Here is a 55,641-nt window from a genome sequence, read left to right on the forward strand (position 1 = left end):
GGAGCATCTCCGGGGTGACGCCGGCGGCTGGTTCGCCGAGGCCCTTGCGGAGGAAGCCGGCGGTGTCGAGGCCGATCCGGCCGGCGGTGACGGCGTCGCCGAGTGGCGCGTGCCAGGGCGCTTCGAGGGCGGCGGCCGGGAGGTCCCACTCGGGGTGTTCCGCGGCCTGGTCGGCGGCTTGTTCGGCGGCTTGTCTGGCGAGCTGTTCGGCGGCTTCGGCTTCGGCCATCATTGTGCCGACGTCCACGAGTCGGCGGGAGTCGGCTCGGGAGCCGCCGGAGAGGGACTGCACCATTGCTTCCGGGCTCAGGTGGCCCTTGCGGCGGGCCAGGCCGGCCTGGCCGAGGGCCCAGTCGGAGCGGCGGGCGATCTCGGCTGCGGACAGGGCCGCGTATTTCGTGGTTTCGCCCACGTGCGCGGCGATGCTCTTGTGGGTGGCCTCCAGGTCGTCGTCGGTCAGGGCGGCAAACGCGGCTGCGTCCAGCCGCTCGCCGGCGAGGGAGCCGGTGAGGGAGCTGAATACAGCTTCGATGCTTGACATACTGAGATTCTCTCAGCACCCACCGACATCCGCAGTTATGTTCGACCGTGTCGCGACAACCTCACCCGGACCCGCCCTGTGGAGGACAAGAGCGAGGAGAAGAGCGAGGAGAAGAGCGAGGACAAGAGCGAGGACGAGAGCGAGGACGAGAGTGTGGACAAGGCGTTCCGCCCGCAGACATCATCGGCTGCGGCCCGCGGCCCGGCATTGACAACGGCCCGGTTCCCTTCCACGCTGACGTGGAGAGGGGGCGACCGTGGACATCATGACGTGGACATCATGACGCTGAGCGCAGGCGTGAGTTCTCGGCGCGCGCACACCACCCGCCGTGCCCCGCGGCCCGCGACGATTGCCGTCCTCCTGGCCGTGGCAGTCCTCGGCGCGGGCACAGCCTGCACGGCCGCGCAGCACACGATCAGCGGCACGGTTCGTGGCACCGACGACCGGCCGCGGGAGGGGTGCGCCATCGTCGTGGGCGTGATCAGCGGCGGACCGGTCCCCGAAATCGCCCTGCTGAGTGGGCAGGACGGCACCTACGCGTGGACCTTGCCCGCGGGCGAATACACCCTGACCGCCCACTGCCCGTCGGGTGCGAGCGGGGAGATCACGGTCGACGCCACGCTGGCGAATGTCGATGCGGCCGACATCGTGGTCGAAGGCGACGGACTGGCCAGGGACCAACGCGAGGAACAGCGTCAGGGACCGGCGCAGGGGATCGCGTCAGCGACCAACGCCGGGAACGCGTAAAACAGCACCGTAACCGGCTCGCCTTACCTGTCAGCGCGCGGGTTCAATCTTCGAGGTTGTCGATCCCGGGCATCCAGCTGAGCCCGGGCACGCCCCAGCCCCGCTTACGAGTGACCTTCGCCGCGATCTTGCCATAGACGTGCTCGAGTCGATCCACGTAGAGCGTGCCTTCGAGATGGTCGTACTCGTGCTGGAAGATCCGCGCCAGCCAGCCGTCCGCACGGATCTCGAAGGGCTTCTGGTCAACATCCACGGCACGAAGGATGGCGGACTGGGCGCGCAGCAGCGGAAACCGCTCGCCCGGATACGACAGGCAGCCCTCGACGTCGTCATCCTCGTCGGCGTACCCGGCCGGCACGGGAGTGATCCACAACTCGGGGTTGATGGCCACGCCGCGCCACGCGCGCTCGTCGTCATCGACGTAGCTGAAAGTGAAGAGTCGGAGGGGCACGCCGACCTGAGGGCCGGCGAGGCCCACGCCGGGTGCGGCATCCATCGTTTCGAACATGTCCTGCACGAGCGAGCGCAAATCATCGTCGAAAACGACTACGGGATTCGCTGGGAAGTGCAGGACAGGGTCCCCTGAAATTACTATCGGTCGAACGGCCATTCAGCAAGGATATCGGGATGGATCTGGATAGGGTCATTGAGTGACCCTCGACCTGATCTCCTTACCGGTCGACATCGCGATTGACCCACGCCAGGCGATCGGAATCCCGATCGCCTTGATCGGCGCCGTCTTCCTGTCGCTCGGCGCCCAATTCCAGCACCGGGGTGTCACCAAGGTCGAAGCGAACACGGTTGCCGTGACCGGCGGGCTCAACCCCCGACAGCTCATGCTCCTGCTCGCCCGGCCGTCGTGGGTGCTCGGAACCGTCATGCTGGGACTGGCCATCGTCTTCCAGCTCACGAGCCTGTTCTTCGCACCGATCATCGTGGTGCAGCCGCTCGGCGCCGTCGCCCTGGTGATCACGGCCATCCTCAATGCGCGCATCAGCAAGGTGAGCCTCAACCGTGCATCGGTGATCGCCATCTCCATGTGCGTCGGCGGGGTGGGCCTCTTCGTCACGGTCGCCGCATTCACCGCCGTCGACAAGCCGGTCACCGACGCCAACCTGCTCACGATCCTGACCGTGCTCGGCGGCGTGCTCGTCGCCTTCGGGCTCGCCTTCGCTTTCCTCCGGACACGGTTCCAGGCGATCTTCTACATCATCGGCGCCGGCGTCCTCTACGGCTTCGTGGCGACGCTGGCCAAGGTCGTCATCAACCGCACCCAGTACGGAAACTTCGAATGGCTCACGTTGATTTGCGTCGCGGGGCTGCTCCTGGCGGCCGCACTCGGCGCCTACTTCGTGCAGAACGCCTACGCATCGGGTCCTCCGGACCTGGTGATCGCCGGGCTGACCGTTGTCGATCCCCTCGTCGCCGTGGGCATCGGCATCGTCGTCCTCGGGGAAGCCTCGCAGGCTCCGCCATGGGCGGCGGCCGCCTTTCTCGTGGCGGGCGTCATCGCGATCTGGGGCGTCTTCCTGCTGTCGAAGCACCACCCGCAGACTCGCCCCTGACAGTTCCGGGAGGCGGGGGATTGGCCCTGCACTAGCGTGGCGCGCCGTAACTCAGGCTCGCCGAAGCGGCGTCGGTTTAGAATAGGGTGCAAGCAGACCTCTACGGCGCGCGTCGCCGAAACCGAAACTTCTATGCCGGATGATTCTCCCCGGCACATCTACGTTGGGACCACGCCACTTGTCAGATTCGACGGACCTGCCGATCGACTTGTCACAAAAAGGGGCAGGGATGGCGAAGGATCGCATCCGTGTACTGATCGCGGCCGACACGTTCGCCCCTGACGTCAACGGCGCCGCCAAGTTCGCAGAGCGCCTGGCGGCAGGCCTGGTCTCCCGCGGCCACGACGTTCACGTCATGGCGCCCGCCCCCACGCGCAAGCACGGCAGCTGGATTGAAGTCCATGAGGGCCAGCCCATGATGGTGCACCGCCTGCAGAGCTGGCGCTGGAGGCCGCACGACTGGCTGCGCTTCGCCCTGCCGTGGATCGTGCGTCGTCACAGCCGACACATCCTGGACACCTTCCAGCCGGATGTCGTGCACTTCCAGTCGGCCATCAATGTCGGGCGTGGCGTGGCGATCGAGGCGGCGAAGCGGGGCATCCGTATCGTAGGCACGAACCATCTCATGCCGGAAAACCTGCTGCAGTTCTCGCTCGTCCCGAAGGGATTCCAGGACCGGGTCATCACGGCATTGTGGCGGGCAGCACGACGCACCTTCAGCCGTGCCGAGGCCGTCACGACGCCGACCCGTCGGGCCGCCCAGTTCCTCGAGAAATACACGGGACTCGTCGGCGTGCACGCCATCTCCTGCGGAATCAACGCAGACAACTACTCGCCGAGCTTCGGCCCGCGCACGGAGAACCGCATCCTGTTCGTTGGTCGGGTGACCGGCGAGAAGCAGATTGATGTTCTCCTGCAGGCGATCGCCTTGCTCGCACCCGAGCTCAAGGTGACACTCGAAATCGTGGGCGGCGGCGACCAGAAACGCAACCTGGAGCACCTAGCCGACACCCTCGGCATCAGCGACCGCGTCATCTTCGCCGGCTACGTCACGGACGAGGAGCTGCGCGAGGCATACTCGCGTGCCACCGTCTTCGCCATGCCCTCGATCGCGGAACTGCAGAGCATCGCGACGATGGAGGCCATGGCCTCCGGCTTGCCGGTCGTCGGAGCGGATGCCATGGCCCTTCCGCACCTGATCCACGACAACGAGAACGGTTACCTGTTCCGGCCGGGCAATGCTCGGGACCTCGCCGACAAGCTCACGAAGGTGCTCACCGCGCCGCCGCTGCAACTCGAAGCCCTCAAGCGCGAGTCGATCAGGCTCATCGGCGCGCACGACATCAACCGCACCTTGAACACATTTGAATGCCTGTATCGTGGGGAACCGGTGATCGATCCGGTCAACGACGAAGCCACGGCCAGCTCTCCGGAGTAGTCACGGCGCGGGGCGGTAGCTCAGCTGGTTAGAGCAGCGGACTCATAATCCGTCGGTCATGGGTTCAAGTCCCATCCGCCCTACATCAGAACACCGTTTGATCAGGGAGGGCGATCCAGGTCGAAGCATAGTGCGTAAGCCCCGTTGTGGGGTGAGCATGCCAGATCGTGTGGGCCGGCTCAGGATGCCATGATTGGGGGATGTCTGATTCCCCACGCCCTGCTGCCTGGTAGTCCTCCGGCGCATGAAACGCTCAGTACTTACAGTCGGCGATCTAACGACGACAGCCAGTCTGGACACCCGCGTACTCGGCGGTGCAGCCGGGCTCTCCCGCAAGGTCTTATGGGCCCACAGTTGCGAGATGGACGATCCCTGGCGTTGGCTCGGTCCTGACGAACTCCTCATGACCGTCGGCCTGTGCGTCCCCGAAGACCCTGCGCGTCAGAGGGAATTCGTCTCTGCTCTGGATGACGCCGGCCTGGCAGGAATCGCAATCGGCCTTAACGACATTGCACCCGCGATCAGCCCGGACATGATTGATGAGGCAAACAAGCGAGGGTTTCCCCTCCTTGAAACGGGGCGGGATACTCCGTTCGCTTCCATCGGGCGCACGGTTGCTGCCGCCACAACCACCGAGCAGACCTTTCAAGTCTTGAAGCTCAGCAAGTTGTACCATCTCGCCACGTTCGCTGAATCTGATCCCCGCACCCTTCTTCGTGATCTGCAAGGATTGCTCGGAGTTGCACTGAGCGTCGTGGACAACAGCACGGGGATTGTGATTGTTGATGGAGGCGAGCTACGAAATCTTGATGCCCACGAGGACTCACCGGTACGATCGTTCGCCCTGCCCACAGACCGAGGAATAGCCCTGAGGGTCACTGAATTCCCAGGCGAGGAGCTTGACAGCTTCATTCAAGTGCACCTGCTGCAGGTGGTGGACATTGCGGTCAGCAGAGTCCTTCGTTCCGTCAGACGACGCGTAGAAAGAAGCAGTCTGGCACTGCAGGAACTTCTCAATAGTCATCTCCCGCCGGGGCTGGATGACATCCTCGGGCACTCAACGTTTTCCGACGGCTTCCAACTTGTCGCCGTCTCGGGCCACGAAGAGGAACGGGTTGGACGGTCTATCGGTATGGCGGAACTTCCCGCCTTGGCTACGCTGCACCGAGGCGCCATGCTCATATTTGTACCGCTGAGCTCACTCGAGCCTGTGCAAGCGCTCTTAGCAAAGCTCTCAATACAGGCTGCTGCTTCCTCAACCTTCACCGATTATCGCGACACACAGTTTGCCGCGATCCAAGCAGCTAAAACATTGGCATCCGCCCGTGGAACGAATCAGATGTGGAACGACTTTGAGGGTGTCTCGATCTCTCTACTGACACGTTCACGAAAAGAAGCATCGGAAATCGTCGCCCAGGTGCTCGGAGACCTGGCTCGAGACGATCTGAAGTCTGCAGCCCTGAGAGAGACCCTGTTCTGCTTCATCCGCAATGACCGACGATGGATCGATACGGCTCAGGAACTTAATATCCATCGGCAAACCCTTTCGTACAGACTCATGAAGATCAAGGAGATCACGGGACGAGACGTCTCGAGTTCTGCTGATCTGTCGGCTTTCTGGATTGCCTACCAAGGCTGGCCTTCCTACAGCGGTTTAGCAGACGACGTTGACCGCTAGATGTGTTCCCACGGAGGTTGAATGCACCGTGGCTGAACTAAGACGCGAAAGCCGCATTGACTTAGAACGCTTCGGAATCGTCGTAGGGGAACCACCAGAAGTTCTGTTCGGACTGCTTCGCGTCGACAATGATGAACTTCGCGTGACGGAAAGTGTCTAACCCTTCCGCACCGAGTTGACGCCCGATTCCCGACATTTTTCGCCCGCCGAACGGTCCCGCGTCGTTATCGAGAAGCGGGGCGTTGATCCAAACCATTCCCGCGATGAGCTCCTGATTGGCTCGGTCGATCTCAACGATGTCTGCCGAGTAAAGATTGGCCCCAAGCCCGAACGGCGATCCGTTCGCCAGGTCCAGTGCGTCATCGAAACTCGAGACTCGATAGACAGCGACGACGGGGCCGAATATTTCCTGCATGTATATGTCCATGTCCCGCGTCATCCCCTCAAGAATCGTCGGTTCCAGGAAGAATCCGCTGGCCAGTGACTCATCCGCAATCGCTGGGCGCTTACCCCCGAGAGTTGCCTGTGCACCCTGTTCGATGGCGCGCTCGAGAATCCTCGTCACTCGCGCAAGTTCTCGAGCGTTCTCCATCGGACCGACGTCGACTTTGTCAAGCGGGTGCCCGACGCGAAGAGCAGCGATGTGCTTTCGGAACTTACCCATGAACTCGTCATAAACGTCCGTGTGCACGATAAGCTTTTCGGTCGACGTGCAGACCTGCCCCCCATTGATAAAGGCGGCAAAAGCCGCACCGCGTGCCGCAACATCAAGGTTCGCGGACGGCATGACGATGAACGGGTCGCTTCCCGACGCCTCAATGATGAACGGCTTGAAGGTATCGGCACACGCCTTCGCCACAATCCGACCAGTCGGTACGCTTCCCGTGAACGAGACCTGATGCGTGTCGGCGTGGCTGACCAGTTGCGATGAGGTGCGGGCCGTTCCCGGAACACACTGCACGAGCCCCGCAGGCAGGACCTCGAACGCCCGCACAAATGCCAGCGTTGTCAGCGTTGCCCACTCGGACGGTTTGATGATGATCGCATTACCCGCCGCAAGCGCCGCCGCTCCCGTCCACATGGATAAGACGATGGGGTAATTTGCGGGCAGGATGATTACTGCGGTGCCCATCGGTTCCTTGATCGTGTAATGCAATTGCCCGGCTGTCGCCGGGCCCTGAACCGTGCCGATGGCGTGTCGGCCAACCTCGGCGAAGTAGTCCATGGCGGTGATGGCCCAACTCACTTCGTCGTAACTCTCCTTGAACGGCTTTCCCGTTTCCGTCGAAAGAATTTCGGCGATGAGGCGCTGGTCCTCTCGAACGCGTCGACCTGCTTCGTGAATCAACTCCGCTCTATCGAGGGCACTGAGCGCGTACCACTCACGTTGAGCCGCATTCGCGTCGCGCACGACGTCATCGACCTGCTTCTCCGTAAGGTCCGATATCGACCCGATGACCTCCGCAGTGCTCGGGTTGAGTACGTCGGCGAATTTCTCGTCACCAGCTTTGGCAAGTCCGTTCTTGCCGAAGTACGAATTGCTGAGCGCTGCCATGGTGTCGTGCGCGACCCTTGAGCCGCGGTGAAGGGTTGTGTTCATCGTGGTCTTTTCCTTTGAACTATTCGATGGGAGCGGCGAAGGAATCGAGGTCGCGGTCAGCGGATTCGATGATTTTCCGCTCAGCATCAAGATCCATACCTCGGCAGAGAATCCAGTAGATGAGACCACCAATCGGGATTCCCACGAAGAAGGCGACGTCAACGCCACCGAGTGCGAGTGCAATTGGCCCCTGGTAGAAGGACAGATACATGAACGGAATCATGATGACGAATGTCAGGACGTAGGCGCCTATTCCGCGCCAGTTCCAGTTGCTGTAAATACCGGTGCGCGAGAACATCTCGCGAATCGAGTAGTGACCACGACGCACCAGAAAAAAGTCCGTCAGGTTAATGGCGGTCCACGGCGCCATCAGGTACGACAGCACGACGAGGATGGTCGCGAAGCTCGTGTTGAGAAAGTCGGCGGGCATGTACGCGCCGGCAACGGTCGCCGTCAGTCCGACCATGAGAATGGTCACGATGCGGATTCGGCGCGTTGGTACCACCGATCGGACGCTGTCAATGGCCGTGATGATGGTGAGTGATCCGCCATACACGCACATCGCCATGAGGCCGAGAAGTCCGAGCCCACCCAGGACGAGCATTATTGGTCCGAGCCCTGCAAAGACCGAGTCGCCCGTTTGCGAGAGGCTCGTGATGAAGTACTCATCCGGGAGCAGCGCCATGCAGATTGCGCCGACCGCCTCGAACGAGAAGACCCCGAAGAACAATCCAAGTGACGTCCAGGTCATGATCTTGGCCTTGTGGGTGCTGGCAGGCATGTACCGCGAGTAGTCGGAGACGAAGAACGCCCACGACAACTGGTACGCGGCCGCGGCGGAGACTGCAGTGAAGAACGCGGCAGGCTTGAACGTTGCCGAGCTGAGATCCCATGAGCTTGCCGGGATGGCACCGTTAGCGAACAACCCGAGGATGTAAATCACCAGCGCGATGATGAGCGCAACCGAAATATACCGTTGAGCTACGTGGAGCCAGTGATATCCAAAAATCGCGAGAGCAACAGCGACGAGTCCCGTAATGATCGCCCACGTCGGGGCGCTTCCGCCGCCAAGCTCTTCGGCGGTGGCACCGAGGAGGTTGCCTCCGAATACGATGTAACCCCAGTAAACGACGATGGCCATCAGCCAAATGGCGAGGGCTCCGTAGCGGCCGAACTGCGGTCGACTCTGAATCATTTGGGGCAAGCCAAGGTGCGGTCCTTGGGTGGCGTGTGAGGCTACCGGCGCGGTGCCGACGACGGTGCCGACGACGAGCGCAATGAGCGTCCACCCCAAGTTGAGTCCCATAACAATTCCGAGCGCACCGGTTGCCATGCTCAAGAGATGTGCACTGCCGGCAAACCAAATCGTTGCCTGGTCCGTGAGTTTGCCCTTGCGTTCGTGCGCGGGCACGTAATCAATCGAGCGCACTTCAATCTGACCAATCAAGGTCGAATCGGATCGCGTTGTGGTCATGATTGCTTCTCCATTTGACTTCGTTGTCGGGGATTGGATCTCGTTTGTCGAGTCCCGAAGTTCATTCACGTATTGCGTTTGGCTTCGTGGACAAGTGTGAGCAAAGCCGTCCACAATCTGAACTGTAAAAAAGTACGAATATGTGTCAACTCTTGTATCAACGTCACGTTTACAGACAATCGCCTCACATCCACACTGAGAACCGTGATCAACTCCGCGACCCACAGCCCCTTGTCCCTCTGGCATGCAGATTCCAGCCTCGTACCGTTCGGCTCCGAGCCATTGGGAGGCGATCTGGATGTCGATGTCGCTATCATCGGTGCCGGCTATACGGGTTTGTGGACTGCCTATTTCCTCAAGCAACAGCAGCCGAATCTGTCCATTGCGATCTTTGAGGCCGAAACGGTCGGTTACGGAGCGTCAGGGCGAAACGGTGGATGGTGTTCGGCCCTGTTCCCGGCATCGATGAAGAAGATAGCGAGCCTCAGTTCGCGCGATGCGGCTATCCGACTTCAGCAGGCGATGAACGAATCGATCACAGAAATGGGCACAATTCTCGCCCAGGAAAGGATCGACTGTGACTGGAAGCAAGGCGGCTACGTCTCGCTTGCACGAAACGAGGCTCAATTGGTTCGTTCCCAGAACGAGGTCCAAGGGTGGAGGTCCTGGGGCTTCGGTGATGAGCACATGAGCCTTCTGTCCGCAAAGGAAGCGTCGGCACGGAGCAACGCCACTGAGGTGATGGGCGGCACCTACACCCCGAATTGTGCAGCCATCCAACCTGCAAAACTGGCGTCAGGACTGGCTCGGGTCGTCGAGAAGCTCGGCGTTTCGATTTACGAGCGTTCGCGCGTGACGGCGATTGGTACTCGAAAGTTGGAAACGACGGGGGGAACCGTCACGGCCGACTACATCATTCGCGCGACCGAAGGGTTCACGGCGGAGTTTCCACAATTCCACCGGGATATCGTCCCCATGTACTCACTCATGGTCGCCACCGAACCGCTTCCCAAGGACATCTGGGAAAAAATTGGTCTGGCCGAACGCGAAACCTTCTCCGACAAGCGGCACCTGCGGATTTACGGTCAACGCACGGCCGACGGCCGTCTAGCGTTCGGCGGTCGCGGCGCGCCTTACCACTATGCGTCGCGCGTCCGTGCGTCTTTCGACAGCGAGCCGGATGTTCACGCGATGCTTCGTCACATTCTTAGGGACCTTTTCCCAGCCCTCGCGGATGTTCAATTCACCCACGAGTGGGGAGGGAATCTGGGAATCCCGCGTGACTGGTATCCCTCGGTGACATTCGATCGCGCTACCGGTTTCGGACAGGCCGGAGGGTACGTCGGCGACGGCGTATCGACGGCATTCGTCGCGGGAAGGACACTTGCCGCGGAAATTCTTGACACTGAGTCGGAGCTTCGTCAACTCCCTTGGGTTCAACGGCATTCACCGCGATGGGAACCGGAGCCACTGCGGTGGCTTGGGGTCAATGCCGTCACGCAGGCTTTCGCGCAGGCGGATCGCAACGAGGCGCGCTCGGGGAAACCCTCAAAGATTGCATCGAGTGTTTGGAAATACATCGGCCACTGACGGCAGCGCCGGCACTCAGCCCCGGGCTACCGCAGGCCCAATGGAGACCACTATGGTTATCAACAGCCAGCCCTGACCGCTTGAAGAAGGCACTTATTCCGCCGTCCGAAATGTCCGCAGCAGCCCAGATAGCGATTCGTGGAGTTCGAGTTCGAGTTCGAGTTCGTGCTGGCGTTCCCGCAGACCGAAGAGGCAGAATGAGTCCGCACGATGTGGTTGTAGTTGGAGCCGGCCTCGCTGGGCTGAGCGCTGCTCGGGACCTGATGAATGCCGGGTCGGATGTCGTTGTGTTGGAGGCTCGCGCCCGGCCCGGCGGGCGGGTCGAGCAGACCAGGACTGCCGATGGCCGCCTCGTTCAACTTGGCGGAGAGGTCGTGGGCGACTTCCACACGGCGTATCGTGGGCTCGTCGATGACCTGGGCCTGCACCTCGGTCCGAGCTTCACCGATATCCCGGGCGAGTCGACCTGGCTGATGAACGACGGCCTGTCCGTGGGCAACGCGGTGCCATGGCTATCGGCCTCGGACCAGCGGAAGCACGACCGAATCGAGCGGCAGTTCGCAGAGTTGGCGGCGACCGTGGATCCGGACAATCCCTGGGGGCATCCCGACGCTGTGGCTCTGGACCGCCTGTCAGTCGGTGACTGGTTGCGCTCTGAAGGCGCCACCGCCAACATCGTACGCGCCATGGAAGTTCGTGCGATGGCCTTGGCGGACGACTCCGTCGAGCGGCGGTCGCTGCTCGGCGACCTCCGCAAGGAGTCGGCGGCGGGTGCCCTCGGGTTCTACAACTACGACGCGTGGGAGAGCTTGAAGGTCGTCGAGGGCTCCGCTACCGTCGCACTTCTCATGGCCGAGCAACTCGCGCACCGCATTCGCTATTCCAGCCCCGTGGCCGCCATCGACATCACCACGAACGGTGTCTCCGTGACCCTCCACACCGGTGAGCGCTTCACCGCGTCCGACGTCGTCTGCTCCTTGCCGGCAGGGCCGCTTCGGGACGTTCGCATAACCGGTCTCAGCGCCGAGCGCCTCGCATCGCTACACCGCCAACAACACGCCCCGACCGCGAAGTTCGTGACCGTCTACGATTCCTCCTTCTGGGAGGAGAACAACCAGAACGGCACCGGCTACTTTGAACACACCATCCTCGGCGGGACGTGGGTGCAGAACACGGGCATTCTCTCTGCACTCGTACCCGTTGGCAAACTGGGGCCCTACTTTGCCACGCCGCCAATGCTCCGTGAGAAGGCTTTGACGGCGGAACTGGGATCAGCCTACGGGCCGCGGGCGACGGCCCCAGAGGCCGTCTTCATGCGCAACTGGGGTGCGGATCCGTGGACACAGGGTTACATCACAGCGTGGCGTCCTGGGGAACTCACTGCCGTCGGTCCCCTTCATGGCACGCACGAACCTCCCTTCTGGGTGGTGGGCTCCGACCAATGGGTCTGCGGTTACATGGAAGGCGCCGTGCGGACCGGACGCGCAGCCGCCCGAGAACTCATCGGAAAATGAAGTCTCGATTTCAGGCTGGAGCGTCCCGTTTCGCCCTCAGTTCCCTCTGCGCTCTCGTCGGGGCGCCAATTGGAACCCTCAGGAGGCCCCCCACTGCCGGGTGACGAGAGGTCCAAGCCGATCACAGCTCTTCGACTTCCCACGCGACGAATCCGATCAGTGCAAAGACGGCGATCACGCCGAGCACGTACGCAATGTCCAGCACAGGAGACTCCATCCGAAGGCCGGAAACGCGTCACCCGATCGGTGCGCGAGTACCGGGGTACGGCACGAGCACACACCCAGCCGGAGCGAGTACGAAACGGGCCTTACGATTCCCCAACGGACGTGGCCGGAAACCTAACGACATTCCCCCCGCGTGCCCAGCCTGAATGTGCGGCGCTTGCCTTTGCAGGGCAGACAATTGAAGCTGGAGTTTCGCATTCGCGCATTCGCGCATTCGCGCATTCGCGCATTCGCGCAATCGCTCGATGTTCGACCGGCGCGAGCAACAAGAGGAAAAGCGAAGTGGATTCAGCAAATGCGCCGGTAATCCCGGAGAGCGTTCCCCGGCCCATCCATGTCGGAGCACAGCCGAACAGCCTTACGCGGTGGCTGCTGCAGCACAGGGTGCAGCCCGTCGGGCCAGAGAGCACCGAAAACACCGCGACGACGCACTCCTGGTGGAAAGTGATGTGCCTGACCGGCGTTGACTACTTCTCGACGCTCTCATATCTGCCCGGAATCGCCTTCCTCGCCGCCGGCGCCCTGTCGCCCCTGGCGACGCTGCTGATCGTGGCCCTCACGCTGCTCGGGATGCTGCCGATGTACCATCGGGTCGCCAAGGAGAGCCCACACGGCCAGGGGTCCGTGGCCATGCTGGAACGCCTGCTGCCGTTCTGGCGGGGCAAGTTCTTTGTGCTGGTTCTGCTCGGGTTCGTCGCGACGTCATGGATCATCACGATCACGCTGTCGTCGGCGGATGCCACGGTGCACCTGCTCGAGAACCCGTACGTCCCCGCGTTCCTCGAGGGACAGGCGGTAACGATCACGATCGTGCTTCTCCTCGTGCTGGGCGGAGTCTTTCTCCTCGGCTTCACCGAAGCCGTCAGGGTCGCGATTCCGCTCGTGGCCGTCTACCTGCTCCTCAACGGGATCGTCATCGGCGTCGGTTTGTACGACGTGTTCACCGAATCTGGTGCCCTGGCGGGCTGGACGGACGCCCTCATGTCCCGCGGCGGCAGCTTCGGCGACATCATCGGCCCGGCGCTCATCGCGTTCCCGCTTCTGGTACTCGGGCTGTCGGGTTTCGAAACCGGGGTGAGCATGATGCCGCTGGTTGCCTCGAAGGGGAAGACCCGGGAGGAGCGACTGGCGTCGCGGATCCGCAATACGCGAAAGCTCCTGACCGCGGCCGCCGTCATCATGAGCGTGTACCTGCTGACCAGCAGCTTCGTCACGACGGTACTCATCCCGGCAGACGCTTTCCAGGACGGCGGCGAAGCCAGCGGCCGCGCCCTGGCCTACCTGGCCCATGAGCGCGTCGGGAACACGTTCGGCACCGCTTACGACATCAGCAGCATCCTCATCCTGTGGTTCGCCGGCGCATCCGCGATGGCTGGCCTGATCAACATCGTTCCGCGTTACCTCCCGGCGTACGGCATGGCCCCGGACTGGAGCCGTGCTGTGCGGCCGGTCGTGCTCGTCTACACCGGAATCAGCATCCTGATCACGATCGGATTCAACGCCGACGTGAACGCCCAGGCCGGCGCCTACGCCACCGGAATCCTCGCCATGATGGTCTCCGGGGCCGTGGCCGTCACCATTTCGGCCGCCCGGCGTCGGCAACGACGAGCCGCCATGGCCTTCAGCGCCCTGACCGTCGTGCTTTTGTACGCCCTGGGAGCGAACATCCTGGAGAAGCCCGACGGCATCATGATCTCGGCGTTCTTCATCGCCGGGATCATCGTCGTCTCCCTGGTGTCCCGGGTGTCACGCACGACCGAGCTGCGGGTGGAGCACGTCGAGTTCGACGAGGCTGCCCGCCGGTTCATCAGCGATTCCCTCGTTTTCGATGGCGCGCTCAACGTCATCGCCAACCGGCCTCAGGCCGACGAGGAGGCGGGGTATGCGGCGAAGGAGGCCGAACAGCGAGGGATGAACCCGGTGCCGGGCGCCGCCGACGTCCTGTTCCTGGAGGTCGATGTCGTGGATCCGTCCGGCTTCAGCGAGACGCTGCGGGTTCGCGGCGTCGAGATCGCCGGCTATCGGGTGTTGCGGGCGGAGAGCCCTGCGGCCCCGAACGCCATCGCGGCCATGCTGCTCGCGATGCGGGACGCGTCCGGGGTGCGGCCGCACGCCTACTTCGAATGGTCGGAGGGCAATCCGCTGGGACATCTTCTTCGCTACCTGCTACTCGGGATCGGAGACACCGCACCGGTCGTGCGTGAGATCCTGCGCAAGAGCGAGTCCGACCCGAGCCGGAGGCCGGGTATCCACGTGGGCGGCGGCTGAGAGCATCGTCGGGCCCGCGCGGGTGAGCTGGCGCACCGAGCGCGCTGGGGGGATACCCGGGGTCTGTCCGCGCCGGCGCGCGCGTAGAGTGAACACGCGCAATCACGGATGACCCGCCAGGGCGGGACGAAAACGATCCGTCGACGGCGGGGTGACCTTCCTCGAGGCCATCTTCACGGCAACCTTGGCCGTCTGCGAGACCGTGCCACCGTCGTCGACACGGCAACGTACCGGAGCCCAGTCGGCCAGGTCGTCATCCTCCTGCTGATCCAAGTCGGCGGGTTCGGGATCATGACGTTCGCCTCCGTGATCGGTCTCACGATCGCCCGGAAGCTGTCGGTCCGGTCGGCCGGTCGATCTGGCTGGGAGTGTTCCACGCCGTGTCCTCGTTCAACAACGCCGGGTTCGCGCTATTCAGCGACTGCGCCCGTCAAGTTCTTGAGACAGTCTGATGTGTTTTTCTTCTAAGCCGCTGCCTTTTGGCGGCGGTCGTGGTGAGCGGCCAGCGCGGCGGCTGGTTGTAGTCCTCCGTTGTGCGAATGGGGGCGACGCCGGTTGTACCAGGATTCGATGTATTCCATCACCGCGGTGCGCGCAGCGAGGTGATTCTGAAAGTCGTGCTGGTAGTATATTTCGGTCTTCATATGCGAGAAGAAAGACTCGGCCACGGCGTTGTCCCAGCACACGCCAACAGCCCCATCGACTGGGTGACGCCATTCGCGGCGCACCATGGCAGCAAGGATTGCCGGGATTCCGCCGTAGGAAGACGCCACGATGTGGATCGGCTCGGCGCTCACCCGCAGGAGGCTGTCAACCCAGCATCCAATCTCGGTCGGCCTGGGGGAGTCGTTGCCATATCCCGGAAACGTGACGAACACGGCACCCGGGATGTTCCCGACCTGGTTGGGCCAGCAGGCCTTGCCTGAGCGGCCGGACCCGTGTGCGAAGGCGGTCTCATGGCGGGGCATGCCCACTGTCTATCACGCGGGCGTCTCTCGTTCGGTTCAGTCGAGCGCCGACACGACGGACAAGGCACTGTGACGGGCGGGCAGCGCCGGGGGAGTCGGCCGCGTGATTCGCCCTGTGTTGCCATGCTAAGGACATGACCAACACCCCACGCCCTCGCGCACGCCGCCGGGCCGTGCTCGCCACCCTGGGCGTTGTCACATCTCTCACTCTCGGCGCCGCCCTGACCGGCTCCCCGTCTCAGGCGCAGGCGGCCCCAGAACAGACACTCGTGAGCCGAGCGACCACCAAAGCGTTCGCGGTCACGTCCGCCGTCGTGTTCAACCGCAACGCGGCCTCGATCACCGACCCCAGGAGCCCCTGGGTCGTCGTCAACAAGAAGCGCCCGCTCAACCCCCCGCAGCTACGTGCCTCCGCTCGTATACGTACCGATCAACTACGTGTGGCGCCCGTCGCTGCAGTGGGGGCCTCCAAAGCCGCCACAAAAATGCTCGCGACCTACCAGGCAGAGACCGGACGCCGAATGCAGTCGCAAAGCGCGTACCGCAGCTACGCCACTCAGGTGTCGGTGTACAACGCGAGCGTGCGGATCCGCGGCGTCGCGGCCACGGACAAGATCATTGCACGCCCCGGCACGAGTGAACACCAGACGGGTTGGGCCATCGACGTCAGCGCCCTGCCGTCGAACTGCTCGCTGAGCACCTGCTTCGCCAACACCCACCAGGGGAAATGGCTCTCGGCGAATGCCTGGCGCTTCGGGTTCCTGCTCCGCTACCCGGCTAACAAGGTGGCGGTCACCGGCTACAGCTTCGAGCCGTGGCATTACCGTTTCGTGGGCCCGTACCTGACCACCGAGATGCGCCGGACGGGCTTCACAACCCTCGAGGAGTTCTTCCGCCTGCCGGCGGCCCCCAGCTACTGATCCACTCACCCTGATTTCGCAGTCCCCGGGACGTCACCGAATCCCGGCTAGGCTGTCGAAAAATCGACACGGGGGCCGATCATGATCGTTCACGTTGAGCTGCCCCTCTCGCGCGCACTGAGGAGACGATTCGCGTCTCTCGCGGTGGCGATCCTGGGGTCGACAGCCCTGGCCGGCTGCGCCTCGCCGGCCCCGGAGCCGACCCCGACCGTCGAGGACACGCGGATGGTGTTCACGTATGACTACAACGTGTTCATGCAGGCTCGGTTCGAGACGAAACTGGAGTTCATCGCGAACACCTGTGTCGGCGTGACCGGCCAGGACGGCACCATGATCCTCGCGGTGCTCCCGCACGGCAGCCAACTCACGCGGGACGGCGACTCCTGGCTGCTCGTGGTGCCCACCGTGGACCAGGCGATCGTCATCGGCGTGGACACGGTCGTCGCCGGGGGAGGCTACGTGCCGTGGGGGTCGTTTGGAACGTCGGATGAGACTGTCCCGGCCGAGTGCCGGACCGACGAGGTCGTCCAGTTCTACCCGGAGGGCTACGGGGGCTAACGGCGCATCAACAGGCGCCCCACATGCCGGCGCCGGCCGCCGCAGCGGCGTCCTCGGCCGCAAGCAGCAGAGGGTAGTAGGCGTCGTTCGGCTCGATCATGAGCGATTCGGCAGCGCCGGCGGCAACGAGCTCGTAGTTCACGAATCGCCCGTCCTCGGTCCACAGGTAGAACAGGCTGCGCCCGTATTGGTCGACGGGGTCACTGTCGGCGGTGATCCAGGTCACACTGCCGTCGGGCAAGAGTGTTCGCAATTGTCGGGTGGCCTCGTCGCCGAAGCATTCGGCGCGGTCGCCCACTTCGGGCGTGTCGATCCCGACGAGCCGCACCTTGACGGTGTCCGTCGTCGCCACGAAAGCGTTCGGCTGATTCGTGCGCAGGAACAGCGTGTCACCGTCGTGCACGTGTTCAACGGTCATCGACACGGCATTGCCCGGACTGGCCGGGATGCCGCCGCCTGACGAGGCGGGAGCTCCGCCGGCCGCGCCCGCCCCCGGCTCTGCGGCGTCGATCGGTTCGCCGAGCGGAGTGCTCAGGATGCCCTCGAGGGCCGGGGTCAACGGCCCGAGTTGCTGGGCGGCGACGAAACCGAGCGCTCCGAGGGCCAGCACGCCGACCAGCAAGCCCGAACCGCCCCGTATCCCACCCATTCCCTGAGACTAGGGCGTGTGTCTCCCACAGACCAGCCGGGAGGGGGCCAGACGCGCGCGACGGGAGTCGAACGCGACTGTTGCCCTCGGGGAATCCGCTTCGAACGCTCCGATCGCCCGGCTACTTCTTGAAGGCGTCCTTGATGTTCTCGCCCGCCTGCTTCAGGTTGGCTTCGGTCTGGTCGGTCTTGCCCTCGGCCTCCAGCGATTCGTTGCCGGTCGCGTTTCCGACCGCCTCCTTGGCCTTACCGGCTGCTTCCTTGGCCGCGTTCTCGATCTTGTCAGCGCCGCTCATAATCGGCCCCCTTCTCTAAGTTTGTTGACTAGCAGAACGGCCACGATATGCCATCCTCTCTCGTGGCGAAAGGGGGGATCGGGACAATTCCCGGGTTCGACCGCGCTTCGCGCAGCCGTTAGGGGGTCAGCCGGCGTCCTTCGACGCGGCCCCTTCGTCTCCCGCCTGTGCGTCCGACGGGACGTGCTTGCGGAACCGGGCGCTGTCGGCCGCCGGGCCGGTCGTGCCGGAGCCCGAAGTGCCGGTGCCCGAAGTGCCCGTGCCCGAAGTACCCGTGCCCGAAGCGCCCATGCCCGTTTCCGTGGGCTCGGCGTAGGCCAGCTGGTAGTGGTCGTAGAGTTCCTGCTCCTCAGTGGCGCTGAGGGGCTCATCGTTGTCCACATCGACTTGCGGTGCGTCCTTGACGAGCGCCTTGTCGTAGGGGACATGCAGGTCCGCGCCGTCCCAGTCGGCGTCATCGAGGGGCACGAAGGATTCGAACAATCCGAACAGTCCCGTGCGCACGCTGACCCAGCTCGGGCGGCCGCTGATCTGATCCTCGAACACCTGGCCGACGGTGCCGATCTTGTCGCCATCCGGGCCCAGCACATGAGCGCCCATGATGGCGCTGATGTTCTCCGCGGTGATCTTCATGGAGTCCTGCTTTCGCTCAGGGAGCCTCGGCTCCTGCGGAGTCCCGCTCAGGGTATGAGTGAAACAAAGTGGGAGTCTAGCCGGATGTCGGCGCGGCCTCCATACCCGCCGGGACGGCTTACGCGCTCCGCCCGCAGCTAGGCTGTGACCATGGATGTGCTGCTCGGGTTCTGGGAGCAGATCACGACCCGCAACGCGCCGCTCCCGCTCCAGGCCGCCTGGCTGACCGTCGCTGCGGCTGCGGCCCTCGTGCTCGTTCCCGCCTTCTGGCGGCAAAGCCGGCACGTGATCACCCTGGTGCACGAGGGCGGGCACGCCGTCGCCGCGACGCTGAGCGGCCGGCGGCTGGGCGGCATCCGCCTGCACTCGGACACCTCCGGACTCACCGTCAGCCACGGCCGGCCCGGCGGGCCCGGGATGGTCTTCACCCTCCTGGCCGGGTACCTCGCCCCGTCGTTCCTCGGGCTCGGCGCCGCCCGGATGCTCAGCCTCGGTTACGACGTCGCCCTGCTCTGGCTCATGCTCGCCGCGCTGGCGCTCATGCTGGTGCAGATTCGGAACTGGTTCGGCCTGTGGTCGGTCGCCGCGAGCGGAGCCGTGGTCCTCGGCGTTTCGTGGTTCGGCTCTGCCGGCGTGCAGGGTGTTTTCGCGCTCCTGGTGACGGCGGTTCTGCTCCTCGGCGCGGTGCGTGCGGTACTGGAGCTACACCGGACCCGTTCGCATTCCCGCCAGGCGGCGCGGTCGTCGGACGCCGATCAGTTAGCGCGCCTCACCCATCTGCCGGGCATCGTCTGGGTGGTGGTGTTCCTGGTCATCGGTGTCGCGTGCGCCTGGCTCGGCGCGGGGTTCCTCGGCCTGGTCTGACCGGCGGACGCCTGCTGCGAGCCGCGTCACCAGCCGTACGGCCGCGGAATCGCGTCCGCGTCGACGTAATGCACGTCCGCCTCGGGGTCGAGCGGGCCATCTGATAGGGAATCCCGGCAGGACGCTTCCCAGACCTCCTGTCCCGTGAGGGCGAGAATCTCTCCGTTGACGACCAGCCAGCCGCGCACGGCCGTGTACGGGATGGCGCCCTCCGGTGATGGGCAGTTCGACCCCGTCTCGACCGTGCGAAGCACGAGGCTGAAGGTGTCTTCTGAGATGATGCTGCTCGTGACGTACTCCAACAGCTCCGAGTGCTCCACGGCCGGCGTCGTCTCCCCGGTCGGGTCGGTGTGGAAACGGACATGCCCCACGCCCTCGGCAGCGACCGTGAGCTCATGGCTGCCGCTGCCGTGGCGATTTCCGACCAGCGCAGCGACGAGACGCTCCTGCTTGTCATGGTGCGCCGTGGTCCGATCGCAACCCGAACACACCACGACATAGCGGGGGAGTACGACCCCGTCGAAGCGAGCCCGGTTCGGGGTGAGCGAAGCTTCCGCGTGACAGTGGGGGCACAGGATTCTCATGAATTACAGCCCCTTCATTCGGTCGCGTCCGGCAGACGTCAATGCCTGGGGATCGTCGACCGGGTGTGTCGCTGGCGTCACGGTAGCAGCCGGCGCCCGGCGACCGCAGTCGGCCGGATGGGGGACACGGCATAGCCCGGAACCCCGGAGCTGGCGATACTGGAGTCACAAGCAGGAGGCCACCGGTGGAGAGCATGAGGGCGTGGACAACGGATCTCGAGCATCATCGCGTCGAGCCCGGCCGGAAGCCGGTGCCGACGCCGGCCGCCGACGAGGTTCTCGTGAAGGTGCTGGCCTGCGGAGTATGCCGCACGGACCTGCACGTGGTGGACGGAGAGCTCGCGCCCCATCACCCCGCCGTGACGCCCGGTCACCAGGTCGTCGGCAGCGTTGTACGTCTGGGCATCGACGTGGGTCAGCTGCGGCTGGGCGACCTGGTCGGCATCGCCTGGCTCCGTCGCACCTGCGGGGCGTGCCAATGGTGTCAGGCCGGGCGAGAGAACCTCTGCCCCCAATCGCAGTACACGGGGTGGGATGCGGACGGCGGTTTCGCCGAGTACGCGACCGTGCCGGAAAGCTTCGCCTACCTGCTGGCCGAGGGAAGCGATCCGGTCGAAACGGCGCCCCTGCTCTGCGCGGGGATCATCGGCTACCGGGCGCTGACCCGTGCCGCCCTGCCGCCCGGCGGCCGGCTGGGCCTCTACGGATTCGGGTCGAGCGCCCACATCACCGCCCAGCTCGCCCTGGCGGCCGGCGCGGAAGTGTTCGCGATGACGCGAGGGGAGCAGAGCCAGGCGCTGGCGCGAACCCTGGGCGCGTCCTTCGTGGGCGAAGCGGATGCCGTGCCCACGGAGCCGCTGGATTCCGCCATCATCTTCGCCCCGGCCGGAACGCTCGTGCCGCCGGCCCTGCGGGCGACGGCTCGTGGCGGCACGGTCGTGCTCGCCGGCATCCACGTCTCCCGGATCCCCGCCCTGGACTACGACTCCACCCTGTTCTACGAACGCGACCTCCGCAGCGTGACCTCGAACACGCGGACCGACGGCAGGGACTTCCTCAAAATCGCCCACAACCTGGGAATCACGCCTTCGGTGACCGCGTACCCCTTCGGCCAGGTCGATAGCGCGCTCGACGACCTCAGGGCGGGATCGGCGTCCGGGTCGCTCGTCATTGACATGACCCTGCCCGGCTGACGTCCCCGAATTCGCACGTCTGTGACAGCTCCGCAACGTTCCCGTAACCGGAGCTGCCCAGAATGGACCCATGACGCGGGGGAACGCACGAAAACCGGGCACTGCAAAACCGAGCCCAGCAGAATTGACCTGCGACGGCTGCGGTCAGTTGCCCGAGGCCTCCAAAGGGCGGCTGACCGTGGTCAACGTGGTGACCATCCTGCCCATCGAACTCCTCGTGCACGCACTCGTCGTGCAGACCGCGTTGCCGTACCTCGCGAAGGTCATCGTGCTTGCCTTCACTGCGACGGCCCTCGTGATCTGGGTCGCCGAACCCTCCGCCAGGCGGTTCCTGTGGAGCTGGCTGCACGCGCCCGCCCTGCGCCGGCGGCGGAAACTCGACACCTCACCGGCGCTCTGGCGCGTGCGCACGGTGCTTGCCGACGAGCCGGGCGCCCTGCAGCGCCTCAGCCGGGCCCTGGCCGGTCTTGAGGCGAACATCCTGAGCATTCATGTGCACCCGGTCGCCGGCGGCGTGCTCGACGAGCTCGTGCTCAGCGCTCCAGGCGACCTGGCCGAGGAGGAGTTGTCGGCTGCGGTGGAATTGAGCGGCGGTCGCCAAACCCGGCTCTGGCCCACCACCCCCGTCGCGCTGACCGACGGTCAGACCCGGACGCTGGCCCTCGCCGCTCGCGTTGCCGGCAACCCGAGCGAACTCCCGCAGGCCATTGCCGAGCTCCTCGCGGCCGAAATCGTCATCGACGTCCCCGGCAAGCCGGTGGCGCGAGACATGGGTTCGGAGTCCACCCTCCTCAAAGTCCCGACCACCTGGCACGCGCCGCTCTACTTCTCCCGCCCCGGGGAGCCGTTCACGCCGGCCGAATCGGGTCGCGCGCATCGCCTGGCCGAACTCGCCGAAGTGGTCGAGCTCACCGAGTTGGCGCGCTCCGGATCCGCCGGAGACCGCGAGGCCGGTTGAACGCCGTTCTACTCGTTGAATGCTGTTCTACCTACTGTCGGCGCCCGGGGACATTTCAACGAGCCCCCTCCATCGTCTAGCCTGAATGCATGAGCCAGAGCCCCCGCGCCCAACAGCGCCAACGGCCCCGATGGGTGCAGGACTACCTGTCCGAAGAGTTCCCGCCGGTGCAGCCCGCCCGAACCGGTTGGTTCATCGCCGCAGCCCTGCTCGTCGCCTTCGGGACGACCGCCTTCTTCCTGGTCTTGAACGGTGTCCTCGAGCAGCGAGGACTCGCCCTCCTCGACGAGCCGGTGCGGGCGTGGATGGTCGAGCACCGCACCGAGGGCTGGACCGCCGCGATGATCCTCATCGCCGAGGTTTCCGGCCCGATCGGGATGCCGATTGTCGTGGCGGTATTCATCGTGCTGTGGATCTGGCGTTCCAAGCACGCGTGGCGGGTGCTCGTCCTTTCGGTGGCGATGCTCACCGGCATGTCCCTCGCGCTGCTGATTGCGCGCCTGGTCGGCAGGGAGCGGCCCCCGGAAGAGTTCATGCTCATCGGCGTCGACCCGTCCTTCTCCTTCCCCTCCGGCCACGTGCTCGGGGTGGCCGATTTTCTCATCGTGGGTGGCTACCTGGTGCTCTCCCGGGGGAGAGGCTGGGTCGCTTCCCTGCTCCTGGTCCTCGCCGCGATCGTCGGTGTCGGCCTGGTCGCGCTCACGCGCGTCTACCTCGGCTACCACTGGGTGACGGATATCGCCGCCTCCCTGTCGCTCTCCCTCTGTGTCCTCGGATTGGCGATCGCCCTCGACACCTGGCGACCGCTGCGGCATCCGCCGGAGGCATCCGTCGCCGACTCATTGTCTTCCGGGGCGAACAGGGTTTAGCTTCCTCTCATACGGCCGACATGCGAGGAGCGGGCATATGCGAGGGACAAGGTTGAGGGTCGCGACGTCTTGTGCGGCCGGAATAGCGGTCGCGGGCATCGTGCTGGCCGGATGCGCGGCGTCGGCCCCGGTCCCGGTGCCGCAGACGTCCGTCCGGGCGGACGGAGCGACCTCCGTGCGGTTCACGGCCTCCGGCGACATCGCCGAGCGCACCCAGTCCGCGGCCGTGCTCGACCAGGTAGCGAGCATCAGACCCGACCTGCACCTGGCCCTCGGCGACCTCTCCTACGGCACGCCAGGGAGCGAGGCGGCCTGGTGCGATTTCGTGACCTCCCGGGTTGGAGAGGGTGTGCCGTTTGAGCTCCTCGCGGGCAACCATGAGAGCGACGGGCGGAACGGCAATATCGACGACTTCTCCGACTGCCTGCCCAACCAACTCCCGGGACTGGTCGGGACCTACGGGCGCCAGTATTTCGTGGATGTGCCCCGGGTGAACCCGCTCGTGCGGTTCATCATGATCTCGCCGGGGTTGAAGTACCCGGATAGGCGGTGGTCGTATTCCGCGGGCAGCGCGCGCTACCGGTGGACCGCGAGGGCCATCGATGGCGCCCGCAGTGCCGGCATCCCCTGGGTGGTGACCGGCATGCACAAGCCGTGCCTGTCCGTCGGCAGGTACCCCTGCGATCCCGGAGCCGACCTGCTCAACCTGCTCGTGGCCAAGCGCGTGGATCTCGTGCTGAGCGGTCACGAACACCTGTACGCGCGATCGAAGCAGCTCGCGCTCGGCGAGTCCTGCCCGGATCTCGAGCCCGAAAGCTACTCCTCCGCGTGCGTCTCGGATAGCGACAGTGACCTCACCCACGGCGCCGGGACGGTCATGGCCATCGTCGGGACGGGCGGTGTGGCCCTGCGCGACGTCAACCCGAGCGACCCGGAGGCCGGCTACTTCGCGGCCTGGTCCGGGCTGAACCTCGACCCCAGCCACGGCAATCTGGATGTTCGGGTGACGGAGGACACGCTGACGGCGGGATTCGTACCCGTCGCCGGCGGCAGCTTCACGGACTCGTTCACCATCGACGCACGCGTACCGTAGGCGAAAAGGACGAATCGTGTTCAGGGACCGCCCCGACGCCGGCAGACAACTGGCCGAGAAGCTGGCCGAGCAGTTGGAGACGCTCGACCTGCGCGATCCGGTCGTCTACGCCCTTCCCCGTGGGGGAGTACCGGTCGCCGTGGAGGTCGCCAGGCGGCTCCGGGCGCCGCTCGACCTCATCCTCGTGCGCAAGATCGGGGCTCCGGGGTGGCCGGAGGTGGCCATGGGCGCGGTCGTGGACGGGGAGGATCCGCAGACCATCATCAACGAAGACGTGTACGCGGCGACCGGCAGCGATGCGGCGGGCCTGGCGCGTGCGCGCCAGGCGGAGCTCGAGGAGATCGAACGGCGACGCAAGCGCTACCTGGGCGATCGGCCGCAGGTGAGCCCGGCCGGCCGGGTCGCGGTCATCGTCGATGACGGGATCGCGACCGGTGCCACGGCCAAGGTGGCGCTGGCTGCCGTGAAACGCCAGGGGGCGGCCACCACCGTGCTCGCGGTACCCGTCGCACCCGCGGACACCGTGGCCGAGATGAGGGGGCTGGCGGATGTCGTCGTCGTTCTCGACGTTCCCTCCGAGTTCTGGGCGATTGGCCCGTTCTACACCGACTTCCACCAGCTGACCGACGACGAGACGATCGGCCTGCTCCGGACGGCGTGGTCGGGCGACTGAATCGGCCGGGCGTCGCGCCGGGCGCCGGTGGCACACGGCAGAATGGCACTGTGTACCTTCTGGCCAGCCGAACGGGCAACGGAGAGATCCTCGTCACCGCACTCGACGCTGCCGGCGCCCCCACCGCTCCAGCCGAGCGCCTCACCCAGCTCGACTTCCCGGCCTTCGTGGCGGCCAGGGAGCCCGCCGGGCCGCGCTGGGTGTGGGATGACACCTCGCGGTGGTCGCCCGGCCTGCTTGCGGCCGGGACCCGGGTGCGCCGCTGCCACGACCTGAGGCTGTGCCACGCGATCCTGCGTGGATCCGAGCTGACCCGGGCGAGTGAACTGGCCGGGCGAGCCCCCGGCGGGTGGGATCGCGCGGCGGCCCTGGAGGCGGCTGTGCCCCAGGGCGCGACGCTCTTCGACCTGGCCTTCGACGACGAACCGGCCGACGACGACACGATGGCCGAGTTCCTGAGCCAGCTCCAGGCGGTCGCCTCCTGCCCGGAGCCCGGCCGCCTCCGGCTCCTGCTCGCCGCCGAGTCGGTCGGAGCGCTCATCGCGGCGGAAATGCAGTTTGCCGGGTTGCCGTGGCGAACGGACATCCACGATCGGCTGTTGACGGCGGAACTCGGCCCCCGAGTGGCCCACGGGACCCGGCCGGAACGGCTCGAGGAGCTGGCCGGGCGAATCCGCTGCGAACTCGACGACCAGGTGTTCAACCTGGACTCACAGCAGGAGTTGCTCAAGGCTCTGCAGCGTTCCGGGCTGATGGCCACGTCGACGCGCGCGTGGGAATTGAAGAAGCTCGAGCATCCGGTGATCGAGCCGCTGCTCGAGTACAAGAAGCTGGCCCGCCTGCTCAGCGCGAACGGCTGGTACTGGATGGACACCTGGATCGTGCACGGCCGGTTCCATCCCGAGTATGTCCCCGGCGCCGCCACCACCGGCAGGTGGGGCGCCAGCGGCGGGGGCCCCTTGCAGCTGCCCAGGCAGGTGCGCGGCGCCGTCGTCGCCGACGAGGGTTGGAAGCTGGTGGTGGCGGATGCCGCGCAGCTGGAACCCCGCATCCTCGCCGCGCTTTCCGCCGACACGGCCATGGCCGCGGCCGGGCGCGACACCGACCTGTATGCCGGCATCGTCGCCAGCGGCGTGGTCGAAACCCGCGACCAGGCCAAGGTCGCCATGCTCGGGGCGATGTACGGCGCGACCACGGGGGAGAGCGGGCGCCTGCTGCCCAGGCTCGCCCGGGCCTACCCGCGGGCGCTCGGCTTGACCGAGGCCGCTGCGCGCGCCGGCGAACGCGGCGACATCGTCACAACCCGGCTCGGGCGGTCCTCACCCCGGCCGGGCGAGAGTTGGCAGGCCACCCAGGCGCAGGCGTATGACCCGGCGGCGTCGGACGGCGACGAACGCCGTGCGCGCAGCCAGGCCCGGGACTGGGGCCGGTTCACCCGCAATTTCGTGGTGCAGGGGAGCGCCGCGGAATGGGCGCTCTGCTGGATGGCCGAGGTGCGTAAGGAGCTGTGGTCCCTCCGCGGCACCGAGGCTCCGGACCGACCGGCGGCGTTCGCCGCCACGCCGCACCTGGTCTTCTTCCTGCACGACGAGGTCATCGTGCACACCCCGGTCGCCCTGGCGGGCGAGGTGGAGCAGATCATCACGAGGGCGGCTGCGACGGCCGGCCGCCTGCTCTTCGGCGACTTCCCCGTCGACTTCCTCCTCACCGCGGCCACCGTCGACAGCTACGCGGAGGCGAAGTAATGTGAGCGCCGCCGATGACGCCGGGGCCGGCGGCCTCGAGTCCTTCCGGGCGAAGCGACGGCGGTCGGTTGTGGCGCCCCAGGGTAACCTGGCCCTCGTGAACACCCAGTGGGTCACCGGCGACGCCGGAGAATCCCGGCGCGTCCGGGGCGTTCCGGGCCTCTGGTCGCCCCTGCCGAGCGGGCTCTCCGGGTTGCGCCTGACCGCGACGGCGGCCGACGGCATCCGGGTCGACGAAGAGCTCGTCGATGGCAGCGTGATCGTCGCCGGGATGGATGCGCTCGCCCCGTCACACATCCGGTTCAGCACGGGCCGCACGGGCACCATCATCGCCGACGCGGCCGGCGGGTACGCCCTGCGCGTGTGGGACGCCCAATCCGACGGTATCCGCGCGTTCGGCTCCATCGACGCCTTCCCCTGGGACCCCGAGTGGGTCATCCGCGCCTCCTTCGCGCCGCTCGACGGTGACGCAGAGGTGAGCGTCGCCCATCTCCATGACCAGGGCGCGACCCGGCAGAAGAGGCTGCCCGGAGAGATCGTGGTCGGCCGGGACGGAGTGGAGTATCGCCTGGCCGCCTTCCCGGACGGGCCCTCCCTCCTGCTGGTCTTCGGCGACACGACCAACGGCGTGTACACGTACGGCATGGGGCGCTTCCTGCGCGTGGCGCCCGGCGACGACGGGAGCGTCATCCTCGATTTCAACCGGGCGTACCTGCCCCCGTGCGCCTTCAGCTACAACTTCAACTGCCCCATCCCGCCGGCCCGGAACCGGTTACCGTTCGCCATCGAGGCGGGGGAGCGGAACGTGCTGGCCAAGGGCGGCGAGCTCCTGCACTGACGAGTGCGGCACCTGGTGTGCCGGCACAGCCGCCGCGGGGCGCCGGCCCCGCCGTGGGCGTGCGTGGCTGAGCTCCCGGCGGAACGCGCCCGCCGATACGCCGGCCAGCGCCGCCTCGGCTTCGTCCAGCCAGGCCAGGGCTGCGGCGGCGAGGGCGGATGCCGCCGAGGCGGCCAGCCTGTCCTGTCCGGTCAGCGCAGCCCCGTTACGTGTGCGCTGCCAGCGACTTCGGTAGCCGGCGATGATGGCCGGCACATCGCTGTGCGGCAGCGAGGACGCCAGGAGCACCCGGTCCACGAGGTCGTTCCATTCCTCGCCGACGGGGCTGCTCGTGTCGGAGAGCCAGGTCAACGCCTCGGCGCGCCCGGCGTCGGTCAGCCGGTACAGGGGAAGTCCGTCGTGGGTGGTCCCGGCGGACTCCACGGCGCCCTGGCTGACCAGTCGGTCCAGGGTGCCGTAGATCTGGCCGACGTTCACGGTTCGCCTGCCCGCGGTCCGGGACTGCAACTCGCCGTGCAACTGAAACCCGTAGGCCGGGCCGATCGTGAGGATGACCAGCAGATTGCTTCGAACCGACACCATGCCTCCGTGAAAATTGCCCGATATTTCTATACCGAATATACAGAATCGACCGAGGTCGGACGGACTCGCGGAATAACAGTGTTGTGATTTCGTTGCGGGGTGAGGCATAATTCAGCTAGCGACTGCGATGTCGTTCAATTTCATAGCCAGGCCGTACTCACTGCATTCGAGTTCGCCGTTCAGAGGTCGTTGGGGAAGACGCACCTCAGAGGAACGGAGAAAAACGATGGCGGCAACACAGGCACGGCAGGCAGCAACTGCACGGGGAGTGCTTTATGTGCACTCCTCTCCTCGTGCACTCTGCCCCCACGTCGAGTGGGCGGCAGGGCGCGCCCTGGGCGAGGCGGTCAATTTCGACTGGACCGAACAGCCCGTGCAGAAGGGTTCGCAGCGCGCCGAGTATTACTGGGAGGGCGACCGGGGAACCGGCGCGGCCCTCGCATCAGCCCTGCGCGGATGGGAACACCTGCGCTACGAGGTGACGGAAGATGCCGGCCTCGGCACCGACGGCGGACGCTGGCTGCACACGCCGGACCTCGGTATCTTCTATGCGCAGACCGACACCGCCGGCAACATCGTCGTGCCGGAGGACCGAGTGCGGTACGCCATTGAGGTGGCCGGCGCCAACGCGATCGAACTCCACCGGGAGCTCCGGCTCGCACTCGGCCAGGCGTGGGATGACGAGCTGGAACCGTTCCGCCACGCGAGCGATTTCAATTCCGTCGTCTGGCTGCACAAGGTCGGCTGACCCAGGAACCTGCGATTCGCAGGATCGTGGCGCCAGGCGCGCAGGTCGGAGAGCACTCCCGGCGGCACGTAAACGAAACGACGCGAATCGCACTCAAGAAGAAGACCCCGACCGGAAGCCGGTCGGGGTCTTTCTGGGGGATCGCGCGGTCGAGTTTGCCGCGATCCGCGGCTACACGCTGCGGAAAGCGACGACGGCGTTGTGGCCGCCGAATCCGAACGAGTTGCTGATCGCGAGCAGGTCGCCGGACGGGAGGGCGCGCGGCGACGTGACCACGTCGAGCGGAATGCTCGGGTCCTGGTCGGTCAGGTTGATCGTCGGGGGTGCCACGCGGTCCGAGAGCGCCAGCACGGTGAACAGAGCCTCGATGGCTCCGGCCCCTCCGAGCAGATGACCGGTGGACGCCTTGGTTGCCGAAACGGGAATGCCGTCGAGCAGGTCCCCGAAGACGCGGCGCAGGGCGTTGTACTCGGCGATGTCGCCGACGGGCGTGCTCGTGGCATGAGCGTTGATGTGCGAGACGTCGCCGAGGTCCGCGCCGGCGTTGCGGATCGCGGTGATCATGGCCCGGGCGGCGGCGGATCCCTCGGGGTCCGGAGCGGTGATGTGGTATGCGTCGCTGGTCACGGCACCGCCGAGGAGCTCGGCGTAGATGCGGGCGCCGCGGGCCCTGGCGTGCTCCTCGGTCTCGACGACGAGGGCGGCAGCGCCCTCACCGAGCACGAAACCATCGCGGTTGATGTCGTAGGGGCGGGACGCCCTGGCCGGGTCGTCGTTGCGCTTGGAGAGCGCCTGCATCGACGCGAAGGCCGCGATCGGGAGCGGGTGGATCGCCGCCTCGGAGCCTCCGGCGATGATGATGTCGGCGTGCCCTGCCTGCAGGCGGTCGTAGGCGTTGACGAGGGCCTCGGTGCTGGACGCGCAGGCGGAAACGACGGTCCGGATGCCGGCGCGGGCATGCAGGTCCATGCCGATTGCCGCTCCGGGGCCGTTGGGCATCAGCATCGGCACGGTCATCGGCAGAACCCGGCGCGGACCGCGCTCGCGCAGCGTGTCCCAGGCGTCGAGCAGGGTCCAGACACCGCCGATACCGGTCGACCAGTCGACGGCCAGGCGGTCCGGGTCGACTTCGGGGGAGCCGGCATCCGCCCAGGCCTCGCGGCCGGCGATCAGCGCAAACTGGCTGGACGGGTCGAGGCGCTTCGTTTCGTGCCGGGCAAGGATCTCACTCGGGGAGACCCTGGCCTGCGCGGCGAACGTCACCGGAAGTTGAGTTTCGGCGACCCAGTCGTAGTCGAGCGTGCGTGCGCCGGACTCACCGGCCAGCAGTGCCGACCAGCTTTCGGAGGCGGTCCCGCCGAGAGGCGAGGTCGCGCCGATGCCGGTGATAACGATCTTCTTGGTCATAACATAACTCCCCGTGAGGCATGGAAACGCGAGACGCAAGTCCCGCACGAACAGGCCGGTCGGCAGATGCCGGCCGGCCTGTTCATCGGCCGGGTCTTAGCCCTGGGCCTTGGTGATGAACGTGACGGCGTCGCCGACGGTCTTGAGGTTCTTGACCTCTTCGTCGGGGATCTTGACGTCGAACTTCTCTTCTGCGTTGACGACGATGGTCATCATGGAGATGGAGTCGATGTCCAGGTCGTCGGTGAACGACTTGTCCAGCTCGACCGTGTCGGCTGCGATGCCCGTCTCGTCGTTGATGAGTTCGGCCAGGCCGGCAAGAACTTCTTCGGTGGACAATGCCATGTTGTTTTCTCCTTGGGGGTGTCTCGTTAGACCGAGACTCAGTTTAGATGGACGTGGGGGACTAAGGCAGCACAACGACCTGCGCGCCGTAGACCAGTCCGGCGCCGAAGCCGATCTGGAGCGCGAGGCCGCCGCTGAGCTCGGGGTGTTCTTCGAGCAGGCGGTGGGTGGCCAGCGGGATGGACGCGGCCGACGTGTTGCCGGTCGTCGCGATGTCGCGGGCGATCACGACGGATGCCGGAAGCTTCAGCTGCTTCGCAAACTCGTCGATGATGCGCATGTTGGCCTGGTGCGGGATGAAAGCGGCGAGCTGGTCTGCCGTGATACCGGCAGCCTCGAGCGCCTTCTTGGCCACCTTGGCCATGTCCCACACCGCCCAGCGGAAGACCGTCTGGCCCTCCTGGCGCAGGGTCGGCCAGGGCGCCTCGCCCCGCCGGTATTCCTGCAGCGTGTGGTTCATGCCCACGGCGTCCGCCTTCGACCCGTCGGAACCCCACACAGTGGGGGAGATCCCGGGGAACTCGCTCGGGCCGATCACCACGGCGCCGGCGCCGTCGCCGAGAAGGAAGGAAATGCTGCGGTCGGTGGGGTCGACCACGTCGGACAGCTTCTCCGCGCCGATCACGAGTGCGTAGTGGGCGGCGCCGGCGCGGATGAGCGCGTCAGCCTGGGCGATGGCATACGAGTAGCCGGCGCAGGCCGCGTTGACGTCATAGGCGGCGGCGGGCGTCGTGCCGACGCGGTCGGCAACGACCGCGGCCATGGATGGCGTCTGCTGGGTGTTGCTGATCGTGGCGACGATGACGGCGTCGATGAGGGTGGGGTCGATCCCGCTGCGCTCGATGGCCTCGCGGGCGGCATCCGTGGCGAGGTCGACGGCGAGCAGGTCCTGGCTGGCCCGGGTGCGCGTGATGATCCCGGTGCGCTGCTGGATCCACTCGTCGGAGGAATCGATCGGCCCGACCAGGTCGTCGTTGGGAACGACGAGGTCGCCGCGGGCGGCTCCCACCGACAGGATGCGGGTGTACTGCGGGCCGTGCGACTGCTGAAGTGTTGGCTGGGTCATGCGACTTCCTCGCTTGTGTTTCTTTGGTTCCGGCTCAGGACTGCTGCTCGAGCAGCGCCCACGCGGCCGGAAGATCGCCCGGCGTTTTGATGGCGACGCTGGGAACGCCCTTGAGTGCCCGCTTAGCGAGCCCGACGAGGGCTCCGGCCGGCGCAACTTCGATGATTCCGGTCACGCCGGCATCTGCGAACGATTGCATGCACAGGTCCCACCGTACCGGCGAGGAGACCTGGCCGACGAGTAGCTCGAGGAAATGGGCGCCGTCGGAAACTCGGCTTCCGTCGTGATTGGTCCAGATCGGCAGGGCGGGGTCGTGGGGCGAGAACCCGGCCGCGACGGACGCGAGATGCTCGGCGGCGGGCCGCATATACCGGGTGTGGAATGCGCCGGCGACCTGAAGCGGAATGACCCGGGCCCGGCTGGGCGGGGTCTCGGCGAGTGCGCCCAGCGCGGGCAGCGCGCCGGCCACGACGATCTGGCCGCCGCCGTTGAAGTTGGCTGGTTCGAGGTCCAGTTCGGCGAGCCTCGCGAGGAGTTCGCCCTCGTCGGCGCCGATGACGGCGCTCATTCCGGTGGGTTCGAGCGCTGCCGCCCGTGCCATCGCGGCGCCGCGCTCGCGCACGAATCGCATCGCGTCGACGGCGTCCAGGATGCCGGCGCCCGCGGCAGCGGTGATCTCGCCGACGGAGTGGCCGGCTATGCCGGCGACGGCGGTGTGGCGTCCGTCGGCCAGAAGGGCCCGGAGGGTGAGGAGTCCGGCCGCAACGATGAGGGGCTGGGCGATCGCGGTGTCGCGGATCGTGTCGGCGTCACTGAGGGTCCCGTGCGCCGTGAGGTCGATGCCGACCTGGTCCGACATGTCCGCCAGTCCGGCGGCGAAGTCGGGGCGTTCGAGCCACGGGGTGAGGAAACCTGGGGTTTGGGAGCCCTGTCCTGGGCAAACGACGACAATCACGTGACTAGTCTCCCAACCCGGGCCGAGGTCCGTGTGTCGAGGGTGCACCAAGTATTCGGCGATCGTTTGTCGTTTTCGGCATATTCGCCGTCGGCCGGGTCAGCGGCGACGGGCAGAACCGTCGTGGTCGCTGATCGAACCGATGATGAGTGCCGCCTGCAGGATGAGGGCTTCCCGGGCTCCGGTGGCGTCGTAGCCGATGACCTCCGACACCCGCTTGAGCCGATAGCGCACCGTGTTGGGGTGCACGAACAGCTCACGCGCCGTCGCTTCGAGCGATCGGCCGTTGTCGAGGTAGCACCACAGCGTGGTGAGGAGCTCGGTGGAGTGCGCCTGCAACGGGCGGTAGATCCGGTGGATCAGCGTGGCGCGGGCGAGCGGGTCGCCGGCGAGGGCGCGCTCGGGGAGCAGGTCGTCGGCCTGGACCGGTCGTGGGGCGTTCCGCCACGAGCGGGCGACGGCGAAGCCGGCCAGAGCGGCCTTCGCACTCTTGGACGCGTCGACGAGGTTGGGCACCTCGTGGCCGAGCACCAGGTGGCCGGGGCCGAAGCTGGGCTCGAGCTGCAGGGCGATTTCCATGAAACTGAGCGCGCCTGCGGTGCCGATCGCGTCGTCGGTGTCGACCGGGGTGGGATGGGCGCGGCCGATGACGAGCACGAGGCGGTTGCCCTGCACGCCGATCAGCACGTCAGCGGCCATGTGCCTGGCCGAGCGGCGCAGACGGTCGACGTCGAGCATCTTCGGAGTCGTTCCGACGAGCACACAGACCTCGCCGTGCCCGTGCCAGCCGAGCGCCGCGATGCGGCTGGGCAGTTCGTCGTCGTATTCGCCGCTGAGGATCGAGTCAACGACGAGGGCCTCGAGGCGGGCGTCCCAGAGCCCGCGGGCCTCGGCGGCGCGGGCGTAGACATCCGCCGCCCCGAACGCGATTTCCCGGGAGTAGAGCAGGATGGCCTCGCGCAGCAGTTCGCTGCCGTCCTTGACCCGTTCCTCGACGACTTCCACACTGACCCGGATCAGCTGCAGGGTCTGCTGCAGGCTGATCGAGCGCAGAAGCTCCCGCGGGGCGGCGCCGAAGACATCCGCCGCGATCCACGGGGTCGACGTGGGGTCGTCGAACCAGGAGATGAACGAGGTGATGCCGGCCTGCGCGACCAGCCCGACGGCGGACCGCCGCCCCGGCGGCATGTCGCCGTACCAGGGCAGCGTGTCCTCGAGCCGCTTGAGCGTGGCCGTGGACAACTCACCCGAGATTGTCCGCAGCCAGGCGAGCGTCTGTTCCTTCGTCTTGGGGGCCGCTGCCACGGGGAGCTTAGCTCTCGCCCCCGGCGGAGCCGGTGGTGCCCGCCGTGACGTCGTGCAGCTCATACTTCGCGATCGCCTGGCTGACCAGGCTCCGGTCGATCTCGCCACGCCTGGCGAGCTGCTGGAGCGTACGCACCACCATCGAGGGTCCATCGATCTTGAAGAAGCGGCGAGCGGCCGGACGCGTGTCCGAGAACCCGAAGTCGTCGGCGCCGAGCGTCGCGAAGTCACCGGGAACGAACTGGCGAATCTGGTCGGGAATCGCGTGCATGAAGTCGGTCACGGCGACGAACGGTCCGCTCGCACCCGCAAGCTTCTCGGTCACATACGCGGTGCGCGGCTCGGCATCCGGGTGGAGGAAGTTGTGGTCCTCGGCCGCCAGGCCGTCGCGGCGCAGCTCGGACCAGGAGGTGACCGACCAGACGTCGGCCGACACTCCCCAGTCGTCTGCGAGCATCTTCTGCGCCTCGAGTGCCCAGCCCACGGCGACACCGGAGGCCAGCAGCTGCGCCTTCGGCCCGGTCAGCGAGGACTCGTTGATGCGGTGGATGCCCCGAAGGATTCCGTCGACATCCACGTTCTCGGGCTGCGGAGGCTGCACGTACGGCTCGTTGTAGACCGTGATGTAGTACATGACGTTCGGCGTCGCGTGCTTGCCGCCGTACATCCGCTCGAGCCCGGCGCGCATGATGTGGCCGATCTCGTAACCGTACGCGGGGTCGTAGGAGACGACGGCGGGGTTGGTCGAGGCCAGCAGCGGCGAGTGGCCGTCAGCATGCTGCAGGCCTTCACCGGTAAGCGTGGTGCGGCCGGCGGTGGCGCCGATCATGAAGCCGCGCGCCATCTGGTCGCCCGCTGCCCACATGGCGTCGCCGGTGCGCTGGAAACCGAACATGGAGTAGAACACGTAGATCGGAATCAGCGGTTCGCCCTGGGTGGCGTACGACGTGCCGACGTTGGTGAACGCAGCCATGGCGCCGGCCTCGTTGATGCCGACGTGCAGGATCTGACCCTGCGGGCTCTCCTTGTAGGCGAGCAGCTGGGCGTGGTCCACCGCGGTGTAATGCTGGCCGTTCGGGTTGTAGATCTTGGCGTTCGGGAAGAACGCGTCCATGCCGAACGTGCGGGCCTCGTCCGGGATGATCGGCACGATGCGGTGGCCGAAGTCCTTCGAGCGCAGGAGGTCCTTGAGCAGCCGCACGAACGCCATGGTGGTGGCGATCTCCTGGGTGCCGGAGCCCTTCTTCGAGATCGCGTAGGTGGCGTCTTCCGGCAGGGTGAGCTGGGTGTACTTGCTGCGACGCTCCGGCAGGTAGCCGCCGAGCGCGCGGCGGCGCTCGTGCAGGTACTGGATCGCCTCGTCCTGGTCTCCCGGGGTGTAGTACGGCGGCAGGTACGGGTTCTCCTCGAGCTGGGCATCCGTGATTGGCACGTGCATGCTGTCGCGGAAGGTCTTGAGGTTGTCGAGCGTCATCTTCTTCATCTGGTGGGTCGCATTGCGGCCCTCGAAGCTCGGTCCGAGGCCGTAGCCCTTGATCGTCTTCGCCAGGATGACGGTGGGCTGTCCCTTGTGTTCGGATGCCGCCTTGAACGCCGCGTAGACCTTGCGGTAGTCGTGCCCGCCGCGCTTGAGGTTCCAGACCTCTTCGTCGCTGTAGTCCTCGATCAGCTTGAGCGCGCGCGGGTCGCGGCCGAAGAAGTTCTCCCGCACGTAGGCTCCACTTTCGGCCTTGTACGTCTGGTAGTCTCCGTCGGGCGTGACGTTCATCAGGTTGAGCAGGGCGCCGTCGGTGTCGCGCCGGAGGAGCTCGTCCCATTCGCGGCCCCAGACGACCTTGATGACGTTCCAGCCGGCGCCGCGGAAGAAGCTCTCGAGCTCCTGGATGATCTTGCCGTTGCCGCGCACAGGGCCGTCGAGGCGCTGCAGGTTGCAGTTGACGACGAAGTTGAGGTTGTCGAGGCCGTCGTTGGCGGCAACCTGGAGCTGGCCGCGGCTTTCGACCTCGTCCATTTCGCCGTCGCCGAGGAATGCCCAGACCTGCTGGTCGCTCGCATCCTTGATCCCGCGGTTGGTCAGGTACCGGTTCAGCTGGGCCTGGTAGATCGCGTTGATCGGCCCGAGGCCCATCGACACGGTCGGGAACTGCCAGAACTCCGGCATCAGGCGCGGGTGCGGGTAAGACGAAATGCCGTTGGGAGCGTGCGATTTCTCCTGGCGGAACCCGTCGAGCTGGTCCGTGCTCAGACGGCCCTCGAGGAAGGCGCGCGCGTAAGTGCCTGGGGAGGCGTGGCCCTGGATGAAGATCTGGTCGCCGCCGCCCGGGTGGTCCTGGCCGCGGAAGAAGTGGTTGTAGCCGACCTCGTAGAGGGCGGCGGACGACGCGTAGGTCGCGATGTGGCCGCCGACGGCGATGCCGGGGCGCTGTGAGCGGTGCACCAGCACGGCCGCGTTCCACCGGATCCAGGCGCGGTAGCGGCGCTCGATGTCTTCGTCACCGGGGAACTCGGGTTCGTTCTCCGCCGCGATCGTGTTGATGTAGTCCGTGGTGGGCACCATCGGCACACCCAGGTGCAGTTCCTTGGAACGCTTGAGCAGGCTCAGCATGATCTCGCGGCCGCGTTCGTGGCCGTGGGCCGCTACGAGCGAGTCCAGCGATTCAGACCATTCGGCGGTCTCCTGGGGGTCTGCGTCGTGCTTAGCAACGGAGTAGGGATCCTGATCGTCGACAGTCACACTCGACCTCTCTCTATTAGGCAGGTCGTGCCATGTTTAGTGGTGCCGCAAGCGGGGGTGGGTCAATCACACCCCACGACACCACGCCAGCCTACTGATTTTAGTCGCCGTCCGCGCACGCCGGGGCTCGGTCGTCTTGGTGCGCCGACCCGGCGGGGCTATGCTTTGGGACCGTGTTCAGCCGCCTCCATCGCGGCACGGAAAGGAAACGCAGCATGGCACTGGAAAACGAGACCCTTGCACCCGATTTCGAGCTCGTCAACCAGTACGGCGAGCGCATCCAGCTCAGCCAGTACCGCGGTGACAAGTCGGTCGCGCTGGTGTTCTTCCCGCTGGCCTTCTCGGGAATCTGCAGCGGCGAGCTCTGCGAGCTGCGCGACAATCTGTCGCTCTTCGCCGACGCCGGGGTTGAGGTCATCGGCATCTCCGTCGATTCCCGGCACGCGCTGCGCGCGTGGGGGGAGCAGGAGGGCTACACCTTCAGCCTGGTCGCCGATTTCTGGCCGCACGGCGCCGTCGCCAAGGAATACGGGGTGTTCCTGGATGCCAGGGGGTTCTCGAACCGGGCGACCTTCCTGATCGACCCGCGCGGGATCATCCGAGCGAGTTTCATCACAGAGCCGGGGGAGCCCCGCTCCTTCAGCGCGTACCAGGCGGCGCTGGCCGAACTTCAGCCCGCCTGACCCCGTTGCCGCCGGCCGCTTACTGGGCCGCGGGGGCCGGGTTGCCGGACCGTTCGTCGTGCAGGGCCGTCACCAGCAGGCGCAGGTCCATGATCATCTCCAGCTGGCGGTTATTGACTTCCATGAGCAGGCCGATAACGGCCTTCGCCGCGACGTCGGTGTCATAGTCGTGCTGGGCGAGCGCGGCCGAGATGGCGTCCTGCCGCTTCGCCGCAATCAGCAGGATGGCGCCCTGCAGGCCGGCGAGCATGCTGAGGAACAGGTTGAGCAGGATGAACGGGTAGGGATCCCAGTGCAGCGCACGGTCCAGCCCGACCGTGTTCAGGACCGCCCAGACCGCCATGATGGCGAGGAACGCTCCTACGAACGGCCAGCTGCCCATCTTGTTGCGCATGACGTCGGCCGCCCGGGCGCCACGGTCGAGGGTCTTCTTGTGCTGGCCGTGCCAGGTCAGTCGCTCAGTGCTCATGCACCACCGTAGGTCCACGTTGGGTATGCTTGAGCTACTCGATCTCGCGCCGGAGTGGCGCGGTCGGGGCCTTTAGCTCAGTTGGTAGAGCGCCACGTTTACACCGTGGATGTCATCGGTTCGAGCCCGGTAGGGCCCACCACGAGTGATCGCGCAATAGTGGTCGCGTCCCTCCTCCTGCACCGGTTCCGCCTTGGGGTGCGTCGCTCACTTTGTCAAGGGGGGTCGGCCAATCCGGCTCGGCTCGCCGGCGGGGGGATACGCTGAAGGTAACGCGGCCTTGTCCGTGCCACACGTCGAAACTGGTTGGTCCGCCGCGAAGCGGGGTGATCCTGAGGTCACCATGACAACCCGCTGTCCTGCACCCGCGTCCGCACCTGCCCACCATGCCTGATCGTCGAGCATTCGGAGCAGCGGTCGAGGAACTCTCCACGGCCCACGAAAACGCGACCAGCCTGTGTCGGCCGTTCCTGGGGTTGCTGCCGGTCACCGGGGTCGCGATTTCGACGCTGGGCGCCCCGTTCGGCACCGAAACGGTGTGCGCGAGCGACACGCAGGCGGCCCGGATCGACGAGCTCCAGTTCGACCTCGGCGAGGGGCCCTGCTGGGAGGCGCTGACGTCGCGCCGGCCGGTCCTCGCGCCCGACCTCCACAGCGCCGCTCCCTCGTCCTGGCCCATTTTCCTCGAGGCGATCGGTGACGCACCGGTGGGGGCGCTCTACGCATTCCCGCTCACGCTCGGGTCCCTCGATATCGGAGCCGTCGACCTGTATGCCCGGCGACCGGGAACACTGTCGCCGGCGCAGATCGCGGATGCCGTTGCCCTGGCGGGCATCGTCGCCCTCCAGGTGCTCCGGCGCAGCCTTTCCGCGCAGACCCTCAAGCAGGACGCCGAGGCCGACAGCGGCTACTCCCGACGGGTCGTTCACCAGGCCACCGGGATGATCCTGGCCCAACTCGGTTTGTCCGCCGCGGATGCGTTGCTCGTCATCAACGGCTACGCGTTTTCACACGGACGGTCGGTGCGCGAGGTTGCGGCGGACATCGTCGCTCGGCGGGTGGATTTCACCTCGCATTTGAACGACATCTAGAATGGCCTCATGGTGACCCAGACACGTGAAGGTCAGCTGGTCGAGACTTTCGTCACACTTGCCGACACCCTCGTCGTCGGCTATGACATAGTCGACCTCTTGCAGACGCTGGTGGAGAAGTGCGTGCCCCTCTTCGAGGCCTCGGCAGCGGGTATCATCCTGTCGGCCGGGGAAGGCGAACTCGAGGTCGTTGCATCGACCAATGAACGCGGCCGACTCGTTGAGATCCTCCAGCTCCGATCCGGTAGCGGCCCGTGCGTGGAGTGCCTCACGACCGGGCGTGCGGTCGCCGTCGGGGACATCGACGCCGTCGGACCCAAGTGGCCGCGGTTTCGCGCCGGGGCGCTCGAACAGGGTTTCGCTTCCATGATCGCCGTGCCGCTGAGGTTGCGCACGACGACCATCGGTTCACTGAACATCTTCTGGGACCGCCTCGGCGCCCTCGGCGAGGCGGATATCGTCACGGTGCAGGCCCTCGCCGATGTGGCCACCATCGGCATCCTCCAGGAACGGGCCATCCGGGAGAGCGACGACGCACGCCAGCAGCTCCAGCATGCGCTGAACAGCCGGGTCTTGATCGAGCAGGCCAAGGGGGTCCTCGCCTTCACCCATTCCGCCAACATGGATGAGGCGTTCGCCCTGCTGCGAGACTACGCCCGGCGTAACGGCATCCCGTTGGTCGACGTCGCCGAACGCGTCGTCACCCGCACCCTTTCCCTCTGACCCTCACCGCTGCACATTCGGTGGTGAACCGGGCGCGCTCAAGGCTCGGCTCGGCGTAGAATGGTTGTGCAGCCCCGGACCCCGGCAGCACACGTTCAGCCGTGAGCAATCGAGGGATTCCAATGAAGCGCATCTTTCATCCGGGCGGTTCCGTCGTCACCGGAAGCGATCTAGCAGACGCCGTGCTCGTCTATGCCGAGGCGCTTAGCGGGCGACGCCAGGTCGACGTCGTGGACATCCCGATCATCAGCGATGACGGCAGGCAGGGCCGTGCTCAGTTCCTGATCGGCTCCGCGAGCCAGCGGGTCAGCGTGACGTCCGAACCGGCCGCGTTCGAACTGGTCGAACTGGGCACGACGGAACTCCTGCATCGCAAGGCCGAGGACCAGTCGCTCCAGACTCCCATCGGGCTGGCCCACGATCCCGCATTCGCCCAGTTCGACGAATTCGACTACTGATCGAATTCGGCTACTGCTTGGGCTGCATCGCGCTCGCCGCACCGGTGACCGCGCGGGGAACAACCGCAATCGGGCAGGGCATGTTGAGCAGCACATCGTGGCTCACCGAACCCAGGATGAGCCCGGCTACCGCCCCGCGCCCGTGAGTGCCGACGATCAGGAGCTCCGCGGTCCGCGACGCGTCGACGAGTGTCTGCGCGGCCGGGCCCTGCTCGAGGGTCACGGTGACGTCCAGGCCAGGATTCGCCTCCCGGATGCGCCCCGCGGCCCTGGCCAGAATCTCGTCGTGGGCCTGCCGGAGGTCGTCGAAAGGGATCATCAGGCCGTCGTCGAAGCCCAGGGTCGCCGGGATGCTCCAGGCGTGCACGATGACCAGGCCGCGACCGAGTCGGACGGCCTCACGGGCGGCGAAGTCAAGCGCGACATCCGAGGTGTCATCGTCCTCAACGCCGACCACGACAGGCCCGTCCAGGTGCGTCCAATTGGCCGGAACGACGACAAGCGGGCAACGAGCGTGCGCGGCGAGGCGGAGCGGCAGGGTGCCGTACACCGCCCCGGCCATGAAGCCCGTTTTCTTCGTGCCGATCACCAGGAGGTCGGCCTTGGCGGAGGCGCGGATGAGTTCCTCGACCGGGGCGCCCCGACGCATGACACTGGTCTTCTTGAGGCTCGGCGCGGCCTCGTCGACCCGGCGTGCCGCCTCCGCCAGCGCTCGTTCGTACACGAGGTGGAAGTCGTCTTGCGGCCCTCCGGCCGGGACCCAGCCCAGTTCGATCACCGTGGTCAGTTCCACGGTCAGGTTGACCGTTCGCGCTCGCTCGAGCATCCAGTCCACGGCCGCGCTGCTGGCCGGGCCGCCGTCGATGGCGACAATCACGCGTTCGGCCATGGAAACGTCTCCTTTTCCGCGAGTCGCGCCGGAGTGCGCTACTCGATCAGGCTGTCAGCGGGGAGTCTACCCGGGTCACGGTGCCGTACGCTGGCTGGATGAAACCGCCCCCTGAAGAGGTCGCCCGGCCCGGGCCGGGCCAGGAATCCGTGTGGGACTATCCGCGCCCGCCCCGGGTTGAGTCGGTTCCATCCCGGGTCGTCGTGCGCTTCGGCGGCCGGGTCATCGCCGACACGACGGATGCCGTGCGTGTGCTGGAGACCAGCCATCCGCCGGTCTACTACCTGCCGCGAGCGGCCTTCGCGCCAGGGGTCCTGCAGCCCGCGGAGGGCCACACCGTGTGCGAATACAAGGGGGAAGCGTCGTACCTGACCGTGGTCGCCCCCACCGGGGAGCGGGCCGACTCCGCGGCCTGGTCCTATCCGTCGCCTCGTCCCGGATACCTGGACCTGGTCGGCCGCGTCGCCGTGTATCCCGGCCGGATGGACGAGTGCACGGTGGACGGTGAACGGGTGCGGCCGCAGGCCGGCGGGTTCTACGGCGGCTGGATCACCTCGCGCGTCGTCGGGCCGTTCAAGGGTGAGCCCGGGACCCTGGGCTGGTGAGAGAGGCCCGCGGGGTCGCCCCGATCCTCCTGGCGGCAGTGCTCTGGGGAACGACGGGCACGGCCGCACATTTCCTGCCGGGCAGCGTCGGCCCGCTCGCAACCGGCGCAGCGACGATGGCCGTCGGTGGGGCGCTGTTGTTCGCGCTCTCCTCGCTCGGTGCGCTGCGGGTGATTCGGGATCGCTCGATCCGTCCGCACCTGGTCGTCGGCGTCGTCGGAGTCGTGCTCTACCCGCTGGCCTTCTACAGTTCCATGCACCTGGCCGGGGTGATGATGGGCACCGTGGTCTCGCTGGCCTCGGCTCCCGTCTTCGCCGGCCTGATCGAGTTCCTCCGGGACCCGGGCGGCCTGACTCGGCGGTGGGCCGCGTGCACGGCCATCGCCCTCGTCGGCACGGCCCTGCTGGTGATCGGGCGCCCGGCCGACGTTGCAGCGGACGGCTCGGCTCCGCTCGGGGTGCTGCTCGGCCTCGTGGCAGGCCTGAGCTACGCCGTCTACACCGACAGTTCCCACCGGATGATCGCCCGGGGGCACGGCTCCAGCGCCACGATGGGGGCTCTGTTCGGCGTTGGAGCGCTGTGCCTCCTGCCTGTGCTCATCGCGACGGGGGCCCCGCTCCTGGCCGAGGCTCGCACGATCGGGATCTCGACCTACCTGGCCATCGGGCCGATGTTCGCGGCCTATCTGCTCTTCGGCGCGGGGCTCCGGCACGTGCGGAGCAGCACGGCCACGACCCTCACGCTGATTGAGCCGCTGGTGGCCACCGTTCTGGCCGTGCTCGTCGTCGGCGAGCGGCTCGACCCGGTCGGCTGGACCGGCCTCATCCTCTTGATGGCAAGCGTGTTCGCGCTCGTTGCTCCGGACCGGACCAAACCGGAGCCCGTGTTGGTAGAATCCGGGCATGCTCGACCGCGAGTCGGCGGGGCAGGAAGGCTCCGGACCACCCGAAGGACCCGAAGCGCACGGCGATGACGATCTCGCCGCTGCGGTCGATGACGGTGCCCGGACCGCCTCTCATCCGGTCCCGTCTCACGCGGTGCCGGCGAGCGGGTTCGACGCGGATCTCCCGGATGATGCCGACGACGTCGTCCCCGGGGCCGCCGAACCGATCACCAGCCCGCGCGTTCGTGCGGACGAGCGCGTCGTCGAGGTCACGAGGCGATGGGGATTCTTCTCGAAAAGGCGCAGCAGAGTCCGCAGGCACCCGGACGACAGCTAGTCACCGGTAGGCTGGCCCCGTGTCATTCTCGCTCGCCGACGTAACCCGGGTCGCCCACGATCTGTGGCCGCTGTCCGGAGCCGAGCAGTGGGACGCGCCCGGCTTGCTGAGCGGGGATCCGGCCGGTCCGATCGACCACATCCACCTGGCCGTCGATGCCGTGGCCGACACCGTCGACGAGGCCATCGAGGCCAATGCCGACCTCCTGTTCGTGCACCACCCACTGTTGCTGCGCGGCGTGACCACCGTCGCCGAGGACCGCTACAAGGGGGCGCTGCTGAGCCGTCTCATCCGCGCGAACTGCGCGCTGCTGGCGGCCCACACCAACGCCGACATCGTCGTCGACGGCGTCTCGGACGTCTTCGCCTCACGGCTGGGGCTCGTTGACGCCCTGCCCATCACGGCGGGCACGGTCCCCGGGACGGGCATCGGACGCGTTGGCCGGCTCGCCGAACCGACGACCCTGGGCCAGCTGGCCCGTCGGGTGGCCCAGCTGCTGCCGCCCACTGCATCAGGGGTGCGGGCGGCGGGGGAGTACGGGCAGCCGATTGAAACCGTCGCCCTGTGCGGCGGCGCCGGGGACTCGCTCCTCGCGCACCCGTCCGTGCTCGCCGCCGACGTGTACATCACCGCCGACCTCCGGCACCACCCCGCCTCCGAGGCGCGCGAGCAGGCCCGGCTCGGCGGCGCCGGTCCCGCGCTGCTCGACGTCTCACATTGGGCCAGTGAATGGTTGTGGCTTGAGACCGCGGCCGGGCAATTGCGCGAAGCTCTTCCCGGCATGCGCGTCTCCGTCAGCGAGCTCCGCACGGATCCGTGGGACTTTGCCGTCATCCAGTAGCCGGCCGGCTCCCTCAACCCGTTCCCACTCAACACTCGTAAAGGTCAGGACATTGTGAAGGCATCCCCAGCACAGCAGAAGGAGCTTCTTCGGCTCCAGGCGCTCGACACCAGGCTCCAGCAGACGCAGCACCAGACGAAGGCGCTGCCCCAGCACGCCGAACTCGCCGCGCTCGGCACCGAGGCCGAGAAGACACGGACGACCCTGGCGGCGCGCACCGGCGAACTCGAGGATGTGCGGATCGAGCTGGGCCGGATCGAGTCCGATGTCGATGTGGTGGAGAAGCGCATCGCCCGGGACACCGAGCGCGTCGAGCACACATCGTCGGTCAAAGACGTCCAGGCGCTCGAGACCGAACTGGCCGCCCTGCGGAAGCGGCACACCGACCTCGAGGAAATCGAACTGGTTGTGATGGAACGCCTCGAAGAGCGCGAAGCCGCCGTCGCCGAGGTGGAAACCGTCCGCGACGCCCTCGCGGACCGGATCAGCGAGGCGGAGAAGGCCAGGGACATCCGGCTCGCCGAACTGAACCGCGAGCTGGGCGACCTCGCCAGGGACCGCGAGACGATCGCGGCGACCCTGACCGAAGAACTTCGCGCACTCTACGAGAAGCGGCGGGTGGTTGGCCGGGGCAACGCCGCGGCCCTGCTCCGGGCGCGCACCTGCAGCGGCTGCACGATGACGCTCACCGGCAGCGACCTGGAGAGCGTGCGCTCCGCCGACGCCGACGAAGTCGTCTTCTGCCCCGATTGCGGGGCCATCCTGGTGCGCACGGAGGAATCCGGCATCTAGTGGGCCGGTCATTCATCGTCGAGGCGGACGGCGGGTCTCGCGGGAACCCGGGGCGCGCCGGCAGCGGATCGCTCGTCATGGACGCTGAGACCGGCGAGATTCTTGCCGAAATCGGGACCTGGGTCGGCATCGCCACGAACAACGTCGCCGAGTACCGCGGAATGGTCGAAGGCCTCCGCCGCGCACTCGAGCTCGATCCGACGGCGGGCATCCTCGTGCGCATGGACTCCCAGCTCGTCGTCGAACAGATGTCCGGCCGCTGGAAGATCAAACATCCCGACATGCGGGAGTTGGCGGCCGAGGCACGGGAACTGATCGGCCACCGGCCGGTCACCTTCGAGTGGATTCCGCGCGCCGAGAATGCCCGCGCGGATGCGCTGGCCAACCGGGCCATGGACATGGGACACAGCTTCGGGCTGTAGGATTTGACCTGAATGGGTCGGCAAGACGGTCGCGTCATTCGGTGCTTTTCGGAGCAGCGGATGCCGAGGAACGTCCGGGCTCCACAGAGCAGGGCGGTGGGTAACACCCACCCGGGGCAACCCGCGAGACAGTGCCACAGAAAGTAAACCGCCACCGGCCTCGGCTGGGGGTAAGGGTGAAACGGTGGTGTAAGAGACCACCAGAGGCCAGGGTGACCTGGTCGGCTCGGTAAACCTCGTCCGGAGCAAGGTCGAACAGGAAACGCTAAGGCTGCTCGCCGAGTTTCCGGGTAGACCGCTAGAGGGCTGCGGCAACGCAGTCCCAAGATAGATGGCCGTCCAGGGTGCTTTGGCACCGGGACAGAACCCGGCGTACCAGCCGGCCCATTCCCTCCCCGCAGCGCCCGGTCGTCGGCCTCGGCCCCCGGGGTCAGGGCGCGGCCGGCCCGGGTCGCACCGGACGGTTCTCCGCGGCGGCCGCGACGACCTCCGCGATCCGTTTCTCGCGCGTCACCGGGCGTTTGGCGCTCGCGACCCAGTACAGGAGTTGCTTGCGCGTCGACGGCGGAAGCGCCGCAAACCCGTGCTCGGCACCGGGTTTGCCGGCGAGGACCGCGGCGAGGTCGGCCGGGGCAACGAGTGTCTCCACCTCGTCCAGGATCGTCCATGATCCGTCGGCCTTCGCGGCCGCCACGGCCGCCAATCCCGCGGGAGCCAGCAAGCCCTGCTCGGCGAGCCGAGCGACGCGTTCCTTGTTGCTCTGCGCCCACACGCTGCCGGGCCTCCGCGGGGTCATGAGCTGCTTGAAGCGGGCCTCGTCCAGGCGATTCACCACGCTGTCGATCCAGCCGAAACACACGGCCTCCTCCACCGCAGCCTGGTAGGTCAGCGTGGTGACCGTGTTCCCCTTCTTACCCACGGCCAGCCACACGCCGGGGGAGTCGGCATGGTTGGCCTCCAGCCAGGCCCGCCACTGCCGACGGTCCGCCGGTTCGATGAAAGAAAGGTCAGCGAGCGGCGTCATGCGGCGAGCCTCCTCACACACGATAGGTCCACGGCGGGAGCCTACCCGGGCGCGGGTTCAGACGCCGGCGAACCCGATCGCCAGTGCCGCCGCGCCCAGGATGCCGGCGTTGTTGCGGTGCACGGCGGGCACGATCGGGGTCGACAGGCTCAGCAGCGGCAGGAACTCCTGGTGGTGCTTGGACACGCCGCCGCCGACGATGAACAGGTCGGGGGTGAAGAGCTTCTCGAGCGTCGAGTAGTACTTCTGCAGGCGGCCGGCCCACTTCGCCCAGCTCAGGTTCTCCCGTTCCTTGACCGAGTAGGCCGCGCGGGTCTCGTAATCGTGCCCGTCGATCTCGAGGTGGCCGAGCTCGGTGTTCGGCACGAGCAGGCCATCGTTGAGCAGCGCGGTGCCGATGCCGGTGCCGAGCGTGGTCAGGAGCACGACGCCCGGCACATTGCGGGCGGCGCCGAACTGCGCCTCGGCATAGCCGGCGGCATCCGCGTCGTTCACGAAGTGGATCGGGCGGCCGAGGCCGTCCTCGAAGAGCTGCTCGGCCGCCAGGCCGATCCATTTCTCGGACACGTTTGCGGCCGACATGGTCCGGCCGTGCTTGACCACGGCGGGGAAGCAGACGCCGATCGGAAGGTCGGCACCCCCCGCCGAGCCCGTCGACACCATGCCCAGGAGCTGGCGGGTGGTTTCGACGATGTCCCGTGGGCTCCCGCCCTTCGGCGTCGCGAGCTTGACTCGATCGGAGAGCAGCGCACCGGTCGAGAGGTCGACCACAGCCCCCTTGATGCCGGTGCCGCCGATGTCGATCCCGATGGCCGTGGTAGAACTCATAAGGAAAACCTACCCGCTACGGCAGGGTGAGGATATCGGCTCCGCGCTCCGTGACCACGAGGGTGTGCTCGAACTGGGCCGTCATGCTCCGATCCCTCGTCGTCACGGTCCAGTCGTCCGACCACATGTCCCACTGGTGCGTGCCCAGGGTGAGCATCGGCTCGATCGTGAACACCATGCCGACCTCCATCACTGTGTCGTAGAGCGGGGCCGAGTCGTAGTGGGGGATGATCAGCCCGGAGTGGAACGCCTCGCCGACACCGTGGCCGGTGAAATCGCGCACGACTCCGTAGTTGAAGCGTTTGGCGTAGGACTCGATCGCCCGGCCGATCACGTTGACCCGGCGCCCGGGCGCCACGGCTTTGATCCCCCTCGCGAGGGCCTCCCGGGTTCGCTCGACAAGGAGGGTGACCTCCTCGGTCGCCTCACCGACGATGAACGTGACATTGCTGTCGCCGTGCACACCGTTCTTGAACGCGGTGATGTCGATGTTCACGAGGTCGCCGTTCTCCAGCACGGTGTCGTCGGGGATGCCATGGCAGATCACTTCGTTCACCGAGCTGCACAGGGACTTGGGGTAGCCCCGGTAGCCGAGCGTCGACGGGTAGGCGTCGTTGGCGACCAGGAAGTCGTGGCCGACGGCGTCGAGCTCGTCCGTGGTCGCTCCGGGGCGGACGGCCCGGCCGACGGCCTGGATGGCCTGGGCGGCGATCCGGCCGGATTCGCGGATCAGTTCGATCTTCTCGGGCGAGTAGACGTCCGAGCCCTCGAAACGGGAGGGGGCTTCCTTGCCGACGTACTCGGGGCGGGCGATGCGGGAGGGGACCGGCCGGGTGGCCGAGACCGTTCCGGGGATGAGCTGACCGACGGGATTCTTAGGCATAGGATCAATTATGACCGCTGATTCTGAACACCAGTTCTGGTACAACATGCGCACCGGCAAAGTCGAACAGGGCCCCCAGTCGCAGTCAATCGATCGGGTAGGTCCCTTCGCCACCGAGCTCGAGGCGAGTCACGCCCTGGAGAAGCTCCGGGCGAACAGCGCCAAATGGGCAGAGGACGACGCCCGGGACGAACGCTGACCGCGCCGCCGGCTCACTCGTAGCTGTGCTCGGGGGCCGGGTAGGCGCCTGAATCGACGTCGTCCTTGAACTGGTGCACGGCATCCGTCAGGACGCCGCGCAGGTTCGCGTACTGGCGCACGAAGCGGGGCACCCGGCCGTCGGTCATGCCGGCGAAGTCGGTCCAGACCATCAGCTGGCCGTCAACGTCGGGCCCGGCCCCGACCCCGATCGTGGGGATCTCGAGGCGCGCGGTCACCTGGGCGGCGACCGTCGCGGGCACCATTTCGAGGACAATCGCGAATGCGCCGGCGTCCTGCACAGCGAGCGCGTCCTCGATCAGCCGATCTGCTGCCTCGCCGCGGCCCTGGATGATGTGCCCGCCCAGGCCGTGCTCGCTCTGTGGGGTGAAGCCGATGTGGCCCATCACCGGAATACCGGAGGTGACGATCCGTTTGATCTGCTTGTGGCTGCGCACGCCGCCCTCGAGCTTGACCGCGTGGGCCTGGGCTTCCTTCATGAAGCGAACGGCGGTGTGCAGGGCCTCGGTCGCGCCGGTCTCGTAGGAACCGAACGGCATGTCCGCCACCACGAGTGCCCGTGTCACGGCTCGGGCCACGGCGCGGGTAAGGGGGATGAGTTCGTCGACGGTCACCGGGAGGGTGGTCTCGTAGCCGAACACGTTGTTTCCGGCCGAATCGCCCACGAGCAGGAAATCGATCCCCGCCTGGTCGAAGATCTGGGCCGTGAGCATGTCGTAGCTGGTGAGCCCCGTGATCGGGATCCCCTGCTGCTTCGCGGTGTGGAAATGGCGGGTGCGCACTCGCTTGGGACCGGGGGGAACGACCGCGAACGGGTTCTGCTCCGGGGCGGCGGCGGATGCGGCGGGGGCGGGTGACTCTGGCATGGCTCAAGTGTAGTCAGAGCGTCATCGGCGGCTGCCCGGCCCGGTTTTCGCGATATCGGCGGCGCCAGACACTAGCCTAGGAGGAACAAGAAAGGGCCTGAATGGACAAGCAGCGCGACTTCGTTCTTCGTACCATCGAGGAGCGGGGAATCAAGTTCGTCCGGCTGTGGTTCACCGACGTCGTCGGCACCCTCAAATCGGTCGCCATCGCCCCGGCCGAGGTCGAAGGGGCGTTCGCCGAGGGGCTCGGATTCGACGGGTCGGCCATCGAAGGCCTGACCCGGTCGTTCGAGGCCGATGTGCTCGCGCACCCCGACCCGACCACGTTCCAGATCCTGCCCTGGCGCGGCGAAGTGGACCCGACCGCGCGCATGTTCTGCGACATCACGACCCCGGACGGCCAGCCGGCCGTGGCCGACCCGAGGAACGTGCTCAAACGCACCCTCGCGAAGGCGGCCGAGCGCGGCTTCACCTTCTACACGCACCCCGAGATCGAGTTTTACCTGCTCAAGTCGTCCAAGTACGGCAAGAACGGCCCGGTTCCCGTCGACTCGGCCGGATACTTCGACAACGTCCCCGGCGGCACGGCGCACGACTTCCGCCGCCGCTCGGTGCGGATGCTCGAAGACCTGGGCATCTCGGTCGAGTTCAGCCATCACGAGGCGGGCCCGGGCCAGAACGAGATCGACCTGCGCTACGCCGACGCGTTGACGACGGCGGACAACATCATGACCTTCCGGACCGTCATCAAGGAGGTGGCGATCGAGCAGGGCGTCTACGCGACGTTCATGCCCAAGCCCATGTCCGAGCACCCGGGTTCCGGGATGCACACGCACCTGTCGCTGTTCGAAGGCGACACGAACGCGTTCTACGAGGCCGGGGCGCAGTACCAGCTCTCCAAAACCGGCCGCCAGTTCATCGCCGGCCTGCTCAAGCACGCGCCGGAGATCACCGCGGTCACGAACCAGTTCGTCAACTCCTACAAGAGGCTGTGGGGCGGCGACGAGGCCCCGAGCTTTGTCTGCTGGGGCCTCAACAATCGCTCGGCGCTCATCCGCGTGCCCCTGTACAAGCCCAACAAGGGGCAGAGTGCGCGCGTCGAGTACCGGGCCATCGACTCCGCGGCAAACCCCTACCTCGCCTACTCGCTCATGCTCGCCGCCGGTCTCAAGGGCATCGAGGAGGGCTACGAGCTTCCCCCGGAGGCGGAGGACAACGTGTGGAGCCTGAGCGACACGGAGCGCCGTGCCCTCGGCTACCACCAGCTTCCCGCCAGCCTCGACCACGCCATCCAGTTCATGGAGGAGTCGGAGCTCGTCGCGGAAACGCTGGGCGAGCAGGTCTTCAACTATGTGCTGCTCAACAAGCGCCAGGAGTGGCGGGAGTACCGGTCCCAGGTCACCCCGTTCGAGCTGCGCAAGAACCTCGAGATGCTCTAGGAGGAGGCGGAGGAGCGGCACGTCATGGCGCGGCCACAGTTGACCCTGACCGAGCTTGCCCGGGTGGGATTCGTCGAACTCGGCGTCGTCCGGGACCGGCTCGCGGAGGTCCTCTCCCTCGGCGGCCCGGATGGAGCCGAACTCCTGCCGCTGCTGGGCAGCACGGCGAGCCCGGATGCCGCCCTCGGCGCCCTGCTGGCCCTCCTGCGCCAGGCGCCGGGGGAGGTGCGCGCCCTGCTCAAGCATCCGGACGCAACCCTCCGCCTGCTGCGGGTGATCGGGGCGTCGAGCGGCCTGGCCGACTTCTTCCTCCGGCACCCCGATGAACTCGGCATACTCGCGGAGGCCCGGACGTCCCTCCCGGGCCTCGACGAGTTGTCCGCCGACCTCCTCGATTCCGTCGGCGCCCGCGACGGCTTCGCCACCCTGGTCGAGGATGCGGGGTGGGTGGCCCTGCGCGTGCGCTACCGCAGGCGGCTCGCGGAGCTGGCGGCATTCGACCTGGAGCAGGAAGACCCGGTCGCGGGCGTCGACGGTGTGGCGCGCACCCTGGCCGACCTCGCGGCGGCGGCCCTGGAGGCGTCGCTGGCCGTCGCCCGCAGCATGTGCTCGGGTGCCGTTGCCGCCCACGGTATCTTCCCGGTCGAGCAGGTGCGTGCGACGCGCCTGGCGGTCATCGGTATGGGAAAGGCCGGGGCGAACGAACTGAACTACGTCAGCGACGTGGACGTGATCTTCGTCGCCGAGGGCGACGAGGCATCCGACCTCGACAGCGCGCGGGCGGTCGACATTGCCACCAGGCTGGCCATCCTGATGATGCGCGGCATTAATGAGTTCGCCGTCGAGCCGGAGCTCTGGGAGGTCGATCCGAACCTCCGGCCGGAGGGCAAGGACGGCGCCCTCGTTCGCTCGCTGGAGTCGCATCTGGCCTACTACGACCGGTGGGCGAAGAGCTGGGAGTTCCAGGCCCTGCTCAAGGCCAGGCCGCTTGCGGGCGACCACGACCTGGGCGCCCGGTACGTCGAGGCGGTCGGCCCGAAGGTGTGGACCAGCGCGAGCCGGGAGAACTTCGTCGAATCCGTCCAGCGGATGCGTGAGCGCGTGACGACGAATATTCCCGATGACGAAGTCGACGTGCAGCTCAAGCTCGGTCCCGGCGGTCTGCGCGACATCGAGTTCACCGTGCAGCTGCTCCAGCTGGTGCACGGCCAGGCCGACCCCGACGTGAGGCAGCCGGGAACCCTGCCCGCCCTGGTCGCCCTCGCGGAGGCGGGCTACGTCGGGCGCGCGGAGGCCGCCGAATTCGCGCAGGACTACCGCATGCTCAGGCTGATGGAACACCGGCTGCAGCTTGAGAAGCTGCGCCGCACCCACCTGGTGCCGCGCGATGAGGCGAGCCTGCGCATCCTGGCCCGCGCGACCGGGCTGGCCACGAGCGCCTCCCAACTGACGGCACGGTGGATGGACACCAAACAGCGCGTGCGCGGCCTGCACGAACGCCTGTTCTACCGCCCGCTGCTGTCCGCCGTCGCCGCGCTGCCGGCCGAGGGACGAGCCCTCACGAGCGCCCAGGCCGAGGCCAGGCTCGCCGCGATCGGCTTCCGCAACCCGAAGGGAGCCCTCGGCCACATCGCCGCGCTCACCGGCGGGGTGTCCCGCCGCGCGGCGATCCAGCGTCACCTGCTCCCGGTGATGCTGCAGTGGTTCTCGGAGGGCGCCGACCCCGACTACGGTCTGCTTGCCTTCCGGCGGCTGAGCGACAACCTGGGCTCGACGTACTGGTTCCTCCGCATGCTGCGGGACTCGTCCGGCGCCGCACAGCGCCTGACCCACGTGCTGTCCGCGTCCCGGTTCGTCGGCGAGCTGCTCGAGAAGATCCCCGAGGCCGTCGCGTGGCTGGAACACGAAGACGATTTGCGGCCGCGACCGCTCGCTGCGTTGCAGGAGGAGGCGCGCGCCGTGCTCGCCAGGCATGAGAGCCCGGATGCCGCCGCGTCGATCCTGCGCACGGCCCGGCGCAGGGAGATGCTCCGGCTGGCGTTCTCGTCCGTCCTCGGCAAACTCACGATCGAGCAGCTCGCTGCCGGGCTGACCAACGTCAATGCCACCGTCATCCAGAGCGTGCTTGCCGCCATCCGCGGAACGGCACTGGGCGGCGCGGACGCAGCAGCCCCGCCGGACGGGATCGAATTCGCGGTCATCGGCATGGGGCGGTTCGGCGGCGCCGAACTGGGCTTCGGCTCGGATGCCGACGTCATGTATGTGTTCCGGGCGGGTACGCTGCAGGGCGAAGCCGCCCACGACCGCGCCAGGTTCATTGTGCGCGAACTCAACCGGCTCACCGAGGACAACCGCCTCCCGCTCGACCTGGACATCGGCCTGCGGCCGGAAGGCAAGAACGGCCCCGTGGCCCGCTCACTCGACTCCTACGAGGCGTACTACCGGCGCTGGTCTCTCACCTGGGAGGCTCAGGCGCTGCTGCGGGGCAGGGGAGTGGCGGGGGACCCGGCGCTGCTTCGCGACTTCGAGGCGGTGGCGGACTCGGTGCGTTATCCGGTCGCGATCGCCGAGCAGGAGGTGCGCGAGGTCAAGCGCATCAAGGCGCGGGTCGAGAACGAACGCCTTCCCCAGGCGGCGGATCCGAACCGGCACCTCAAGCTCGGCCGGGGCTCGCTGAGCGACGTGGAGTGGTTCGTTCAGCTGCTCCAGTTGCAGCACGCAGCGGCCGTGCCCGGCCTGCGCACGACATCGACCCTGAGCGCGCTCCAGGCGGCCGTCGACGCCGACCTGGTCGCCGAGGCGGACGCGGCTACGCTCCGTGCCGCGTGGGAATTCGCCTCGCGCGCCCGCTCGGCCATCACCCTCTGGACGAACCGCACCTCGGATGTGCTCCCCACCGACCGCGTTCAACTCGAGGGCATCGCCCGGATGATGGAGTATCCGCCGGGCTCCGCAAACGCGCTCGAGGAGGAATACCTCGCCGTCACCCGCCGGGCGCGCGCCGTGTTCGAGCGGCTCTTCTACGGCCCGGTGGAGCGCGCCGGGCCCACCACCGGCTGACCCGCACGCTGGCCCGCGCAACGCGGCGGGGCCGCACCTCCGAAGAGATGCGGCCCCGGCGGGAACGCGTGGTGTCAGGTGGCCGTGGTGTCAGGTGGCCGTGGTGTCAAGTGGCTCAGACGCCGTAGTAGAGCTCGAACTCGAACGGGTGCGGACGCTGCGCGAGCGGCTTGATCTCGTTCTCGCGCTTGTAGCTGATCCAGGTCTCGATCAGTTCGGGCGTGAACACGTTTCCGGCGAGCAGGAAGTCGTGGTCGGCCTCGAGCGCGTCCAGCGCGGCCTCGAGCGACGCGGGAAGCTGGGGGATGCTCTTGGCTTCTTCGGGCGGGAGCTCGTACAGGTCCTTGTCGACGGGCTCGTGCGGCTCGATGCGGTTCTTGATCCCGTCGAGGCCGGCCATCAGCTGCGCAGCGAAGGCGAGGTACGGGTTGCTCGCGCCGTCCGGAACGCGGAACTCGATGCGTTTTGCCTTCGGGTTCGTGCCGGTGATCGGAATCCGGATGCACGCGGAGCGGTTACCGGCCGAGTAGACCAGGTTGACGGGAGCTTCGAAACCGGGGACCAGGCGACGGAACGAGTTCACGCTCGGGTTGGTGAACGCGAGGACCGCGGGGGCATGCTTGAGCAGCCCGCCGATGTACCAGCGGGCGAGGTCGGAGAGACCGCCGTAGCCGGCCTCGTCGTAGAACAGCGGCTGGCCGTCGGCCCAGAGGGACTGGTGCGTGTGCATCCCGGAGCCGTTGTCGCCGAACAGGGGCTTCGGCATGAAGGTGGCGGTCTTGCCCCAGTCGTGAGCGGTGTTCTTGACGATGTACTTGAACTTCAGGATGTCGTCGGCCGCGTGCACCATGGTGTCGAAGCGGTAGTTGATCTCGCCCTGGCCGCCCGTGCCCACCTCGTGGTGGCTGCGCTCGAGGATGAGGCCGGCGTCGATCAGTTTGAGGCAGATGTCGTCGCGCAGGTCGGCGTGCTGGTCGACCGGGCTCACCGGGAAGTAGCCGCCCTTGAACGGGGTCTTGTTGGCGAGGTTGCCGCCCTCTTCCTGCTTGCCGGAGTTCCAGGCGCCCTCGCTGGAGTCGACGGAGTAGAAGCTGGAGTGCTGGTTCACTTCGTAGCGCACGTCGTCGAAGATGTAGAACTCGGCCTCGGGAGCGAAGAACGCGGTGTCGGCGATGCCGGTGGAGGCCAGGTACTTCTCGGCCTTCTTGGCGACCTGGCGCGGGTCCTTCGAGTAGATCTCGCCGTTGCGCGGATTATAGATGTCGAAGAGCATGATGAGGGTGCGCTCGGCGCGGAAAGCGTCGATGTAGGCGGTGGTGACGTCGGGGATGAGCTGCATGTCCGACTCGTGGATCGACGCGAAACCGCGGATCGACGAACCATCGAACATCTGGCCGACCGTGAAGAAGTCTTCATCCACCGTCGAGGCCGGGATGTTGAAGTGCTGCTGCACACCGGGCAGGTCGGTGAAGCGGATGTCAAGGAACTTGACGTCCGTTTCCTTGATGAATTTGAGCACTTCTGAGGAATCGCGGAACATGCGGATTAACTCCAATGGGCGTGGATCTGGGACAGAGGTCGGTCGGTACGACTTCCCCGAGATTAGTCTGGCGGCGTTACCCGAGGGTGACGCTTATGTTTCACACATGTTACGCCGGAGCCAGCTCGGTAGACTGATCGAGTGCCGGAACCGAGATCGAAATCCATACCCTTTGGCCAGCTCGCACCGAGCACATGGCCGGGCGAGCGGCTTGGTCTTCCCCGATCCGGGCCCCGATCGGTGGCCCGCGCCGGGCGACGGATCGCTGCCCTCGCGATCGACTGGGCGCTGGCCTATGCGGCATCGGCCCTGTTCTTCTCCCGGGACGGTTTCGTGAACGGCATCGCGACCACGGCCATCTTCGTCGCGTTGCAGATCGTGTTCATTCCGACGATCGGCGGCAGCATCGGACACCGCCTGGTCGGGCTGTACGTCGTGCCGCTCACCGGCGGCTGGGTGGGGCCCTGGCGGCCGATCGTGCGCTCGATCCTGCTCGGCCTGGTCATTCCGGCGCTCGTCTGGGACTCAGACCAGCGCGGCTTCCACGACAAGGTAGCCGGAACCGTTCTCGTCCGAGGCTGACCTCGAGTCGGCGGAACGTCGAGCCTGGTCCCGGGCCTGCACCCGCGTGGGTCCGGGCATGAAAACGCCCGGCCCGACGGGCCGGGCGTTCCGGTTCGGCTGCGGCTACGCGCGCTTCGGGCGCGCCTTCGCCGGGTCGACGCCCTTGGGGATGGGCAGCTTCCTGGCCATGGAGTTCAAACGGTTGTTGACGGCCAGGACTTCAGCCTTCGTGAGCGTCGGTTTGATCTTTGTCAGGCGGCGCGCCAGTTTGTGCAGGGGGACCGCGTCCTCGTCCGGACCGACCGAAATGACGGTGACGGCGATGCTGCCGCCGAGCCGGGACACCATGCGGCGCTCGTCGTCCAGCATGCGCGCGGTGCGGGTGCGAGGTCCCTCGCTGAT

The 55,641-nt window shown here is 66.8% G+C and carries 55 protein-coding genes, 2 tRNA genes, 1 other RNA gene and 1 pseudogene (1 of these 59 only partly in view); 35 read left to right on the forward strand and 24 right to left on the reverse strand.

Annotation, left to right across the window (positions count from 1 at the left end; translation table 11 throughout):
• A partial coding sequence (locus BLQ39_RS03300) for a hypothetical protein (RefSeq protein WP_143006459.1) occupies window positions 1–541 on the reverse strand: 541 nt, incomplete at its 3' end.
• A 78-nt stretch (window positions 542–619) separates the two neighbouring features.
• Here BLQ39_RS03300 and BLQ39_RS03305 point away from each other — a divergent pair.
• Entirely contained in the window at window positions 620–1,288 is a 669-nt protein-coding gene (locus BLQ39_RS03305; protein WP_092321745.1) for a carboxypeptidase-like regulatory domain-containing protein, read from the forward strand.
• Window positions 1,289–1,331: 43 nt separating this feature from the next.
• Here BLQ39_RS03305 and def read toward each other — a convergent pair whose 3' ends face one another.
• Window positions 1,332–1,898 (reverse strand): peptide deformylase, encoded by a 567-nt coding sequence (gene def, locus BLQ39_RS03310; protein ID WP_092321747.1) that lies wholly within the window; start codon window positions 1,896–1,898, stop codon window positions 1,332–1,334.
• Between the two features lie 40 nt (window positions 1,899–1,938).
• On the opposite strand from def, the gene BLQ39_RS03315 reads away from it, so the two are divergent.
• The 4 genes from BLQ39_RS03315 to BLQ39_RS03330 all read left to right on the forward strand — a co-directional run bounded on the left by BLQ39_RS03315 (window position 1,939) and on the right by BLQ39_RS03330 (window position 5,969).
• Window positions 1,939–2,853 (forward strand): DMT family transporter, encoded by a 915-nt coding sequence (locus BLQ39_RS03315; protein WP_166784414.1) that lies wholly within the window; start codon window positions 1,939–1,941, stop codon window positions 2,851–2,853.
• A gap of 229 nt (window positions 2,854–3,082) precedes the next feature.
• A complete protein-coding gene (locus tag BLQ39_RS03320; protein ID WP_174775343.1) occupies window positions 3,083–4,291 on the forward strand; it encodes a glycosyltransferase in 1,209 nt (402 codons plus the stop codon).
• 9 nt (window positions 4,292–4,300) lie between these two features.
• Window positions 4,301–4,374: transfer RNA gene (locus BLQ39_RS03325), tRNA-Ile, on the forward strand.
• Window positions 4,375–4,535: 161 nt separating this feature from the next.
• On the forward strand, window positions 4,536–5,969 hold the full coding sequence (locus tag BLQ39_RS03330; protein WP_092321750.1) for a PucR family transcriptional regulator: 1,434 nt from the start codon (window positions 4,536–4,538) through the stop codon (window positions 5,967–5,969).
• A 61-nt stretch (window positions 5,970–6,030) separates the two neighbouring features.
• Here BLQ39_RS03330 and BLQ39_RS03335 read toward each other — a convergent pair whose 3' ends face one another.
• Together BLQ39_RS03335 and BLQ39_RS03340 are read right to left on the reverse strand one after the other, a co-directional pair.
• On the reverse strand, window positions 6,031–7,569 hold the full coding sequence (locus tag BLQ39_RS03335; RefSeq protein WP_167738539.1) for an aldehyde dehydrogenase family protein: 1,539 nt from the start codon (window positions 7,567–7,569) through the stop codon (window positions 6,031–6,033).
• 19 nt (window positions 7,570–7,588) lie between these two features.
• Window positions 7,589–9,043, reverse strand: a complete 1,455-nt coding sequence (locus BLQ39_RS03340; protein WP_092321753.1) for a purine-cytosine permease family protein — start codon at window positions 9,041–9,043, stop codon at window positions 7,589–7,591.
• A 204-nt stretch (window positions 9,044–9,247) separates the two neighbouring features.
• Here BLQ39_RS03340 and BLQ39_RS03345 point away from each other — a divergent pair, with 204 nt between their 5' ends.
• From BLQ39_RS03345 to BLQ39_RS16065, 4 genes and pseudogenes are all read left to right on the forward strand, one after another.
• Window positions 9,248–10,633 carry an NAD(P)/FAD-dependent oxidoreductase gene (locus BLQ39_RS03345; RefSeq protein ID WP_092321754.1) on the forward strand — a complete coding sequence of 462 codons (1,386 nt, stop codon included), beginning with the start codon at window positions 9,248–9,250 and terminating at the stop codon, window positions 10,631–10,633.
• 197 nt (window positions 10,634–10,830) lie between these two features.
• Entirely contained in the window at window positions 10,831–12,147 is a 1,317-nt protein-coding gene (locus tag BLQ39_RS03350; protein WP_092321756.1) for a flavin monoamine oxidase family protein, read from the forward strand.
• Window positions 12,148–12,654: 507 nt separating this feature from the next.
• On the forward strand, window positions 12,655–14,640 hold the full coding sequence (locus BLQ39_RS03355) for an APC family permease (protein ID WP_198417087.1): 1,986 nt from the start codon (window positions 12,655–12,657) through the stop codon (window positions 14,638–14,640).
• A 145-nt stretch (window positions 14,641–14,785) separates the two neighbouring features.
• Window positions 14,786–15,062, forward strand: a pseudogene (locus BLQ39_RS16065) (TrkH family potassium uptake protein); the annotation flags it as partial.
• Between the two features lie 42 nt (window positions 15,063–15,104).
• On the opposite strand, the gene BLQ39_RS16310 reads toward BLQ39_RS16065, so the two are convergent.
• Complete coding sequence (locus BLQ39_RS16310) at window positions 15,105–15,608, reverse strand: alpha/beta fold hydrolase (protein WP_092321759.1); 504 nt, start codon at window positions 15,606–15,608, stop codon at window positions 15,105–15,107.
• 134 nt (window positions 15,609–15,742) lie between these two features.
• Here BLQ39_RS16310 and BLQ39_RS03370 point away from each other — a divergent pair, with 134 nt between their 5' ends.
• Together BLQ39_RS03370 and BLQ39_RS03375 are read left to right on the forward strand one after the other, a co-directional pair.
• Complete coding sequence (locus BLQ39_RS03370) at window positions 15,743–16,528, forward strand: M15 family metallopeptidase (RefSeq protein ID WP_092321760.1); 786 nt, start codon at window positions 15,743–15,745, stop codon at window positions 16,526–16,528.
• Between the two features lie 81 nt (window positions 16,529–16,609).
• Window positions 16,610–17,086 carry a hypothetical protein gene (locus BLQ39_RS03375; protein ID WP_134574966.1) on the forward strand — a complete coding sequence of 159 codons (477 nt, stop codon included), beginning with the start codon at window positions 16,610–16,612 and terminating at the stop codon, window positions 17,084–17,086.
• A 7-nt stretch (window positions 17,087–17,093) separates the two neighbouring features.
• On the opposite strand, the gene BLQ39_RS03380 is transcribed toward BLQ39_RS03375, so the two are convergent.
• The 3 genes from BLQ39_RS03380 to BLQ39_RS03390 all read right to left on the reverse strand — a co-directional run bounded on the left by BLQ39_RS03380 (window position 17,094) and on the right by BLQ39_RS03390 (window position 18,663).
• Window positions 17,094–17,735, reverse strand: coding sequence for a thermonuclease family protein (locus BLQ39_RS03380; protein WP_092321763.1), 642 nt, complete (start codon window positions 17,733–17,735; stop codon window positions 17,094–17,096).
• A gap of 121 nt (window positions 17,736–17,856) precedes the next feature.
• The gene (locus tag BLQ39_RS03385) at window positions 17,857–18,030 is read right to left on the reverse strand and encodes a CsbD family protein (protein ID WP_092321765.1); all 174 of its coding nucleotides are present in this window, start codon (window positions 18,028–18,030) and stop codon (window positions 17,857–17,859) included.
• Between the two features lie 126 nt (window positions 18,031–18,156).
• The gene (locus tag BLQ39_RS03390) at window positions 18,157–18,663 is read right to left on the reverse strand and encodes a hypothetical protein (protein ID WP_092321766.1); all 507 of its coding nucleotides are present in this window, start codon (window positions 18,661–18,663) and stop codon (window positions 18,157–18,159) included.
• A 150-nt stretch (window positions 18,664–18,813) separates the two neighbouring features.
• Here BLQ39_RS03390 and BLQ39_RS03395 point away from each other — a divergent pair, with 150 nt between their 5' ends.
• Window positions 18,814–19,527 (forward strand): M50 family metallopeptidase, encoded by a 714-nt coding sequence (locus tag BLQ39_RS03395; RefSeq protein WP_092321768.1) that lies wholly within the window; start codon window positions 18,814–18,816, stop codon window positions 19,525–19,527.
• Window positions 19,528–19,553: 26 nt separating this feature from the next.
• Here BLQ39_RS03395 and BLQ39_RS03400 read toward each other — a convergent pair whose 3' ends face one another.
• Entirely contained in the window at window positions 19,554–20,111 is a 558-nt protein-coding gene (locus BLQ39_RS03400) for a hypothetical protein (protein ID WP_092321769.1), read from the reverse strand.
• Between the two features lie 194 nt (window positions 20,112–20,305).
• Between BLQ39_RS03400 and BLQ39_RS03405 the strand changes: the two genes are divergently transcribed.
• The 7 genes from BLQ39_RS03405 (at window position 20,306) to BLQ39_RS03435 (ending at window position 27,480) form a co-directional block, all read left to right on the forward strand.
• Entirely contained in the window at window positions 20,306–21,304 is a 999-nt protein-coding gene (locus BLQ39_RS03405) for a zinc-dependent alcohol dehydrogenase family protein (protein ID WP_092322106.1), read from the forward strand.
• Window positions 21,305–21,374: 70 nt separating this feature from the next.
• Entirely contained in the window at window positions 21,375–22,262 is an 888-nt protein-coding gene (locus BLQ39_RS03410) for an ACT domain-containing protein (protein ID WP_092321771.1), read from the forward strand.
• Window positions 22,263–22,351: 89 nt separating this feature from the next.
• A complete protein-coding gene (locus BLQ39_RS03415) occupies window positions 22,352–23,131 on the forward strand; it encodes a phosphatase PAP2 family protein (protein ID WP_092321772.1) in 780 nt (259 codons plus the stop codon).
• Between the two features lie 37 nt (window positions 23,132–23,168).
• On the forward strand, window positions 23,169–24,224 hold the full coding sequence (locus tag BLQ39_RS03420; protein ID WP_092321774.1) for a metallophosphoesterase: 1,056 nt from the start codon (window positions 23,169–23,171) through the stop codon (window positions 24,222–24,224).
• A gap of 16 nt (window positions 24,225–24,240) precedes the next feature.
• On the forward strand, window positions 24,241–24,897 hold the full coding sequence (locus tag BLQ39_RS03425; protein ID WP_241982845.1) for a phosphoribosyltransferase: 657 nt from the start codon (window positions 24,241–24,243) through the stop codon (window positions 24,895–24,897).
• Between the two features lie 50 nt (window positions 24,898–24,947).
• Entirely contained in the window at window positions 24,948–26,642 is a 1,695-nt protein-coding gene (locus BLQ39_RS03430; RefSeq protein WP_092321776.1) for a bifunctional 3'-5' exonuclease/DNA polymerase, read from the forward strand.
• A 1-nt stretch (window position 26,643) separates the two neighbouring features.
• Window positions 26,644–27,480: a DUF1684 domain-containing protein gene (locus BLQ39_RS03435; RefSeq protein ID WP_092321778.1), complete on the forward strand. Its 837-nt coding sequence runs from the start codon at window positions 26,644–26,646 to the stop codon at window positions 27,478–27,480.
• Here BLQ39_RS03435 and BLQ39_RS03440 read toward each other — a convergent pair.
• Window positions 27,415–28,062, reverse strand: a complete 648-nt coding sequence (locus BLQ39_RS03440) for a PadR family transcriptional regulator (protein ID WP_167738538.1) — start codon at window positions 28,060–28,062, stop codon at window positions 27,415–27,417. The two genes, BLQ39_RS03435 and BLQ39_RS03440, sit on opposite strands and share 66 nt — an antisense overlap.
• Before the next feature lie 226 nt (window positions 28,063–28,288).
• On the opposite strand from BLQ39_RS03440, the gene BLQ39_RS03445 reads away from it, so the two are divergent.
• On the forward strand, window positions 28,289–28,810 hold the full coding sequence (locus BLQ39_RS03445; RefSeq protein WP_092321781.1) for a DUF3145 domain-containing protein: 522 nt from the start codon (window positions 28,289–28,291) through the stop codon (window positions 28,808–28,810).
• 171 nt (window positions 28,811–28,981) lie between these two features.
• Here the strand turns inward: BLQ39_RS03445 and BLQ39_RS03450 are convergent, their stop codons facing one another.
• From BLQ39_RS03450 to aceE, 6 genes are all read right to left on the reverse strand, one after another.
• Window positions 28,982–30,217: a beta-ketoacyl-[acyl-carrier-protein] synthase family protein gene (locus BLQ39_RS03450; protein WP_092321782.1), complete on the reverse strand. Its 1,236-nt coding sequence runs from the start codon at window positions 30,215–30,217 to the stop codon at window positions 28,982–28,984.
• A gap of 96 nt (window positions 30,218–30,313) precedes the next feature.
• The gene (locus tag BLQ39_RS03455) at window positions 30,314–30,562 is read right to left on the reverse strand and encodes an acyl carrier protein (protein WP_092321784.1); all 249 of its coding nucleotides are present in this window, start codon (window positions 30,560–30,562) and stop codon (window positions 30,314–30,316) included.
• A gap of 61 nt (window positions 30,563–30,623) precedes the next feature.
• Window positions 30,624–31,628 carry a beta-ketoacyl-ACP synthase III gene (locus BLQ39_RS03460; protein ID WP_092321785.1) on the reverse strand — a complete coding sequence of 335 codons (1,005 nt, stop codon included), beginning with the start codon at window positions 31,626–31,628 and terminating at the stop codon, window positions 30,624–30,626.
• Window positions 31,629–31,662: 34 nt separating this feature from the next.
• The gene (locus BLQ39_RS03465; protein WP_092321787.1) at window positions 31,663–32,583 is read right to left on the reverse strand and encodes an ACP S-malonyltransferase; all 921 of its coding nucleotides are present in this window, start codon (window positions 32,581–32,583) and stop codon (window positions 31,663–31,665) included.
• Window positions 32,584–32,682: 99 nt separating this feature from the next.
• A complete protein-coding gene (locus BLQ39_RS03470; protein WP_241977065.1) occupies window positions 32,683–33,846 on the reverse strand; it encodes a PucR family transcriptional regulator in 1,164 nt (387 codons plus the stop codon).
• 49 nt (window positions 33,847–33,895) lie between these two features.
• Window positions 33,896–36,622 (reverse strand): pyruvate dehydrogenase (acetyl-transferring), homodimeric type, encoded by a 2,727-nt coding sequence (aceE, locus tag BLQ39_RS03475; RefSeq protein ID WP_092321790.1) that lies wholly within the window; start codon window positions 36,620–36,622, stop codon window positions 33,896–33,898.
• Between the two features lie 215 nt (window positions 36,623–36,837).
• Here aceE and BLQ39_RS03480 point away from each other — a divergent pair, with 215 nt between their 5' ends.
• Window positions 36,838–37,305, forward strand: coding sequence for a peroxiredoxin (locus tag BLQ39_RS03480; RefSeq protein ID WP_092321791.1), 468 nt, complete (start codon window positions 36,838–36,840; stop codon window positions 37,303–37,305).
• A 19-nt stretch (window positions 37,306–37,324) separates the two neighbouring features.
• Here the strand turns inward: BLQ39_RS03480 and BLQ39_RS03485 are convergent, their stop codons facing one another.
• Window positions 37,325–37,774: a DUF1003 domain-containing protein gene (locus tag BLQ39_RS03485; protein WP_092321793.1), complete on the reverse strand. Its 450-nt coding sequence runs from the start codon at window positions 37,772–37,774 to the stop codon at window positions 37,325–37,327.
• A 66-nt stretch (window positions 37,775–37,840) separates the two neighbouring features.
• On the opposite strand from BLQ39_RS03485, the gene BLQ39_RS03490 reads away from it, so the two are divergent.
• The 4 genes from BLQ39_RS03490 to BLQ39_RS03505 all read left to right on the forward strand — a co-directional run bounded on the left by BLQ39_RS03490 (window position 37,841) and on the right by BLQ39_RS03505 (window position 40,046).
• Window positions 37,841–37,916, forward strand: a tRNA-Val gene (locus BLQ39_RS03490).
• A 244-nt stretch (window positions 37,917–38,160) separates the two neighbouring features.
• Window positions 38,161–38,865, forward strand: a complete 705-nt coding sequence (locus BLQ39_RS03495; RefSeq protein WP_092321794.1) for a GAF and ANTAR domain-containing protein — start codon at window positions 38,161–38,163, stop codon at window positions 38,863–38,865.
• A gap of 9 nt (window positions 38,866–38,874) precedes the next feature.
• The gene (locus tag BLQ39_RS03500; RefSeq protein WP_174775342.1) at window positions 38,875–39,588 is read left to right on the forward strand and encodes a GAF and ANTAR domain-containing protein; all 714 of its coding nucleotides are present in this window, start codon (window positions 38,875–38,877) and stop codon (window positions 39,586–39,588) included.
• Between the two features lie 122 nt (window positions 39,589–39,710).
• The gene (locus tag BLQ39_RS03505; protein WP_092321796.1) at window positions 39,711–40,046 is read left to right on the forward strand and encodes a hypothetical protein; all 336 of its coding nucleotides are present in this window, start codon (window positions 39,711–39,713) and stop codon (window positions 40,044–40,046) included.
• A gap of 10 nt (window positions 40,047–40,056) precedes the next feature.
• Here BLQ39_RS03505 and BLQ39_RS03510 read toward each other — a convergent pair whose 3' ends face one another.
• Window positions 40,057–40,935 (reverse strand): universal stress protein, encoded by an 879-nt coding sequence (locus BLQ39_RS03510; RefSeq protein ID WP_092321797.1) that lies wholly within the window; start codon window positions 40,933–40,935, stop codon window positions 40,057–40,059.
• Window positions 40,936–41,033: 98 nt separating this feature from the next.
• Here BLQ39_RS03510 and BLQ39_RS03515 point away from each other — a divergent pair, with 98 nt between their 5' ends.
• The 6 genes from BLQ39_RS03515 (at window position 41,034) to rnpB (ending at window position 45,207) form a co-directional block, all read left to right on the forward strand.
• A complete protein-coding gene (locus tag BLQ39_RS03515; protein WP_092321799.1) occupies window positions 41,034–41,540 on the forward strand; it encodes a DUF427 domain-containing protein in 507 nt (168 codons plus the stop codon).
• Window positions 41,537–42,514 (forward strand): DMT family transporter, encoded by a 978-nt coding sequence (locus BLQ39_RS03520; protein WP_241986930.1) that lies wholly within the window; start codon window positions 41,537–41,539, stop codon window positions 42,512–42,514. Before BLQ39_RS03515 ends, BLQ39_RS03520 begins: the two co-directional genes overlap by 4 nt.
• 266 nt (window positions 42,515–42,780) lie before the next feature.
• Window positions 42,781–43,602 carry a Nif3-like dinuclear metal center hexameric protein gene (locus tag BLQ39_RS03530; RefSeq protein ID WP_092321803.1) on the forward strand — a complete coding sequence of 274 codons (822 nt, stop codon included), beginning with the start codon at window positions 42,781–42,783 and terminating at the stop codon, window positions 43,600–43,602.
• A gap of 54 nt (window positions 43,603–43,656) precedes the next feature.
• Window positions 43,657–44,394: a zinc ribbon domain-containing protein gene (locus tag BLQ39_RS03535; protein ID WP_092321805.1), complete on the forward strand. Its 738-nt coding sequence runs from the start codon at window positions 43,657–43,659 to the stop codon at window positions 44,392–44,394.
• Window positions 44,394–44,816, forward strand: a complete 423-nt coding sequence (locus tag BLQ39_RS03540; RefSeq protein WP_092321806.1) for a reverse transcriptase-like protein — start codon at window positions 44,394–44,396, stop codon at window positions 44,814–44,816. The genes BLQ39_RS03535 and BLQ39_RS03540 overlap by 1 nt, the downstream gene beginning before the upstream one ends.
• Window positions 44,817–44,829: 13 nt before the next feature.
• Window positions 44,830–45,207: RNase P RNA component class A (gene rnpB, locus BLQ39_RS03545), an RNA gene on the forward strand.
• Window positions 45,208–45,246: 39 nt separating this feature from the next.
• Here the strand turns inward: rnpB and BLQ39_RS03550 are convergent.
• The 3 genes from BLQ39_RS03550 to map are packed head-to-tail and all read right to left on the reverse strand — an operon-like array spanning window position 45,247 to window position 47,551.
• Window positions 45,247–45,840: a YdeI/OmpD-associated family protein gene (locus BLQ39_RS03550; protein ID WP_092321808.1), complete on the reverse strand. Its 594-nt coding sequence runs from the start codon at window positions 45,838–45,840 to the stop codon at window positions 45,247–45,249.
• 57 nt (window positions 45,841–45,897) lie between these two features.
• Window positions 45,898–46,668 carry a polyphosphate--glucose phosphotransferase gene (gene ppgK / locus BLQ39_RS03555; RefSeq protein ID WP_092321809.1) on the reverse strand — a complete coding sequence of 257 codons (771 nt, stop codon included), beginning with the start codon at window positions 46,666–46,668 and terminating at the stop codon, window positions 45,898–45,900.
• A 16-nt stretch (window positions 46,669–46,684) separates the two neighbouring features.
• Window positions 46,685–47,551, reverse strand: coding sequence for a type I methionyl aminopeptidase (map, locus tag BLQ39_RS03560; protein ID WP_092321811.1), 867 nt, complete (start codon window positions 47,549–47,551; stop codon window positions 46,685–46,687).
• Between the two features lie 10 nt (window positions 47,552–47,561).
• Here map and BLQ39_RS03565 point away from each other — a divergent pair, with 10 nt between their 5' ends.
• Window positions 47,562–47,750: a hypothetical protein gene (locus BLQ39_RS03565; RefSeq protein WP_092321813.1), complete on the forward strand. Its 189-nt coding sequence runs from the start codon at window positions 47,562–47,564 to the stop codon at window positions 47,748–47,750.
• Between the two features lie 13 nt (window positions 47,751–47,763).
• Here BLQ39_RS03565 and panB read toward each other — a convergent pair whose 3' ends face one another.
• On the reverse strand, window positions 47,764–48,636 hold the full coding sequence (gene panB, locus BLQ39_RS03570) for a 3-methyl-2-oxobutanoate hydroxymethyltransferase (protein ID WP_092321814.1): 873 nt from the start codon (window positions 48,634–48,636) through the stop codon (window positions 47,764–47,766).
• 101 nt (window positions 48,637–48,737) lie between these two features.
• On the opposite strand from panB, the gene BLQ39_RS03575 reads away from it, so the two are divergent.
• Window positions 48,738–50,075 carry a glutamine synthetase family protein gene (locus tag BLQ39_RS03575; RefSeq protein ID WP_092321816.1) on the forward strand — a complete coding sequence of 446 codons (1,338 nt, stop codon included), beginning with the start codon at window positions 48,738–48,740 and terminating at the stop codon, window positions 50,073–50,075.
• Window positions 50,076–50,099: 24 nt separating this feature from the next.
• Window positions 50,100–53,135, forward strand: coding sequence for a bifunctional [glutamine synthetase] adenylyltransferase/[glutamine synthetase]-adenylyl-L-tyrosine phosphorylase (locus BLQ39_RS03580; RefSeq protein ID WP_092321818.1), 3,036 nt, complete (start codon window positions 50,100–50,102; stop codon window positions 53,133–53,135).
• A 115-nt stretch (window positions 53,136–53,250) separates the two neighbouring features.
• On the opposite strand, the gene glnA is transcribed toward BLQ39_RS03580, so the two are convergent.
• On the reverse strand, window positions 53,251–54,675 hold the full coding sequence (glnA, locus tag BLQ39_RS03585) for a type I glutamate--ammonia ligase (protein ID WP_092321819.1): 1,425 nt from the start codon (window positions 54,673–54,675) through the stop codon (window positions 53,251–53,253).
• Between the two features lie 165 nt (window positions 54,676–54,840).
• Between glnA and BLQ39_RS03590 the strand changes: the two genes are divergently transcribed.
• Window positions 54,841–55,257, forward strand: coding sequence for an RDD family protein (locus BLQ39_RS03590; protein WP_422386364.1), 417 nt, complete (start codon window positions 54,841–54,843; stop codon window positions 55,255–55,257).
• Between the two features lie 105 nt (window positions 55,258–55,362).
• Here BLQ39_RS03590 and BLQ39_RS03595 read toward each other — a convergent pair whose 3' ends face one another.
• Window positions 55,363–55,641 carry the 3' end of a DUF4191 domain-containing protein gene (locus tag BLQ39_RS03595; RefSeq protein WP_092321822.1) on the reverse strand. Its footprint extends 426 nt past the window's final position, so only the last 279 of its 705 coding nucleotides appear in the window; the start codon falls outside the window, past its right edge; it ends in the stop codon at window positions 55,363–55,365.

This window comes from Cryobacterium psychrotolerans (assembly GCF_900101115.1).
GTDB classification, from domain to species: Bacteria; Actinomycetota; Actinomycetes; order Actinomycetales; family Microbacteriaceae; genus Cryobacterium; species Cryobacterium psychrotolerans.

Bases quoted from the DNA above. Each gene is read 5' to 3' on its own strand.
- BLQ39_RS03565 (WP_092321813.1), top strand. From the start codon at position 47,562: ATGACCGCTGATTCTGAACACCAGTTCTGGTACAACATGCGCACCGGC.
- BLQ39_RS03455 (WP_092321784.1), bottom strand. From the start codon at position 30,562: ATGGCATTGTCCACCGAAGAAGTTCTTGCCGGCCTGGCCGAACTCATC.
- BLQ39_RS03445 (WP_092321781.1), top strand. From the start codon at position 28,289: ATGGCGGCAACACAGGCACGGCAGGCAGCAACTGCACGGGGAGTGCTT.
- BLQ39_RS03340 (WP_092321753.1), bottom strand. From the start codon at position 9,043: ATGACCACAACGCGATCCGATTCGACCTTGATTGGTCAGATTGAAGTG.
- BLQ39_RS03350 (WP_092321756.1), top strand. From the start codon at position 10,831: ATGAGTCCGCACGATGTGGTTGTAGTTGGAGCCGGCCTCGCTGGGCTG.
- BLQ39_RS03550 (WP_092321808.1), bottom strand. From the start codon at position 45,840: ATGACGCCGCTCGCTGACCTTTCTTTCATCGAACCGGCGGACCGTCGG.
- BLQ39_RS03335 (WP_167738539.1), bottom strand. From the start codon at position 7,569: ATGAACACAACCCTTCACCGCGGCTCAAGGGTCGCGCACGACACCATG.
- BLQ39_RS16310 (WP_092321759.1), bottom strand. From the start codon at position 15,608: ATGCCCCGCCATGAGACCGCCTTCGCACACGGGTCCGGCCGCTCAGGC.
- BLQ39_RS03390 (WP_092321766.1), bottom strand. From the start codon at position 18,663: ATGAAGATCACCGCGGAGAACATCAGCGCCATCATGGGCGCTCATGTG.
- BLQ39_RS03485 (WP_092321793.1), bottom strand. From the start codon at position 37,774: ATGAGCACTGAGCGACTGACCTGGCACGGCCAGCACAAGAAGACCCTC.
- BLQ39_RS03330 (WP_092321750.1), top strand. From the start codon at position 4,536: ATGAAACGCTCAGTACTTACAGTCGGCGATCTAACGACGACAGCCAGT.
- map (WP_092321811.1), bottom strand. From the start codon at position 47,551: ATGCCTAAGAATCCCGTCGGTCAGCTCATCCCCGGAACGGTCTCGGCC.
- BLQ39_RS03580 (WP_092321818.1), top strand. From the start codon at position 50,100: ATGGCGCGGCCACAGTTGACCCTGACCGAGCTTGCCCGGGTGGGATTC.
- BLQ39_RS03510 (WP_092321797.1), bottom strand. From the start codon at position 40,935: ATGGCCGAACGCGTGATTGTCGCCATCGACGGCGGCCCGGCCAGCAGC.
- BLQ39_RS03410 (WP_092321771.1), top strand. From the start codon at position 21,375: ATGACGCGGGGGAACGCACGAAAACCGGGCACTGCAAAACCGAGCCCA.
- BLQ39_RS03480 (WP_092321791.1), top strand. From the start codon at position 36,838: ATGGCACTGGAAAACGAGACCCTTGCACCCGATTTCGAGCTCGTCAAC.
- BLQ39_RS03500 (WP_174775342.1), top strand. From the start codon at position 38,875: ATGGTGACCCAGACACGTGAAGGTCAGCTGGTCGAGACTTTCGTCACA.
- BLQ39_RS03420 (WP_092321774.1), top strand. From the start codon at position 23,169: ATGCGAGGGACAAGGTTGAGGGTCGCGACGTCTTGTGCGGCCGGAATA.
- BLQ39_RS03400 (WP_092321769.1), bottom strand. From the start codon at position 20,111: ATGAGAATCCTGTGCCCCCACTGTCACGCGGAAGCTTCGCTCACCCCG.
- BLQ39_RS03405 (WP_092322106.1), top strand. From the start codon at position 20,306: ATGAGGGCGTGGACAACGGATCTCGAGCATCATCGCGTCGAGCCCGGC.
- BLQ39_RS03395 (WP_092321768.1), top strand. From the start codon at position 18,814: ATGGATGTGCTGCTCGGGTTCTGGGAGCAGATCACGACCCGCAACGCG.
- def (WP_092321747.1), bottom strand. From the start codon at position 1,898: ATGGCCGTTCGACCGATAGTAATTTCAGGGGACCCTGTCCTGCACTTC.
- ppgK (WP_092321809.1), bottom strand. From the start codon at position 46,668: ATGAGTTCTACCACGGCCATCGGGATCGACATCGGCGGCACCGGCATC.
- glnA (WP_092321819.1), bottom strand. From the start codon at position 54,675: ATGTTCCGCGATTCCTCAGAAGTGCTCAAATTCATCAAGGAAACGGAC.
- BLQ39_RS03575 (WP_092321816.1), top strand. From the start codon at position 48,738: ATGGACAAGCAGCGCGACTTCGTTCTTCGTACCATCGAGGAGCGGGGA.
- BLQ39_RS03505 (WP_092321796.1), top strand. From the start codon at position 39,711: ATGAAGCGCATCTTTCATCCGGGCGGTTCCGTCGTCACCGGAAGCGAT.
- BLQ39_RS03450 (WP_092321782.1), bottom strand. From the start codon at position 30,217: ATGACCAAGAAGATCGTTATCACCGGCATCGGCGCGACCTCGCCTCTC.
- BLQ39_RS03440 (WP_167738538.1), bottom strand. From the start codon at position 28,062: ATGGTGTCGGTTCGAAGCAATCTGCTGGTCATCCTCACGATCGGCCCG.
- BLQ39_RS03495 (WP_092321794.1), top strand. From the start codon at position 38,161: ATGCCTGATCGTCGAGCATTCGGAGCAGCGGTCGAGGAACTCTCCACG.
- BLQ39_RS03375 (WP_134574966.1), top strand. From the start codon at position 16,610: ATGATCGTTCACGTTGAGCTGCCCCTCTCGCGCGCACTGAGGAGACGA.
- panB (WP_092321814.1), bottom strand. From the start codon at position 48,636: ATGCCAGAGTCACCCGCCCCCGCCGCATCCGCCGCCGCCCCGGAGCAG.
- BLQ39_RS03515 (WP_092321799.1), top strand. From the start codon at position 41,034: ATGAAACCGCCCCCTGAAGAGGTCGCCCGGCCCGGGCCGGGCCAGGAA.
- BLQ39_RS03370 (WP_092321760.1), top strand. From the start codon at position 15,743: ATGACCAACACCCCACGCCCTCGCGCACGCCGCCGGGCCGTGCTCGCC.
- BLQ39_RS03385 (WP_092321765.1), bottom strand. From the start codon at position 18,030: ATGAGCGGCGCTGACAAGATCGAGAACGCGGCCAAGGAAGCAGCCGGT.
- BLQ39_RS03320 (WP_174775343.1), top strand. From the start codon at position 3,083: ATGGCGAAGGATCGCATCCGTGTACTGATCGCGGCCGACACGTTCGCC.
- BLQ39_RS03460 (WP_092321785.1), bottom strand. From the start codon at position 31,628: ATGACCCAGCCAACACTTCAGCAGTCGCACGGCCCGCAGTACACCCGC.
- BLQ39_RS03415 (WP_092321772.1), top strand. From the start codon at position 22,352: ATGAGCCAGAGCCCCCGCGCCCAACAGCGCCAACGGCCCCGATGGGTG.
- BLQ39_RS03380 (WP_092321763.1), bottom strand. From the start codon at position 17,735: ATGGGTGGGATACGGGGCGGTTCGGGCTTGCTGGTCGGCGTGCTGGCC.